The sequence below is a fragment of the Novosphingobium sp. B1 genome, from assembly GCF_900176395.1.
Lineage (GTDB): Bacteria > Pseudomonadota > Alphaproteobacteria > Sphingomonadales > Sphingomonadaceae > Novosphingobium.
In genome coordinates, this window is the sequence record NZ_FWXL01000001.1 from 281,552 (window position 1) to 337,486 (window position 55,935).

A 55,935-nucleotide genomic window follows, 5' to 3' on the forward strand; every position below is an offset into this window, starting at 1 on the left:
ATCGCCGCGACGAAGGCGGCGCGCAAGGCAACCTCGGTCTTGCCGAAGCCGACGTCGCCGCAGACAAGGCGATCCATCGGCTTGCCCTCGGCCATGTCGCCCAGCACGTCGCCGATCGCGCGTTCCTGATCCTCGGTCTCGTCCCAGGGGAAACGGTCGACGAAGGGACCGTAACTTGCAGGATCGACGGGCAGGACAGTCCCCTGGCGCAGCGCTCGCTGGGCGGCGGTAGCCATCAGGTGCCCAGCCATCTCGAGAATGCGCTCGCGCATGCGCGCCTTGCGCCGCTGCCAGGCCTCGCCGCCCAGCTTGTCGAGCGCAACGCCATCGGCGTCCGAGCCATAGCGCGAGAGGACATCGAGGTTCTCGACCGGGATGTAGAGCTTGTCGCCGCCCGAATATTCAAGCTGGACGCAGTCGTGCGGCGAATCGCCGACGCCGATGGCCTCGAGGCCGAGGTAACGCCCGATGCCGTGGTCCATGTGGACCACAAGATCGCCGGGGGTAAGCGCGGACAGCTCGGCAAGGAACGCGTCGGCGTCCTTGCGCTTCTTTTTGCGGCGGACAAGGCGGTCGCCAAGGATGTCCTGCTCGGTCAACAGTTCCAGATCGTCGTTGGCAAAGCCCTGTTCGAGCGGGAGAACGATCGCTGCAGGCTTGCCCGAAGCTGCAAGGCCCAGCGCTTCCTGCCAGGTCTCGGCCATCTGGGGCGTGAACTTGCCGGCTTCGGCCAGCAACGAGGCAAGGCGCGAGCGCGAACCGGTGGTATAGGCCGCGATGATCGGCTTCTTGCCACGCGTTCCCAACGCCGAAATGTACTTCGCTGCCGCTTCGTAGATGTTGGTACCGCCCGAAGTCGCAGCGGCGCGCTCCGGCGTGAAATCGTGACTTGAAGTGAATCCGAAATCGACGACCTGCTTCGATTCCGGTTCGGCAAAGATCGTGGTGCGATGCACCGGCCAGCCAGCCAGCGCCCGGTCAAGCTCGTCGCGCGAAAGATAAAGGGCGTTTTCCGCAAGCGGACGATAGCTGCCGGGAGCCTTGGAAGAGGAATCGAGGCGCGACTGATGGTAGTCGGCAATGTCGTCGATGCGCTGTTCGGCAGCCTTGATCGCGGTCGTGTCGATCAGGACCAGGTCGCCATCGCCCAGGTGATCGAACAGCGTTACCAAACGGTCCTCGAACAGCGGGAGCCAGTGCTCCATGCCGGCCAGGCGGCGGCCATCGGTGATCGCCTGATAAAGCGGATCGCCGGTGGCGTTGGCACCGAACATCTCACGGTAGCGGCTGCGGAAGCGCTTGATGCTGTCGTCGTCGAGCAGCGCTTCGCTGGCCGGCAGCAGCAAGTGGCTTTCGACCGCCTGCACCGATCGCTGCGTGTTCGGATCGAACAGGCGCAGGGTTTCAAGCTCGTCGCCGAAGAAATCCAGCCGCAGGCCGTGGTCTAGGCCCGACGGGTAGATGTCGAAGACAGATCCTCGCACTGCATATTCGCCTGCGTCGACGACGGTGTCGGTGCGCGAATAGCCCTGGCGCTGGAGCAGGGCGATCAGGCTTTCCCGGCCGATCTCGGTGCCCGGCGCCAGCAGGCGCGTGGATTCGCGGATACGGAACGGCGTCAGGACGCGTTGCAGCGCGGCATTGATCGTCGTGACCAGAAGTTGTGGGCCGCTGCGCTTGCGCTGGAGTCGCTGGAGCGCGGCAAGCCGTCGGGCGCTGACCGACAGTGCCGGCGATGCACGGTCGAACGGCAGGCAATCCCAAGCCGGAAAGTCGATGACCTCAAGGTCCGGCGCAAAGAACGCAGCACTCTCGACGATGGCGCGCATCGCCGCCTCGTCGGGCGCGATGAACACGGCACGGCCCTTGGCCGCACGGGCAAGGTCGGCCAGAACAAGCGGCTGCGCGCCACGCGCAACGGACGAGAGCGTAAGTGGCGTATTTGCCGAGAGGATGCGGGTCAGGTTGGACATGGCAGGCTTAACGCGCGACGAGCAAAATCAGCGCGGGATTTCGACGTAATCGAGCTTGCGCATGGCGTCCATCATCGCGCCAGCATACTTCTCTGGCACAGGCTGCGTGCCCAGTGCCCATGCCATGATCTCGACGTCATCTTCCTCGATCAGGTCTTCGAACCAGGCAACCTGCGCTGCGTCCCACGCGGCGTGGTAGCGATCGAAGTAGCAGCCAATCATGTAGTCCGCTTCGCGCGTGCCGCGATGCCAGGCACGGAAGTGGAGACGGCGAAGGCTTTCCGGGGCAATTGCGCCGGTTTGCGAAGACTGCTGGGTCATGCCTTGCCGTTAGGCCGATCGGCCTGGTGAAACAAGGGGAGAGCGCCCATGCAAAAGGGCACCCCGACGCTCGTCCTTCCCCTGCGCCGGAGTGCCCCATCGCTTGTCCGCGCGCGTTACTTGTCCCGCAGCGCGGCGACGATTTCTTTCGGTTGGCGGCCAACCATGTCCTTTGCCAGTTCCTTGATCAGGACCTGTTCGGTCGCTCTTGCAAACTGATGGCGCAATTCCCCAAGAGTTCGCGGTGGCGCAATCACGATCAACTGCGCGATCTTGTGGGCCTGTACTTGCCGGTTGATCCAGTCAGCGATTGCTGCGCAATGCGCGGTTTCGTCTTGCTGGTGGGGCGATGCGTGGCTGCCGCCGCTGGAGTGGTTGTGTTCGACCAGGGCGGGCAAGCTTACCGTGGCAAGCTCGGGCGCCGCTTCGGTGCCGGCGTTGCGGTACAGTTCCCAACCCTTGCCATCGACGATGGCAACGACGGTTCCATGGGGAATCAGCATCAATTGCGCTCCTGTTCCTATTGTCTGCCGACATGCTGAAGCACTGCGGATCCCGGGCAACCATGCGCTGGGTCAAAATTGGTCGTGAATTTCGCAGGCGACGGCATTGGCGAATGCGGGCGTTGCGCCCTATGTCCTGCGGACCATGCGTCCCGACCTTCTCAATCCGCTCTTTGCCGAAAGTTCGAGCCTCAAGGGCGTCGGCCCCGGTCTTGCGCGGCCCCTTGAGAAATTGGGTCTCACGCGCGTGAAGGACATAGCCTATCACCTGCCGGACCGCTGGGTCCTGCGGCGCGCGGTCGCAAACCTCGACGAGGCGGGGGTGGGCGAACAGATCGTACTGCCCCTTACGGTGCGCGACTACCGCCAGCCTGCGGGACGGGGGCCTTTTCGGGTCATGGCCGAGGATGCCGCCGGGAACTACGTCGCGCTGACCTATTTCGGCCGCGCGTCCTACACCGCCAAGAAGCAGTTGCCCTTGGGGGAAAGGAGATGGGTTGCGGGTCGTCTCGACCAGTTCGGGCAGAGCTGGCAGATCGTTCACCCGGATCACATCAGCGAAGACAGTGCCGGCATGCTCGGCCAGTTGAACGAGCCGGTCTATCCGTTGTCCGAAGGGCTGACTCAGGGCCGGGTGCAGGCGCTTGTCTCGCAGTCGCTTGCGCATCTGCCCCAGCTGCCTGAATGGATCGAACCTGGCCTCCTCGCGCAGATGGATTGGCCGGCATGGGACGCGGCCCTGCCTGCAGCGCACAAGGCGCAGGACAAGCTGGCAAAGGATCGGCTGGCCTATGACGAGCTGTTGGCCAACAGCCTCGCGCTGATGCTGGTGCGCGAGAGCAATCGCGCCAAGAAAGGCACGCCGCTTCATGGTGACGGGCGCTTGCGGGCAAAGCTCAAGCTGCCGTTCGAACTGACCGGCGCGCAGAAGCGCTCGATCAACGAAATCGAGAGCGATATGGCGCAGGGTGCGCCGATGCTGCGGCTGCTGCAGGGCGACGTCGGTTCAGGAAAGACTGCGGTCGCGCTCAACGCCATGCTGATCGCGGTCGAGGCGGGCGGTCAGGCCGCACTGCTCGCACCAACCGAGATTCTGGCGCGCCAGCACTTCGAAACGCTCACGCGGATGGCATCGGGCACCGGCGTGAACATCGCCCTCCTGACCGGACGGGACAAGGGCAAGGCCCGCGAGTCGATCCTGATGGGGCTCGTCGACGGTTCGATCGACATCTGCGTCGGTACCCATGCAATCTTCCAGGAGGCGGTCGCCTATCGCAATCTTGCGCTGGTGGTGATCGACGAGCAGCACCGCTTCGGCGTCGGCCAGCGCCTGATGCTCACACAGAAGGCGCGGCGCACGCCGCACTGCCTCGCCATGACGGCAACGCCGATTCCCCGCACGCTGACCCTCGCGCAGTATGGCGAAATGGACGTCTCGCGGCTGGATGAAATGCCGCCCGGCCGTCAGGCGATCGACACGCGGGTCATTTCGACCGAGCGTCTTGCCGACGTCGTGGAAGGTGTCGCGCGGCATATTGCCAAGGGGGCACAGGCCTATTGGGTCTGCCCGATGGTTCGCGAGCTCGAGACCGAGGACATTGCCGCCGCCGAAGCGCGCTATGCAGCCTTGAAGGAGCGGTTTGGCGACACCGTCGTCATGGTCCACGGGCAGTTGCGCCCGGAGGTGAAGGACGCCGGCATGGAACGCTTCGCTCGCGGCGAGGCGCAATTGCTGGTGGCAACGACCGTGATCGAGGTTGGCGTAGATGTGCCCAACGCGACGCTGATGGTCATCGAGCAGGCAGAGCGCTTTGGGCTTGCCCAGTTGCACCAGTTGCGTGGACGCGTGGGGCGGGGGAGCCAGCAATCGACATGCCTGTTGCTGCGCGGCGAGGCGCTGTCCGAAACCGGACGCGAGCGCATGGCGCTGATGCGTGAAACGCAGGACGGGTTCAGGCTGGCCGAGGAAGACTTGCGCCTGCGCGGTGGCGGCGAACTGCTCGGCACGAGGCAGTCAGGCGACACGCCGTTCAAGGTTGCCGACTTCGAACAGATCGCCCGGCTCTTGCCCCTGGCTTATGATGATGCGCGCCTGCTCATGGAGCGCGATGGCGGCTTGTCATCGCCAAGGGGGGAAGCCGCCCGCGTTCTGCTCTATCTGTTCGAACGCGATTGGGGCGTTCAACTGTTGCGCGGCGGATAGTCCACGCAAGGATGGGGCGGCGCGAAAAAGGGGGGGAAACGCGCCGCCCGCTCCCTGATAGCTTACTTGCCGGCGGGCTTTGCGGCCGCCGCGCTGGCGCTGCGATCAGCGCTCTTGGTCGCGTCGGCGAAAGCTTCCGCCGTCATGCCGATCATCAGGCCCGAAGCGCCCTTGGCCACCGAAGTCTTGGGCAGCTTGACGCGCACCGCGCCCGCATCCAGCACGAATTCGGTGTCGGTCACCTCGGCCACCTTGCCCAGCTGCGTGGTGCCGTCCGAAGCATAGACCGGCGCATCAGCAACGATTGCTGCTGCCGTGTCGGCCTTGGCCGCGGCACCGGCCTTTTCTGCAGCTGCGTCAAGCTCTGCCTTGGTCATGCCCAGGACTGGTCCCTTCGGACCGGTGCCCAGCGCCGTCAGCGCCAGGGTTGCCGTATTCTTGCCCGTGTCGATCACGAAGTTCGGCGCGGTGATGCTCTTGATGGTGCCGACCTCTGCGCCGGCCGTGTCGTAGACGGTTGCACCAACGGTTGGCGTAGCAGCAGTTGCCGATGCGGTGGCGGTGGTGTCCGCAGCCGCTTCTTGTGCGTTTGCTGCGATCGAGAACGGGGTAGTTGCGACGAGAAGGGCTGCGGTAAGATGACGCATTTTCACAAGCATGTTCCTGTGCTGTTTTCGGAATAACAGCAGCAAGGTCGCCATTCGCGTTCCATTGCGGAAGGCTTGTTGCGACCTTCGGAGCAGCTTTTTCTGATGAAATGAAGGACTTGTGCCTCACGGACGACGAGCCGAGCAAGGCCTGTAAACGAAAAGGGCGACCCGAAGGCCGCCCTTTCGATCATCTCGAAGGATGAAATGGTCGGGGAAAGAGGATTCGAACCTCCGGCCCCTGCCTCCCGAAGACAGTGCTCTACCAGGCTGAGCTATTCCCCGACCGATCCGCAAACCGGTAACCCGGCTGCGAGGCAGGGGCGCCCTATACGAGGCAGTTCCGAGGCTGGCAAGCGGGTTGGCTCAAGTTTTTTCTCGCAGGAAACTTCGCTGCATTTTTGATCCCGGCGATATGGCTCGCTAAGACCATGGTCATGTCAAAAAGCGCCGAGTCCGACCGTCATTACGAATGGCAATACCTCGATCTCATGCGGGAGATCTGGGAGCGCGGGGACGAGCGTGTGGACAGGACGGGCGTCGGCACCCGCTCGGTGTTCGGCGCGCAAATGCGCTTCGACCTTGCAGATGGGCGTATGCCGTTGCTCACCACCAAGCGAGTCTATTGGAAGACCGCGACGCGCGAGTTCCTCTGGTTTCTGACAGGCGATACCAACATCCGTTCCCTGTGCGAACAGGGTGTACAGATCTGGACTGATTGGCCGCTTGATCGTTATCGCCGCGAAACTGGCGACGACATTTCGCGCGAGGATTTCTCTGCGCGTATCGTTGAGGATGAAGAGTTCGCGGCGCAATGGGGCGATCTCGGGCCCGTCTACGGAAAGCAGTGGGTTGACTGGCCGGTTCATGAGCCTGCAGGGCAAGGCCTGTTCCGGCTGCGCCCCCACGGCATCAACCAGGTTGCCGATGTGGTCCACTCATTACGCACCAACCCCGGCAGCCGCCGCCACATTGTCGAAGGCTGGAACGTGGCCGAACTGGACCAGATGGCGTTGCCGCCTTGCCACAAGACCTATCAGTTCCATGTCAGCGGCAACAGACTGAACGGCTTGCTCTACCAGCGCAGTTGCGACGTGGCGCTCGGCTTGCCCTTCAACCTGTGGGGTGCAGCCCTGTTCATCCGCCTTCTGGCCCAGCAGTGCGATCTCCAGCCCGGCGAGCTGGTCTGGATGGGTGGCGATACACACCTCTATCTCAATCACGCTGATCTCGTCGAAGCGCAGCTTTCCCGGGAACCGCAAAGCGATCCGCGCCTTGCCATCCTGCGCCGACCGGATACGATCTTCGGATATCGGATCGAGGATTTCGAGGTGAGCGGATATGCACCGCAGGGCCATCTTTCCGCCCCCGTTGCCGTCTGACACCTGCGATTGACTCGAAAAGGCGTGTGAAATAAAATAACACATGTCTATAATTTTGCATTAGTCTCGCTTTTGCATCTGCAAAGCGTGATTCGATGCGGGAGAGTTAAAATGCAGGCGTTCGCAGGATGAGCGGCAGCAGCACGCGTGGCAACATGCCACCGCTTGCGCTCCATGTGCCGGAACCGAAGTTCCGACCCGGAGACCAGGTCGATTATTCCCACCTTTCCATCCCCGAGGCCGGTGCCCAGCCACGCCCCGACGAGCAGTGTGCAGCGGCTGAGACGCAAGCGCTTTGCTTCGACATGGTGCGCGTGCTCGGCGACGACCATCGCGCAGTCGGCCCTTGGGATCCCAAGCTCGATGCCGAGACGTTGCGGCGAATGCTGCGCTCGATGGCGCTTACCCGGGCGTTTGACGATCGCATGTATCGCGGCCAGCGCCAGGGCAAGACCAGCTTCTACATGAAGTGCACCGGAGAGGAGGCGACGTCAGTGGCCCCCGCAATGGCGCTTGCCAGCGATGACATGGTCTTCCCGAGCTATCGCCAGCAGGGCATCCTGATTTCGCGCGGCTACCCGATCGTCGAGATGATCAACCAGATCTACTCGAACCGGGCAGACAAGCTGAAGGGCCGGCAGTTGCCGATCATGTATTCGGCGCGAGAGGCTTCCTTCTTCACGATCAGCGGCAATCTTGCCACGCAGTATCCGCAGGCGGTGGGCTGGGCGATGGCCAGCGCGATCAAGGGCGACACGCGCATTGCCGCAACCTGGATCGGCGAAGGTTCGACCGCCGAGGGCGACTTCCACTCGGCGATGACCTTCGCAACCGTCTATAATGCCCCTGTCATCTTCAATGTCGTGAACAACCAGTGGGCGATTTCGAGCTTTTCGGGCTTTGCCGGGGCCGAGCGCACGACGTTTGCTGCCCGCGCCATCGGCTATGGCATGGCCGGCCTGCGGGTTGACGGGAACGATCCGCTGGCCGTCTATGCGGCGACCAAGTGGGCTGCCGACCGTGCGCGATCCAACGCCGGGCCTACGTTGATCGAGCATTTTACCTACCGCGCCGAAGGCCATTCGACATCCGACGATCCCGGCCAGTACCGCTCCGCGCACGAGCGTGAGGAATGGCCGCTGGGCGATCCGATCAATCGCCTCAAGCAGCACCTCATTGCACTTGGCGAGTGGTCCGAAGAGCAGCACGTAGCGATGGACCGCGAGCTGATGGACATGGTCAAGGCCGCGACCAAGGAGGCCGAAAAGAACGGCATCCTCGGGCACGGCTTGCACCACCCTTTCCACACCATGTTCGAGGACGTCTTCGAGGATCTGCCCTGGCATCTTCAGGAGCAGAGCGAGCAGGCGATCCATGAGCGCCGGGTGAAATGGCCAGAGTGGTCCGAGGAAGGGAAGCAGCCATGACCTACGAAGAATCGCCGGTCAGCCTGGCCGAGGCCCCGACCCGTCGCCTCAACATGATCGAGGCGATCAACGACGCGCTAGACATCATGATGGAGCGCGATCCCAGCGTCGTCGTGATGGGCGAGGACGTCGGTTACTTCGGCGGCGTGTTCCGCGCCACTGCCGGCCTGCAGAAAAAGCACGGCAAGACCCGCGTGTTTGACACGCCGATCAGCGAATGCGGGATCATCGGCGTTGCCGTCGGCATGGGTGCCTATGGCCTGCGCCCGGTGCCCGAAATCCAGTTTGCCGACTACATCTATCCGGGGCTGGACCAGCTCGTGTCCGAAGCGGCACGCCTGCGCTACCGCTCGGCCGGGGAATTCATCGCACCGATGACGGTTCGCTCGCCCTTTGGCGGCGGCATCTTCGGCGGCCAGACCCACAGCCAAAGCCCCGAGGCGATGTTCACCCACGTCGCTGGGCTGAAGACGGTCGTGCCGAGCAACCCGCATGACGCCAAGGGCCTGCTGATTGCGGCAATCGAAGACAACGATCCAGTGATCTTCTTCGAGCCCAAGCGCATCTATAATGGTCCGTTCAACGGCTACTACGACAAGCCGGTCGAGCCGTGGTCGAAGCACGCCGACAGCGCAGTGCCTGAAGGCTATTACTCGATTCCGCTGGGCAAGGCGCGCATAGTCCGTCCCGGCAATGCCTTCACCGTGCTGGCCTATGGCACGATGGTCCACGTGGCTGCTGCTGTCTGCGCCGAGAAGGGCGTCGACGCGGAGATCATCGACCTGCGCACGTTGGTTCCGCTCGACATCGAGACGGTGGAAAAGTCGGTGGAAAAGACCGGCAAATGCCTGATCGTCCATGAGGCCACGCGCACCTCCGGCTTCGGTGCCGAACTCTCGGCGCTGGTGCAGGAGCGTTGCTTCTACCACCTTGAAGCCCCGATCGAACGCGTGACCGGCTTTGACACCCCCTATCCCCACAGCCTCGAGTGGGCCTATTTCCCCGGCCCGGTCCGCATCGGCGAGGCCATCGACCGCCTGACGAAAGCCTGAGCACCATGGGAACCTACACATTCCGCCTGCCCGATATTGGTGAAGGCATCGCCGAGGCCGAGATCGTTGCCTGGCACGTCGCTGTGGGCGACATGGTCGAGGAAGACGGCCGCCTTGCCGACATGATGACCGACAAGGCCACGGTCGAGATGGAAAGCCCGGTTGCGGGCAAGGTCGTCTCGATTGCCGGCGAAGTCGGTGACGTCGTGGCGATCGGCTCGGCCCTGGTCGTGATCGAGACCGAAGGGGAAGGAGAGGCGCAAGCACCTGCTCCCGCGACAGCTTCGGCGCCTGCCCCGAAGGCAGAGGTTGTTGAAGAGCGCATCGAAGCCGAGACGCCCGACGCTGCGGACGTGGCGCGGGTCGAGGCTGCGGCACCGCCGCCGCCGCCGCCTCCACCACCGCCACCGGCAGCCTCCAAGGCTGCTCCGGCACAGGCGGCGGAGCCAGTCCGGCGTGGGTATGACGCCAAGGTCCTCGCCAGCCCCGCCGTGCGCCAGCGTGCGCGGGATCTCGGCATCGACCTGTCCGAAGTGCGCCCTTCCGAGGAAGGCCGCGTGCGTCATGCCGACCTTGACCAGTTCCTCGCCTACAACGCCACCGGCGGCTATCGCTCGGCTGGCGCGGAGCGCGGCGACGAGGTGATCAAGGTCATCGGCATGCGCCGGCGCATTGCCGAGAACATGGCAGCGTCCAAGCGCCACATCCCGCACTTCTCCTATGTCGAGGAATGCGATGTCACGGCGCTGGAAGTTATGCGCGAACAGCTCAACGCCAGCCGTGGCGACAAGCCAAAGCTGACGATGCTGCCGCTCCTCATCACCGCGATCTGCCGCACCTTGCCGCGATTCCCGATGATCAATGCCCGCTACGATGACGAAGCAGGCGTGGTCACGCGGTACGGCGCGGTCCATCTCGGCATGGCTGCGCAGACACCGGTCGGGCTCATGGTTCCGGTCATCCGCAATGCGCAGGGCCTCAACCTCTGGCAGTTGGCGCGCGAGATCGGCCGGCTTGCCGAGGCCGCCCGCAGCGGTAGCGCCAAGTCCGAGGAACTGTCGGGTTCGACGCTCACCGTTACCTCCCTCGGCCCCCTTGGCGGCGTCGCGACAACCCCGGTGATCAACCGCCCCGAAGTCGCCATCATCGGCCCCAACCGCATCATCGAGCGTCCCATGTTCGTGCAGGACGGGATGGGCGGCGAGCGGATCGAGAAGCGCAAGCTCATGAACATCTCGATCAGCTGCGACCACCGCGTGGTCGACGGCCACGACGCGGCCAGCTTCGTTCAGGCAATCAAGAAGCTGATCGAAACGCCGGTGCTGCTGCTGGCCGACTGATGTGATAGATGTGCGGATCGGAGGTGCCCATGCCGACAACCGATCCGCGCATCGATCAGCATATCGCGAACGCCCCGGCATTTGCGCGCCCGATCCTCGAGAGATTTCGCGCGCTTGTCCATCGCGAGGCGCCAGACTGCGTTGAGGCGATCAAGTGGGGCATGCCGCACTTCACGGTCGGCAAGAAGAACGTCGCCGGCATGGCCGCGTTCAAGGCGCATGTCTCGATATTCTTCCACAATGATGGGCGGGCGGGAGGGACCGGACCCTTCCGCAAGATTGCCTCGATCGATGAGTTTCCCGAAGAGGCCATCGTCATCGAAAGGGTGCGCTCGGCCATCGCACGGCTGAGCTCGCCAAGGTCGAAGGTGCCGCGAACCTCCCCCAAACCTGTGCCCGACCTACCGGAGACCTTGCGCAGCTCGCTCGAGGCCGCCGGCCACCTCGAACGCTTCTCCGCAATGCCTCCCGGGCAGCGCCGCGAGTACATCGAATGGATAGCCGAGGCAAAGACCGACCCCACGCGAGACAGGCGAGTTGCGCAGGCGGTCATATGGATTGGCGAGGGCAAGAGCCGCAACTGGAAGTACCAGAATTGCTGAGGCCCAAGAGATCGCGAAGAAAATGCCGGTCGGGCGCAAATGCACGTGGTTGAGCGTTGACAGCCTGCAAAAGCTGCCATAGAGGCGGCGCTCCCAACGGCGAGCGGGTGTAGCTCAGTTGGTTAGAGTGCCGGCCTGTCACGCCGGAGGTCGCGGGTTCGAGCCCCGTCACTCGCGCCATTGGGATGATGAAGAAGGCGCCTTCGGGCGCCTTTTTCTTTGCTCGCGATGCAGCGCTCTGTTGTGGAAAAATTCCCGCTTTCAAGCCCGTTGACAGCCCAGACCGCCTGCCATAGAGGCGCGGCTTCCAAGAGGTACGCGGGTGTAGCTCAGTTGGTTAGAGTGCCGGCCTGTCACGCCGGAGGTCGCGGGTTCGAGCCCCGTCACTCGCGCCACCACTTGGGGCGGTGCCTGATCGGCACCTTGCTGACGTTACGCGGGTGTAGCTCAGTTGGTTAGAGTGCCGGCCTGTCACGCCGGAGGTCGCGGGTTCGAGCCCCGTCACTCGCGCCACGTCAGACGCGATGCAAAGGGCGCCTCAGGGCGCCCTTTCGCGTTCAGGGCAACATCACCCCTTGAACGGTGCGGTGTCGAAGTAATCCCGCCACTTCGCGATCTTGCCATCCTTCAGTTCGAAGATGCCCATCAGCCGCAATGACACGAAAGTCTCGCCAGCGGCGTTGATCATGTGATCGACCCGCTCCGTCAGGACCGTGTCGCCATTGGCAGCAATGGCGAGCATGTCGACCTTGATGCGTGCAATCCCCATGTCGTTCTCAAAGCCCGCCACCAGTGCGAGGCCCTGCTCGATGCCCACGGTGCGGGTCATGCCCACGTTCTCGTAATCTGTCTGGTCTGTGAAGTATTCCCGCATCGAGGCGGCAAAGCCGCCGGGCTGCTCCCACATCGCGCAGAAGGCTTCGACGATTTCGACTGGACCACGCATGACATTCTCCCCTTTGCTTTGGGCAAAAGGGTAGGCGATCACATGGCACTGTCCAACACCGTTTGCGCTCAGCCCCAGTGGCCGGTTTCCATCCAGATCAGGAAACGTCGCAACGGCAGGAGCCAGATCGTTCCGAGCACGATGTAGGCAAGGGTCTGCAGCAGGACATGCCACTGCCCGATGACGCCGGACAACGCGGCGACGCCCAGCGCATAGATCATCAGGGCCAGAACCAGACCGAGTATGCCAATGGGCTTGCGCCAGGTCGGCTTGTAATCGTCCTTCACCCTCAGCGCTCCCTCGGACCGTAGATTCGCGTCGGCGTTACCACGGCATGCAGCGGGACGTCATGCGCCTCACGGGGCAGGTCCTCGACCTGCTGGCAGTCCCAGGCAAGTCCGATGGGAAGCGTGGCGGGGTGGGCTTCCAGCCAGCGGTCGTAATGCCCGCCTCCTTGTCCCAAACGACCGCCATCTGCGCTGAAGCCGACAAGCGGAACGAACAGCACGTCAGGCACGACTTCGCCGGCATCTGGCGCCGGCTGCACGATGCCCTTCCACGGGCCGGGTTCAAGCAGTTCGTCCACCCACGGCGAACTCCACTCGCGAAAGATCATTGGCGATGCGCGATCAGCGAACCAGGGCAGCGCGATCTTGTGACCGGCTTCGTGCAGGACTTGGGCATAAGCTGTGGCTGGTGCTTCTGCGGGCCCCGCGAGGTAGATGCCGATGGTCGCCGCTTCCGGAACCATCGCCATGACGGGCGAGGGCGGACGGCGGAACATCAGGGCTTTTACGCGCGGATCGAGCGACGCCACGTGGGCATTGCGCCGCGCTCTCAATTCGGTGCGCAGCGCATTCTTGGCTTCCACGAGGTGCTCCGAAATCAGGAAAGGGAAGGGGGTGACGGGCCCACCATGGGTCGGTTGCTCGGAAAATCCTCTGACGCCTCGACGTCAGGTGGGGACCGCTTACCCGGGACCAGGGTCCCAGGCAGGGGCAGCCCCCTTGGATTGCTTATAGCCTCAGGGATGTTCATGCGGCGCGTGCCGGGCAGATCCCGTCGCTGCCTAGTTAGGCGCTGACTGGCCCTTGCTCAAGGGCGGTCGCGAGTTTTTCGATACGTTCGGCCAAGGCGTTGACGCGTTGGGTGATCCGATGGTCAGCCTCGGCCGCCTGATCTCCAGCCGGTGCGGCGGTTTGCATTGGCGGCGGCGCGACATTGTGGGCGTCGTGCAATTCATCAGCCAGCATCAGGGCTGCGAACAGGAGCATGCGCGTTTCATTCTGTTGTCCGCCGATCTTGCGCGCGCGCTCATCGATCATGCGGCCGAGCATTTCGATGTGCGATTCTTCCCCGTCGGCGCAGGAAACGGCGAAGGGGCGGCCGCCGATCGGCAGGGTCACGTTGCTCATTTGGGTAGCCCGGCGAGAAGCAGGTCAAGCTGACGAAGCTCATTGGCGACAGTATCCTTCAGCCGCCGATGGCGCACCTTGAGAAGGGCCAGTTCCTCGCCCGAGCCGCTTTCATCCTGCTGTTTCGAAACCGCTTCCTCGACCCGCGCGAGCGCTTGCTCGAGCCTGTCCAGCGCTGAGTCCAGTGCTTCTGTCGCCATGGCCCGACAAGCTACCAGATTGGCGGGTCTTCGCAACTGCGCTCAAGGCGTTACCCCCAAGACAGCGTGAGACAGCGCGCGACCGTTGTGCAAATGCAGCAAGTTCCGTCCCCGTAACCTTGACCCTTCGGCCCATGGTGACCAAAGAGGCCCCGCTCCGAATCACCGGATTCATGCGGCCACAGCCGTTCGGCCGCTCGCAGGGAAGGGCTTACTCAGCATGACACGCGATTCCACCGCGCTGGCTCCCATGGCCAACGCGATCCGTGCGCTTGCCATGGACGCGGTTCAGGCAGCCAATTCCGGCCACCCCGGCATGCCGATGGGCATGGCCGACGTGGCGACGGTGCTGTGGACCCAGTTCCTGAAGCACGATCCCGCAGAGCCGAAGTGGTCCGACCGTGACCGTTTCATCCTTTCGGCCGGCCACGGTTCGATGCTGATCTATGCGCTGCTTCACCTGACGGGCTACGAAAGCCCGACGATGGAAGACATCCGCAAGTTCCGCCAGATCGACAGCGTCTGCGCCGGGCACCCCGAGAATTTCCTGATCCCCGGTGTCGAATGCACCACCGGTCCGCTCGGGCAGGGCCTTGCCATGGCTGTCGGCTTCGCGATGGCCGAGCGTCATCTCAACGCGCAGTTCGGCGATGATCTTGTCGATCACCACACCTGGGTCGTCGCGGGCGATGGATGCCTGATGGAAGGCATCAACCACGAAGCCGTGGGCCTTGCCGGAACACTTAAGCTCGGCCGTCTCAACGTGCTGTGGGACGATAACAAGATCACGATCGACGGCGATACCTCGCTTTCGACCACCGAGGACATTCTCGGGCGTTATACGGCTTCCGGCTGGCATGTGACGTCGTGCGACGGCCACGATTTTGCCGACATTGCCCGCGCGCTGGCCGAAGCCAAGGCCGATCCGCGCCCGTCGCTGGTCGCCTGCCGCACGGTGATCGGCAAGGGTGCGCCCAACAAGCAGGGCGGCCATAACGTTCACGGTTCGCCGCTGGGCGCTGACGAAATCACCGCTGCGCGCGAATTCCTTGGCTGGACTTCGGCGCCGTTCGAAGTGCCGTCGGACATTCTTGCCAACTGGCGTTCTTCGGCACAGGCAGGCAAGGACGCTCGTGCCGCATGGGAGCAGCGCGCTTCCGCAAACCCGCAGGCCGCCGAACTCGCTCGCCGCATGGCAGGCGATCTCCCGGCAGAAACCGGTCTCGATGCCTACGTCCAGTCGCTGATCGCGAACCCGCCCAAGGTCGCCACCCGCAAGTCTAGCGAAATGGCGCTCGAGGCGTTCACCGCCAAAGTGCCGGAGATGGTCGGCGGTTCGGCGGACCTTACCGGTTCGAACAACACCAAGACCAAGTCGACCGCACCGTTCACGCCGGAAAGCTACGACGGGCGCTACGTCTATTACGGCATCCGCGAGTTCGGCATGGCCGCAGCGATGAACGGCATGGCGCTGCACGGCGGGATCATCCCTTACGGCGGGACCTTCCTCGTGTTCTCCGACTATTGCCGCAATGCGGTGCGCATGTCGGCGCTTCAGCACGTTCGCGCAGTCTACGTGTTCACGCACGATTCGATCGGTCTTGGTGAAGACGGCCCGACCCATCAGCCGGTCGAGCATGTCATGAGCCTGCGCATGATCCCGAACCTGCTGGTGTTCCGTCCGGCCGACGCCATCGAGACGGCGGAAGCCTGGGCCTTGGCCTTGGCCAATAAGGATCGTCCCTCGGTCCTTGCGCTGACCCGCCAGAACCTGCCTCCGGTCCGCTTCGACGCCGAGATGAAGAGCGCCAGGGGCGCCTATCGTCTGGTCTCTGCCGCGGCAGCCCGGAAGGTCGTTCTTCTGGCAACCGGCTCCGAAGTTGAAGTCGCGATGAAGGTCGCTGCTGCACTCGAAGAAAAGGGCCTTGGTGCCGACGTCGTTTCGGTGCCGTGCTGGGAATTGTTCGACGAGCAGGACGCGGCCTACAAGGCAGACCTGCTACCCGCAGACGCGCTCAAGGTCTCGATCGAGGCTGGCGTCACGCTGGGTTGGCAGAAGTATGTCGGCGACGGCCTGTCGATCGGCATCGACACCTTCGGCGCATCGGCGCCGATCGACGTCCTTTATGATCACTTCGGCCTCACCGCCGACAAGATCGTCCCGCAGATCCTTTCGCGGGTTTCGTAATTCAAACAGGAGATACCTGACATGGCGATCAAGGTTGCAATCAACGGTTTCGGACGCATCGGGCGCAACGTCGCTCGCGCCATTCTCGAACGGCCCGATTGCGGCCTTGAGCTGGTTTCGATCAACGACCTGGCCGACGCCAAGGCCAATGCCCTGCTGTTCAAGCGCGACAGCGTCCATGGCGCGTTCGCGGGCGAAGTCTCGGTTGACGGCAATGATCTGATCGTTGACGGCAAGCGCATCCAGGTGACTGCCGAGAAGGACCCGGCCAACCTGCCGCACGCCGCCAACGGCATCGACATCGCGCTGGAATGCACCGGTTTCTTCACCGACCGCGCGGGTGGCCAGAAGCACCTCGATGCGGGCGCCAAGCGCGTGCTCATCTCGGCTCCGGCCAAGGGCGTCGACCTGACGGTCGTCTTCGGCGTCAACCACGACAAGCTTACCGGCGATCACCTGATCGTTTCGAACGCGTCGTGCACCACCAACTGCCTCGCCCCGATGGCCAAGGTGCTGCATGAATCGATCGGTATCGAGCGTGGCCTGATGACCACGATCCACTCGTACACCAATGACCAGAAGATCCTCGACCAGATCCACAAGGATCCGCGCCGCGCTCGCGCCGCTGCGATGAACATGATCCCGACCAGCACCGGCGCCGCCGTTGCCGTGGGTGAAGTCCTCCCCGACCTCAAGGGCAAGCTCGATGGTTCGTCGATCCGCGTGCCGACCCCCAACGTCTCGGTCGTCGACCTGACCTTCACGCCGAAGCGCGATACCTCGGTCGAGGAAGTCAACGGCCTGCTCAAGGCTGCTGCCGAAGGCGCGCTGAAGGGCGTTCTGGGCTATACCGAAGAGCCGCTGGTCTCGATCGACTTCAACCACGATCCGCACTCGTCGACGATCGACAGCCTCGAAACCGCCGTGCTCGAAGGCAAGCTGGTGCGCGTACTGTCGTGGTACGACAACGAGTGGGGCTTCTCCAACCGCATGCTCGACACTGCGGGCGCGATGGCGAAGTTCCTATAAGGACCTGAACTGGTGAACGGGCGTCTTGGAGGCATTGCACGGCATGACCGGCCGCGTGGGGCCATCGAGACGCTCGATCACGTTTCGGTCACACGCGAACTCGGCGTTCGCGGTGACCTGCGCGGGGCAATTCGCCCCGGCAAGTCCGGGCGCAGGCAGATTTCGCTGATCGAGGCGGAAAGCTGGGAAGCGGCGCTGGCGGATCTCAAGTTGCCTGCAGATCAACTGCTACCCTGGCATGTGCGCCGCGCGAACCTGCTGGTGCACGGCATCCGCTTGCCCCGCGAGGCAGGGAAAGTCATCGCCATCGGCAAGACACTGCGCATCGAAACCACCTGTGAATGCGATCCGTGCAGCCGAATGGACCAAATCCTGCCCGGCCTGAAACTTGCCCTGATGCCTGACTGGCGCGGCGGTGTGCTCGGGCGGGTAATCAGCGATGGCGAAATTGCCGTCGGCGACGAAGTGAGGATCGAGGAATGAGCTTCAAGACTCTGGACGATATCGGCGACCTGACCGGCAAGACCGTGCTGGTCCGCGAGGACCTCAACGTGCCGATGCAGGACGGGGCGGTAAGCGACGACACGCGCCTTCGCGCCACCGTTGCCACGCTCAATGAGCTTTCGGACAAGGGCGCCAAGGTGCTGGTGCTGGCGCATTTCGGCCGGCCCAAGGGCCAGCCTTCGGAAGAGTTTTCGCTGAACAAGCTAGCCGCACCGCTCTCGCACGTACTGGGCCGCCCGGTCAGCTACATCGACTGGGAAGGCGACAAGGCTGCTGTTGCGGCGATGGCGCCGGGTGACATCGCAGTGCTTGAGAACACGCGCTTTTTCGGTGGTGAGGAAAAGAACGATCCAGCCGTGATCGAACGCTTCGCCAGCCTTGGTGACATCTACGTCAACGACGCGTTCTCGGCTGCGCACCGCGCCCATGCCTCGACCGAGGGCTTGGCCCATGCCCTGCCTGCCTACGCCGGCCGCGCCATGGAGGCCGAACTCAAGGCACTGCAGAAGGCACTGGGCGAACCGGAACGGCCGGTCGCGGCTGTTGTTGGCGGAGCCAAGGTCTCGACCAAGCTTGACGTGCTCAAGCATCTTGTGACCAAGGTCGATCACCTGATCATTGGCGGCGGCATGGCCAACACTTTCCTTGCCGCGCGCGGCGTCAACGTCGGCAAGTCGCTTTGCGAGCATGACCTGACCGCGACAGCCGAGGAAATTCTCGACAACGCCGACAAGGCCGGGTGCACCGTCCACCTGCCGTATGATGTCGTCGTTTCCAAGGAATTCGCCGCAAACCCGGCCAGCCTGCGCACTTGCAACGTCCATGAGGTTGCCGCAGACGAGATGATCCTTGACGTCGGGCCTGCCGCTGTCGAGGCGCTGGGCGATGCGCTCAAGACCTGCCGCACCCTGGTCTGGAACGGGCCGATGGGCGCGTTCGAGACCGAGCCGTTCGATGCTGCCACCGTGGCGCTGGCAAAGACCGCCGCTGCGCTGACCAAGGAAGGATCACTGGTTTCGGTGGCGGGTGGTGGCGACACCGTTGCCGCGCTGAACCATGCGGGCGTCGCCGCCGACTTTACCTACATCTCGACAGCAGGTGGGGCCTTCCTTGAGTGGATGGAAGGCAAGGAACTGCCAGGCGTCGCAGCACTCGAGAGGTAAAAAAATAGGAAGCGCGTGTTGCACTGCGGCACGCGCTCCTTTATGGCGCATAGCCGCATAGGTATGCGCCGTTTTGGACGCTCCTCGATCTTCGGGAGCGTCTTTTAAAAGCGCTTTCACGCATAGGTATGCGGAGACGGAAATCTGCCGTTTTTCGCGAAGAACAGGACCCTCTGATGAACACCACCGACATGACCGCGAAGATGGCCTCCGGCAACGGCTTCATTGCCGCTCTCGACCAGTCGGGTGGTTCGACGCCGAAGGCGCTCAAGGGCTATGGCATCGAAGAAGGTGCTTGGAATTCCGAAGAGGAAATGTTCGGCCTGATCCATGACATGCGCGCACGCATCATCCGCTCGGACGCGTTCTCGGGCGAAAAGGTCATCGGCGCCATCCTGTTCGAGCGCACGATGGACGGCACGGTTGACGGCAAGCCCGTACCGCAGGCGCTTATCGAGAAGGGCGTGGTCCCCTTCATCAAGATCGACAAGGGACTCGAAGACGAAGCAAATGGCGTCCAGCTCATGAAGCCGATGCCGACGCTTGACGAGTTGCTGACTCGCTCCAAGGCCCTTGGGGTCTATGGCACCAAGGAACGCTCGGTCATCAACTCGGCCAATCGCGAAGGCATCGCTGCCGTGGTAGCGCAGCAGTTCGAGATCGGCCGCCAGGTCCTCAGCCACGGCATGATGCCGATCATCGAGCCCGAAGTGAACATCAAGAGCGAGACCCGTGCCGAGTGCGACGCGATCCTGCTCGATGAGATTCTCAAGAACCTCGATGCGCTGCCCGAGGGCACGCAAGTCATGCTGAAGCTCTCGCTGCCGATCGTGCCGTGCACGTTCGACCCGCTGATCTCGCACCCCAAGGTGCTGCGTGTCGTGGCACTGTCGGGTGGCTACAAGCGCCCCGAGGCCTGCGTGGAGCTTGCAAAGAATGCAGGCATTATCGCCAGCTTCAGCCGCGCACTGCTGGAAGACCTGCGCCATCAGATGACCGACGCGGAATTCGATGCTGCGCTGGCCGCGGCAATCGACGAAATCTACACCGGCTCGACGCAGAAGACGCTCGTCGCCGCCTGATCACCGTTTGAGAGGACGGAAAGGCCGCCCGCCACCGGCAAAGCCGGGGCGGGCGTTTTGTTTCATTGCGCACAGACCCACCTTGCCCGACCGGTCAGGCAATGCGGCTTCTCTTACTGCGCGATACTGAAGTGGAACTGGTAGTCGGCAGGCTTCATCTTCTTGCCGGCCATGCGACCGGGCTCCACCGTATCCAGAACGAGGCCATCGGACGGCTCGCCAAGCGTGAACCGCTTCGTGTCAAAAGCGCCGCCGCGTTCGACCGTGGCTTCGACGATCACGCGGCCGGCCCAGACGCAGCGAGCGTTCATCGGACAGCGGCTGTCCTCGATCAGGGAATCGACGCGAACCTTGTCGGCGCCGACGCGCGTCGTCTGCCCGATCATCGCAAAGCCGTCAGAGCGCTCGACCTTGGAAGGGGTGGCGCAGGCCGCAAGCGCGAGGGCTGGTGCCAGAGCAAGGAGGATGCCAGGGGCGGCAGGAAAGAGTGCACGTTTCATCCCGCCACAATGCCTTGCCCCGATGAACCGTTCCGGAACCGCCGTTGCAGCTTTGCTGCAGAGCCGGTAAGGCGCCCGCCATGGCCAAGCTTTCCTCAGAACTCTACCTTATCTCGCCGCTCGACGTGGCTGGCAATTTTTCTGACCGCCTTGCTCGCGCGCTTGACGCCGGACCGGTTGCCGCGTTCCAGTTCCGCGTGAAGGACATTGACGAGCACGAGGCTGCGCGCCTTGCCGAACCACTGCAGCGGATCTGTGCCGACCGGGAGGTGGCGTTCATCGTCAATGACTCGATCAGTCTGGCCAAGCGGCTTGGTGCCGATGGCGTGCATCTTGGGCAGGACGACGGCGACGTGAACGATGCCCGCGATCGGCTTGGTCGCAACGCGCAGATCGGTGTCACCTGCCATGACAGCCGCCACATGGCCATGGATGCAGGCGAAGAAGGGGCGGATTATGTCGCTTTTGGCGCATTCTACCCTTCGAGCACGAAGGAGACGAAGCACGTTGCCGGACTGGACCTGCTCGAGTGGTGGCAGGGGATTTTCGAACTGCCCTGCGTTGCCATTGGCGGGATCACGCCATCAAACTGCGCGCCCCTGATCCAGGCGGGGGCGGACTTCCTTGCGGTAAGCAGTGCGGTGTGGTCGGGCGATGAGTCCGCAAACGTTGCGGCGTTCTTCGAGGCAATCCGGGCAAATCCGCGGGTGGCCAAGGACGATTGATCCTCTTGCGCGGCGGAACCGCAAGCGCAGCCTGCGGGTTCTGGAGATGAAATCATCCCGGAGTTCCGATGCCTCGCCTTTCCGCTGCCGCACCTTCCACCCTGCTCCTAGCCGCCCTCGCGCTGAGTGCCTGTGATTCCAGCAAGCCTGATCCGGCGCCAAGCGAAGTCGTCCAGGCTGCTCCTGCCTTCTCCGTACCCATGGCCTCGAGCGACCCTGCACCGGGCCAGCCCGCGCCCCAGGAAGATGCCGCCCGCCCCGTGATGCAGGCGCAGGTGGTGCTCGATCGACTGGGCTTTTCGTCCGGAATCATTGATGGGAAGGCCGGCCTTTCGACAACAAATGCCGTAAGCGGGTTCCAGAAGGCGAATGATCTTCCCGTGACGGGCAAGTTCGACGATGCCACGATGAAGGCGTTGGCCCGCTGGTCCAATATCGCCGCGACCCGCGTGGTCACGATCCCTGAAGACTTCGCGCAAGGCAATTTCACTCCCCTTCCCAAGGACCCGGCGGAGCAGGCCAAGCTGCCGGAGATCGGTTATACCTCGCTTGAAGAGAAGCTGGCCGAGCGCTTCCACACGACGCCCGAAGTGCTTCGCGGGCTCAACCCGGCACTGGCAGAACAAGCGGCGGCAAGGGCCCAGGCCGAGCAGCAACGCAAGGCCGTGAACCCTCCGACTGCAAATCCGCTGCCGCCCGAACCTTATCGTGCCGGTCTGCAATTGCGCGTCCCGAACGTCGGCGCCGACAGGATTGATCCGGCAAAGGTCGACAACAAGGGCTGGCTTGCGACGCTCGCCACGGTTGGAGTCAGCGATGCGCAACCCGAAGCATCCCGGATTGTCGTCAGCAAGTCGAAGGGGACGCTGGAAGCCTACGACAAGGCGGACAAGCTTGTTGCGGTGTTCACCGTGACCACGGGCTCCAGACATGATCCGCTCCCACTTGGCGAATGGAAGATCAACGGCAAGTCCTACAACCCCGAGTTCTCGTATGACGCGAGCCTGTTCTGGGACGTGCCAGACAGCAAGGGCGAACACCTGCTGCCGCCAGGGCCGAATGGCCCGGTCGGCGTGGTCTGGATCGACCTGTCGAAGGAGCATTACGGCATCCACGGCACGCCCGAACCGCAGACCATCGGTCGCGCTGAAAGCCATGGCTGCGTGCGCCTGACCAACTGGGATGCGGCACGGCTTGCGCAGATGGTCACCGGTGCAACGAAGGTTTCGTTTGTAAAGTGATGCCACTTTCCATGTGCGCTCCGCCGTGCAAGACAAGATCCCTGCTTGTGGTGATGGAGCGCAGATGACCGGAACGGCCCCCAGGGAACTGACACTACGCGGCGTGATACTCGGCGCGATCCTCACGATCGTGTTTACTGCCGCCAACGTCTATCTTGGCCTGCGCATCGGCCTGACCTTCGCAACGTCGATCCCCGCAGCGGTCATTTCGATGGCCGTGCTGCGGGCCTTCTCGGGCACGACGATCCAGGAAAACAACATTGTCCAGACGATCGCCAGTTCGGCGGGCACTCTGTCGGCGATCGTGTTCGTGCTGCCGGGGCTTGTCATGGTGGGGTGGTGGGCCGATTTTCCCTATTGGGAATCGGTGGCGGTCATCGCGGTCGGCGGCATCCTTGGCGTGATGTATTCGGTGCCGCTGAGGCGCGCGCTCGTGACAGGTTCCGACTTGCCCTATCCAGAAGGGGTCGCTGCGGCCGAAGTGCTGAAGGTGGGCGCAGGCGTTGGCGGCGCGGAGGAAAATCGCAAGGGACTGGCTGCAGTCACCGCAGGTGGCCTGCTGGCTGCGCTCTATCCGCTGCTTGCCAAGATGAAGCTTGCGGTGGAGGAAGTGGGCGGCGCGTTCAAGGTAGGGGCGGGCGGATCGATGCTGACCGGGGGGCTATCACTGGCGCTGGTTGGCGTCGGCCATCTGGTCGGTCTTGCGGTGGGCATCGCCATGCTGATCGGCATCGTCATCAGCTTTGGCGTCCTGCTACCGCAGCTTACGGCGGGGGGGATTCCGGCAGGCGCGGATCTTGCCGAATTTGTCGGCACGGTTTTCCGCCAGAAGATCCGCTTCATAGGCGCAGGCACCATCGGCATTGCCGCGATCTGGACGCTGCTGCGGGTGATCGGCCCGATCATCAAGGGCGTGACCGCTGCAATTGCTGCCAATCGTGCTCGCGGAGGCGCAGGCATGGACAGCCTCGAGTTGACCGAGCGGGACATTCCGATCGGTATCGTCGGAGGCACCATCCTGCTGGCCATGGTCCCGATCGCGCTGCTGCTGGCCGATTTTGCCGCGGGCGGCCCTGTTGCCAATGCTCTCGGATTGTCGCTGATCGCTTCAGTGGTCTACGTGCTGGTTGCAGGTATCATCATTGCCTCGGTCTGCGGTTACATGGCGGGTCTGATCGGCGCATCGAACAGCCCCATTTCTGGCGTCGGCATTCTGGCCGCACTTGGCATCTCGTTGCTGCTGCTCGGGCTGTTCGGTCGCGGCCTTGGTGAAGACGATACAAAGGCGCTGGTCGCCTTTGCGCTTTTCGTCACCGCCATCGTCTTTGGCGTCGCTACCATCTCGAACGACAATTTGCAGGATCTCAAGACCGGCCAGCTTGTCGGCGCGACGCCGTGGCGCCAGCAGGTGGCGCTGGTGTTGGGCGTGCTGTTCGGCGCGCTGGTCATTCCGCCGATCCTTGACCTGCTCAACTCCACCTTCGGCTTCCAGGGTGCGCCTGGCGCAGGGGAAAACGCCCTGTCGGCTCCTCAGGCATCGCTCATATCGGCGATTGCGCAAGGCGTGCTTGGCGGAAACCTTGACTGGAACCTGGTGGGGCTGGGTGCTGCAATCGGGGCAGGGGTGATCGTCGCCGACGAATTGCTCAAGCGTTCGGGCAATCGCTCGTTGCCACCGCTGGCCGTGGGCATGGGCATGTACCTGCCGACCTCGGTCACCGCGATGGTCATCGTCGGGGCTGTGCTTGGCCACCTCTACAACGGATGGGCAGCGCGTCAGTCGGCACCCGAGTTTGCCGAGCGCATGGGCGTGCTGACCGCGACGGGCCTGATCGTCGGCGACAGTCTGTTCAACATCGCCTACGCCGCGATAGTCGCCGCCACGGACAATCCTGACGCTCTGGCCGTAGTCCAAGACTTCCCGGCGGCCCTGCCTTTGGGCGTCATCGCCTTTGGCGCGATCATCGCCTACGCCTATTGGCGCATGCGTCGCGACAGTTCGGTGGGATTAGCCTGACGTCGACAGATTTACCGGGCCGGCATGGACGCAGCGCAGGTTGAGCTGCGAGTCATCAGGCGCCAGTTCGCGCAGGATTTCCTCGCCATCCATCTGGAAGCGACGACCGGCGAACACGCCGCTGGTGATCGTGACCCGGTCAGCCAGGCGCAGATATGTGCCGGTGGAGCCATCGGGGGCGACATAGCTGGAGTCTGCGATTGTCTCGAACCCCAGTTCGGGCTTCTCGATAGGGAGAATGGCTGCATCACCTGGCACCTCGCAGGTCCACCCCCCCTTGGTGAGGACCATAAGCTGCCCACCCGGTACAGCCTGCGCCGCGCTGGCGAGGCCGGCGATTCCCACCACAAGTCCGATCATTTGCTTCATGGCACCGGCGCTAGCATGCTGGACCGGCGCAAGGCAATCGCGCTTGAAGGTTCGCGCCCGAACCGCTAAGGGCCGCGCTTCCCTACTCTCGGTAAGGCTCTTTCCATCATGAAGATCAGCGGCGTGGACATCCGTCCGGGCAATATCCTGGAATACGAAAAGGGCATCTGGAAGGTCGCCAAGACCCAGCATACCCAGCCCGGCAAGGGTGGCGCGTTCATGCAGGTCGAGATGAAGAACCTCATCGATGGCCGCAAGACCAACGTCCGTTTCCGCAGCGCCGACACTGTCGAGCGCGTTCGCCTCGACACCAAGGACTTCCAGTTCCTCTATGCCGAGGGTGAGGACCTGGTGTTCATGGACGTCGAAACCTACGACCAGATCAACCTCCCCAAGGACCTGCTCGGCGACGCCGCCGCGTTCCTGCAGGACGGCATGACGGTACTTCTCGAAATGTATGACGAGCGCCCGATCTCGGTGCAGCTGCCTGAACAGGTCGAAGCCACGATCGTCGAAGCCGACGCGGTGGTAAAGGGCCAGACTGCGTCTTCGTCGTACAAGCCTGCCATTCTCGACAATGGCGTGCGCGTGATGGTGCCTCCGCATATCGAAAGCGGCACCCGCATCGTCGTCGACGTGTACGAGCGCAGCTACGTCGGCAAGGCGAACTGATCGATGGCAGCGATTTCCGGCCTGATGCGCGTGATGGAGCGCGCGGCACGCAAGGCGGGTGGCCGCCTGCGCCGCGACTTCGGTGAGATCGAGCATCTGCAGGTCAGCAAGAAGGGCCCTGCGGACTTCGTTTCGAAGGCCGACCAGCACGCCGAGCGTACGCTTTGGGATGAGCTTCGCACCGCACGTCCGGGCTGGGGCTTCCTGATGGAAGAGGGCGGCGAGATCGCCGGTGAGCCGGGCAAGCCGCGCTTCATCATCGATCCGCTCGATGGCACAACCAACTTCCTCCACGGTATTCCGCACTTCGCGATCTCGATCGCGGTGCAGGAACCGACTCTGGATGGGAAGGGCTGGGGCGAAGTCACCGCTGCGCTGGTCTATCAGCCGATCACTGACGAGAGCTTCTGGGCCGAAAAGAGCCAGGGCGCTTGGCTGCAGGATCGCCGCTTGCGCGTTTCTGCGCGCCGTCATCTCGACGAAGCGCTGATCGCCACCGGCATTCCCTTTGCTGGCCGAGGCGACATGGGCGAATGGATTCGCATCTACAGCGAACTTGGTCCGCGCATCGCCGGGGTTCGCCGCAACGGTGCAGCCTCGCTCGATCTCGCGTGGGTGGCCGCAGGCCGCTACGATGGTTACTGGGAGAGCAGCCTTTCTCCGTGGGACAGCGCGGCGGGCTGCCTGCTGGTTCGTGAAGCTGGCGGTTTCGTGTCGGACTACAAGGGCCGCTCGCTGCCGATCTGCGACGAGACTATCCTTGCGGGCAACGACGCGCTGCACTCGAAGCTCCACAAGCTTCTTGTTGGCGCGATCAGGAACGCTTGACCTTTACACAGGGCGCTGGCTAAGGCCGCCCCTGTCGTGCCCCTGTGGCGGAATGGTAGACGCGAACGACTCAAAATCGTTTGTAGCAATACGTGCCCGTTCGAGTCGGGCCAGGGGCACCATTTCAAGCAAAAAGTGCTGAAAACGTGGAAAAGGGCAGAAATCCACGCCTTTCGGGCGCATCGGTAGTCCAACCGGTGGTCCAAAAGGAGCCCGAGATGAGGGTGAAGGTCCCCTATCTCCGACATGATCCGAAGACGGGCATGTTGCGATATCGGCGAGTGTTCCCTGCCGAGCTCCGACCGTTTCTTGTGGATAAGTATCGGGGGCTCACGGAGCTCAAGGTCACCCTCAAGGCTCGTAGCATCAACGAGCCTGGAGCCCTGGCTCTCTACCAAGACACCGCCGCACTCTACGATCGACTAATTGAACGAGCCCGCAAGGCGGCTGAGGGTCGCTTTGACGAGCTGACGGACGAGCGCATCAACTTCATCACCGAGGCCTACCGGGTTCTTGAGCTCGCTCAGGATGAGGTTGCCCGATTTGACCCAACGGTGAAGGCGAACGGCGAGATGCTAACCAGGATCATGGAGGAAGGGGGCATCGACATCCCGCCCCACCGCCCCACGGCACGCTGGTCGCAGAGCTTCCGTGTTGCTCACGGCTGGGCTCTGGAATGCTACAGGGCTCTGAGCGCCGATGGGGACCTCGACGGCATCTTGGACGCCTGGGGCGAGCAAGCGTCTGCACTGGCAACGCGCCTGGGCTTCAACCTGGACGATCGCACCGCAGCCTTCCGCACGCTCTGCATCCGTCTCAATGAGACCGCCATTGCCACGCATGAGGCCCAGCTACAGCGCGTGGATGGGCAGGTGGTCCCGACGCCACCCGTCCCCAAGAGACCAAAAGGTCCCGCAAGTCAGCCGACCGCGCCTCAGGCGGCCAAGGGGCAGACCTTCGACGCCATTGTCCGCGAACTGATCGAAAAGCCCAGGCACGGCTTCAAGGAGCCGACGAAGGAGCGCGTCCGTGGTGGCCTGCGTTTCCTCGTGGAGGCTCTGGGCGACTTACGCCCCCAGGAGCTCACCAGGGAGCGAGTGACGGTGTTCTTGGACCAGCTTGCCCTGCGCCCTGCGAAGCTGGCGAAAGGTGAGGGTGAGATGCCGCTCCCTGAGCTGGTCGGACGCTACGCCGATCGTCCCGAGGTGCCCAGGCTGACCCAAAAGACCCTTGAGGCCTACAACATGGCCTTGAGCGCCCGGTGGAAGGACGCTGTCCAGGACGGTGCTATCGCTGTGGACCTCCCCAACCCCTTCAGTGAGCGCAAGTTCGCCCGTGGGGCAGGACGCAAGAAGACCGCCACCGGCTTCAGTGCGGACGAGCTCCGTGCTTATTTCGCCATGCCCCCGTTTGCCTCAGGAGCCCGTCCAGTGCGAGGGAAAGGCGAGGCGGTCTACTGGATACCTTTGCTGCTCTTGTTCACTGGAGCGCGGCCTGAGGAGGTCGCACAGCTCCTGGTCGCGGACCTCTTCCAGCGAGAAGGCGATGGCCGGTGGATGATCCGGTTCACGAACGAGGGCGAACACCCCGTGAAGGGACGGCAGAGCCTCAAGACCGAGGGCCACGAAAGCGGCGTGCGGGCCTTCCCGATACCCCAGCCTCTCTTGGACCTTGGCCTCCTCCGCTACCGCCAGGCGCTGCAGGATGCTGGCGAGCTCGCTCTGTTTCCTCTCCTGCGCCGCAAGGGGAAGCGCTCGGGCATCTTTGCCAGCTTTGGCGAGTGGATGGGCCCCTACGTCTACGAGCAAGGCGTCCTGGAGCCAGGGACGGGCCGCCAGCCGGTGCGAGAGTTCCGCCATACCTGGAGCACCGCCGCACGCGCCTCACGCATCCCCAAGGAGGCCATGAAGTATATCCAGGGCCACAAGGACGAAGACGATCGCAGTGCCAGCGATGGCTACGGGGACCTGAAGGCGCTTGGGGACCGGATTGAGGACTTCAGGTTGCCGGTGGACATCCTGAAGCTCGTCAGGCCTTGGCATCCGATAGCGGTGGATTAGGTCTCTTGACCCCTTCCATAGCTTCGTGGCGCTGATAGGCTTGCGGCAACAAGGGAGCACGTATGGACATCATGGCAATGCTAAGCGGCACGTCCACCGCGATTACGCTCGCCAAGGCGGTAAAGGACGCTGAGGTGAGCCTGGACGTCGCTACGATCAAGGCGCAGATGGCTGAAATCCTCAGTGAACTATCGGACGCTAAGTTGGCGCAAGCGGCGCTCCTTGAGGAAAATGCGCAATTGAAGGCCGAGGTTGCAAGGTTGGCCGCCGCTGGGGATGAAATTGGCGCAATGGTAGACGTTGGCGGCTACAAATACGAGCCGAGGGACGGGACGGCTATTGGCTGGCCAGCTTGTCCTGCCTGCTTGGCAAACGAAAAGCGGGTGACCATTCTCGTCCAGAACGGCAAAGCCGAGGACGCGAAATGCCCGAGGTGCAAGTCGGAGTTCAGCCCGGTCGTGTCGTTCGTTGCAGCCGGAGTTACGCGCAAAGATGAGGAGCTTCGCCGTCGCGCGGAAGGCATGGAGCGCCTCAATCGACTGGCGGCACCTCGGGTTATCTGAGGTATTCTGGTGATTTGGCTTTCGGCTACTGCAACGAGGGCATTGCAGAAGCTGCGCTTTTAGTCCGTGTCGATCGCGCCAGAAAGCGGACAGCGTCCACAAGTGGCTGAGTGACGCCCGTGCGGGAGAACTGGACCAACTCGTTGAGCCCGTTCGAGCTCGTCAGGTGGGCGGTCTCGTAAAGGCAGATGGGGATGAGCCGATTGTCCTTGAACCGCCTGTCGGGCCCGCCGCTCTTGTTTGGGTGTTGCCAGGTCTGGGAGATGACTTCCGCGTCGGCGGGGACGGCCTCGCTCTCGATAAACTGGCTGTCCTGGTAGCGGATATTGAGCGCGTCGTATGAGACTGCCCCGACCTTCTCCTTTTCGACCACGAGCACGACGTCAGGGAGAAACATAAGGGTCTCTTTGCCCACCCTCAAAGCGGGTGGCGTGATGTTGCATTTCAGGAACGACGGGAGTGCGTAAGTCAGAGTGGTCGGCTGCCTCGCGACTATCCGCCCAGCGCCTGCATTCCGTTTCCAGGCAGCCAGCGTTTCGACATTGCCCCCAGCATCGATGTGCCACTTGCCGTTGCACGAGGCCGCCCGGTCGAACGCCTCCGTGAGGGCGACATAGGCTTGCTGAGCGTCGTCTTCGAGCTCGTAAAAGAGCACAGCAGACCGAGAATAGGTGTCTCGCCACAGGCCGATGGCTATGCCCACCAGCAGAAAACCCGCCGCCCACCAGAAGCCCCCGCCAGCAGCCCAAATCAATAGGCCAGCGCCTACTCCAAGCGATCCCAGAAGCCATGCGGAGGACGCTTCAGCCTGCTTACGGTTCAACTCGTCCAAAAGGTCACCGAAGCGTTCGTCCTGCAGGCCTCCAGTGCCGCCAGGAGCCGCTTCAGGTCGTCTGCTGTGACGACAGCGCTGTGAGCCCGCCCCCGCTCGTCCCGCTGCAGGAGGACCGCTACACCGTCACCCATGAGCTGGGCTTGGCCGTCCTGGAGGGCGATCGAAGGGTTGACAGTGGTAGTCATCTGGTAGGCTCCCGTCTGGAGGCGGCTTGCAGGTGGTCCAAAATGTGATACAAACCGCGCTCGAATGATGCGCCAGAAACCGCAGATTTTCGCCGTTTCCGGTGCTCCCGTCTCGTATCGGGCCAGGGGCACCATTTCCGGATGAAGCTGGCTGATCGTATCAGTCGATGCTGTCCGAGCCGGATCGTGCGGCAGATGCAGCCGCGAGCGCGCTGATCTGCGCCTGAGTGGGCATGACTGGGCCCTCTCTCTCCCGCTTCTGCCGCTCTTCCTCCAGTTTCTTGAGGTACGCCGCTCTTTGTGCGGGGCTCATTCGCGCGAGTTTGGCTTTGTCGATCTCCAGCCAGACCGGCATAGGTCCGGCAGTTAGGCTTGCATTTGCGGGAGTCAGGCCCGGATCGATCCCGCCGCCGCCGCTGCCGCCATCGGTCGCCTCGCCATAGCGCGACGTTTCGCTACCGAAACTTCCTTTTTGTTGCTTGCGATTGTCGCCGATCTTCGCCTGTCCGAATTTCTTCGTTTCGGCTGCCTTGAGCTTGGTCCGGGATTCGGTTTGCGCCATGGCTTCCTGGGTTTCGCCGTCGGCGAAAACCCCAACGACAACTGAAACGGCAAGTGTGATGCCCGCGAAGTGGCGGTACATCTTCAGGTCGATACCGAGAAAATTTTTGGTCGCAGCAGCCATACATCAGGGAAAATACCGATGCTCCCTTAAGAATCCCGGCATCGCAATGGTTAGCGGATTGCTACCACGCCGTTGCTGCATCGCTTGCGTTCCATGTATGTTCTGGTAGTTGAGGGGGATGGCAAAACCGAAGCGCCGATTTGTCTGCCAGGCCTGTGGCAGTGTCTCCAATCGCTGGCAGGGGCAATGCGCTGATTGCAGCGAATGGAACACGCTGGTCGAAGAGGCGCCTGAGACAATCTTTTCGGCCAAGCACGATCTTTCAAGCGGTGGGCGGCGAGTCAATTTCGTGTCGCTCGATGCGCCCGTCGCGCTGCCCCAGCGTCGCAAGACGGGTATCGCCGAATTCGACAGGGCCCTTGGTGGCGGGCTTGTGCCTGGATGTGCCATCCTGATGGGTGGTGATCCGGGGATCGGCAAGTCGACGCTGTTGCTGCAGGCTTCGGCAAAAGTCGCGATGAGCGGTGCTTCGGCAGTCTATATCAGCGGCGAGGAGGCGTCGGATCAGATTCGCCTGCGCGCAGATCGGCTCGGCTTGGGCAAAGCACCCATCCAGCTTGCTGCAACCACCTCGGTACGCGACATCCTGACGACCCTGGGCAGCATGGAGCCCCCCTCCCTGTTGATCATCGATTCGATCCAGACGATGCATTCCGACCAGATCGAAGGTGCGCCCGGGACAGTCAGCCAGGTCAGAGGCTGTGCCTTCGAACTGATCCGGTATGCCAAGGAAAACCAGGTTGCGCTGGTTCTTGTCGGCCACGTGACCAAGGATGGTTCAATTGCGGGCCCACGCGTGCTCGAGCACATGGTCGACGTGGTCATGAGCTTCGAGGGTGAACGCAGCCATCAGTATCGCATTCTGCGCGCAATCAAGAACCGCTTCGGCGCGGTTGACGAGATCGGTGTCTTCGCGATGGCCGGAGCCGGTCTCGAGGAGGTCGGCAACCCGTCGATGTTGTTCCTGTCTGGACGGGAAGACCAGGTAGCGGGCAGCGCCGTGTTCCCGGCGCTTGAAGGCACGCGACCGGTGCTTGTCGAAATTCAGGCGCTGACTGTTCGACTGGCCAGTGGCGCGACGCCGCGGCGGGCCGTGGTGGGCTGGGACAGCGGGCGCCTGGCCATGCTGCTTGCCGTGCTCGAAGCGCGGTGCGGCCTCAACTTCTCGACGGCTGAGGTCTATCTCAACGTTGCCGGCGGGTATCGGCTTACCGATCCGGCGGCCGATCTGGCCGTCGCCGCCGCGCTGGTATCAGCCCTGTCGGACCGGCCCTTGCCACAGGCTTCGATATGGTTCGGCGAAGTGTCGCTGGCTGGCGAGGTGCGACCGGTTGCCCACACACCGGTGCGCCTGCGCGAGGCGGCAAAGCTTGGCTTCCGGCAAGGTTGCGGACCTGAAGCAGGGGCGGAGAAGGTAGAAGGGCTGCGCTATTCTCCCCTGAAGCTTCTGCCAAATCTCATTGACCGCATCATGGGTGGCTCATAGGTTCCCGCGAGATGACCGGTCTGGACTACGTCGTACTCATTCTCGTCGGCATCGGTGCCGTCAGTGGTTTCATGCGCGGCTTCGTCGAAGAAGTCCTCTCGCTTGCTGCCTGGTGTCTTGCCTTGCTCGCCGTGCACTATTTTCATGTCCCGCTCACCGCGTGGCTCGCCGGTCATCTGCCGACAGAGACGGGAGCAGGAGTGCTGGCATTTTTCCTGCTGTTGCTTGGACCCTATCTGGCGACAAAGCTGATCGCGCGGCGTATCGGCAGTGCCAGCCGCGATTCTGCCATCGGTCCGATTGATCGCGTGCTGGGTTTTGGCTTCGGAGCCGTCAAGGGATTCGTGATCGTCGTTCTGGGCTATTCGCTGATCGTATTTGGCTATGATCTGGCGTGGGGAGAGAATGGCCGCCCTTCGTGGATTACCGAAGCACGTGCGTATCCGTTGCTAAATGCGGCGAGCGAGGAATTGCTCGTGATGATTTCCGAGCGACGCGAGGCAGCGGCTGATCAGGCGCGTGAGGTTGCCCGGCGCAAGGCTCGAAGCCAGCTTCTGGACACTGCTGAATGAGCAGTCGCGGGCTTTACACGCCGCAAATCCTTGCCAAAGCAATGGAACTGAGTGCCTTGCCGTTCGACGATGGTGCCCCTCTCAAGGGTTCGGCGCGGTCGCGCAGTTGCGGAAGCGTGATCGAGCTTTCGCTGGCAAGCGACGAGCATGGAGCGATCACTGCGATAGGCATAAGGCCTCATGCCTGTGCCATTGGACAGGCTGCCGCTGCCATCTTCGCCAATGCGGCTCCCGGGATGGGCGGTCAGGCAATCTCTCAAGCGCGCGTTGCCATCGCGGCATGGTTGTCTGGCGAAGGCGATATTCCGCAGTGGCCAGAAATGCAGCTGCTGGAGCAGGCAAGGTCTTATCCCGCCCGGCATGGAGCGATCCTGCTGGCATGGGACGCGGCCCTTGAGGCACTTGGATAACCAACGGCAGGCTTGCAGCGCGCGCCGGTACTTGGCTAGACGTCCAGCCTACAACGATACGGTGAGGGACGAGGGGTGTCAGCCACGGAGAGCAAAGAGTACAAGGTCGCGCCAAGCGCTTCCGACATCCGCCTGGTCATCGCCGCAAGTTCGGCCGGTACCGTTTTCGAATGGTATGACTTCTTCATCTACGGCACGCTTGCGGCCATAATCGGAAAGACGTTCTTTCCGTCCGACAACGCCACTCTGCAGCTTCTTCTGGTCTGGGCCGGATTTGCGGTCGGGTTCGGCTTTCGTCCGCTTGGCGCGGTGCTTTTCGGCTTTCTTGGTGACAGGCTCGGCCGCAAGTACACCTTTCTGGTGACCGTAACCTTGATGGGCATTGCCACGGCGGGCGTGGGGCTCATACCTTCTGCTGAAAGCATCGGCTTGCTCGCGCCGGCAATCGTGATCTTCCTGCGCGTTCTGCAAGGACTGGCGCTGGGCGGCGAATATGGCGGGGCAGCGGTTTATGTTGCCGAACACGCGCCCGACGGTCGCCGCGGCTATTATACCAGCTATATTCAAGCCAGCGTCGTCGGAGGTTTCGTGCTCAGCCTTGTCGTCGTGCTGACGAGCAAGAGCTTGATGAGCGAAGCGGTGTGGACCTCGTGGGGCTGGCGCGTGCCGTTCCTCGTCAGTCTCGCCCTGCTCGCGATTTCACTGTGGATGCGGCTCAAGCTTTCGGAAAGTCCCGTGTTCCAGGCTATGAAGGAGCAGGGCGAACTGGCTGGCAATCCGTTCGTCGAAAGCTTCACCTATCCTGGCAACAAGCGCCGCATCTTCGTCGCCCTGTTCGGCATTGCCGCCGGTCTTACGGTGATCTGGTACACGGCAATGTTCTCGAGCCTTGGCTTCCTCAAATCTGCCATGCGCCTCGATGATACCTGGGCGGAAGTGATCGTAGGCGTCGGCGGGGCGATCGGCATGATCTTCTATCTGCTGGCCGGTGCACTGTCCGACCGCATCGGTCGCAAGAAACCGATCGTGGTCGGCTATGCGCTGACATTGCTGCTCCTCTTTCCTACCTTCTGGCTCCTCGGCTCGGCTGCCAATCCTGAACTTGCCGAGGCGGCTGCGCGCAATCCGGTGGTCGTTGCCGGTGCAGAATGCGATTACAGCCCTTTCGCCGCCGAACAATCCAGCGACTGCGGCAAGCTGCTCGCCGATCTTTCCGCATCGGGCATTGCCTACCGCCTCGAACGCACGGGCACGTTCGCGGTCGGCGTTGGTGGACAGGCGCTGGATCTTGCAGATTACCCGTGGACCGAGAAGGCTGCGGTTCGGATCAAGGCGCTGCAGGCAAACCTTGCGTTTTACGGCTACGATTTTGCGAAGGTGAAGCCGTCCGCGGGAAGAATCATCCTCATCCTCGTTGGCCTCGCCATGCTCATGGCGATGTCGGGAGCCACTTATGGCCCCGTGGCAGCTCTCCTCTCCGAGATGTTCCCGCCGCGGATACGGTATAGCTCGATGTCGATACCCTATCACCTCGGGACGGGCTATTTCGGGGGTTTCCTGCCCCTGATTTCCAGCTACATCGTCGCCCGGACCGGTGATCCTTACGCCGGCTTGTGGTACACCTGGGTCATCGTCCTGATCGCATTCCTCGTTTCGGCGTGGGGCCTGAAGGGTGGCTTGCCCGCTGATTTCACGGACGACTGACATTTCTGTTCTTCCTCCTGCCTCATTGCGGCTGCAAATCGATTCTGACGCTCTGGCGGGGAACTGGCGCGCGCTGGACAAGCTTTCGGGACAGGCGGTTGCCGGTGCTGCCGTCAAGGCCGATGCCTATGGGCTGGGATCGGAGCGGGTTTCAGCCACGTTGCTGGCCGCAGGCTGCAGGGACTTCTTCGTTGCACACTGGTCCGAAGTGCCGGCACTCCTGCGGCACGTGCCTGCCGAAGCCATCGCGGTGCTGCACGGCCCCAACAACGCGCAGGAAGTGCGTTTCGCACGGGAAACAGGCGTCCGCCCCGTCCTGAACAGCCTGCACCAGATTGGTCTGTGGCGGAATGGCGGCGGGGGGCCATGCCATGTCATGGTCGACACCGGCATGAACCGGCTCGGGCTGGAAAAGGCTGACCTCTCGTCCGAACTGCTCTCAGGCTTGCAGATAGACATCTGCATGAGCCATCTGGCCAGCGCGGATGAAGATACCAGCCAGAATGACGAGCAGCTCGCTGCCTTTGCGCAATTGCGAAGCGTCATTGCAGCACGACGCTACAGTTTGGCAAACAGCGCAGGGATAGCATTGGGGGGTGCGTTTCACGCAGATGTGACGCGTCCGGGTATCGCACTTTACGGCGGGATTGCGCGGGCCGAACTGGCCGGACACATCAGGCAGGTCGCACGGCCTGAAGCTGCGGTTCTTCAGATCCGAACGCTGCAGGCGGGGGACAAGGTTGGCTACAACGCGCTTTTCCAGGCAGACCGGGAGATGCGCGTAGGCACTCTTGCCATCGGTTATGCCGATGGTTTCCTGCGCTGCTGGACCGGTCGAGGTTGCTTTCACTGGAACGGCCGCCGTGCGCCGACTTTGGGCAGGATCTCCATGGACCTCACCATAGTCGACTTGTCGGATCTGCCCGATTGCCGTGAGGGCGACTGGCTGAGCGCCGCGTACGACCTGCCTTCGTCCGCTCGGTCGACCGGACTGTCCCAATATGAGCTGCTGACCTTGCTTGGACGTCGATTTTCGCGCGGGGGTGCGTGATAACGATATCTGTCATGTCTTGTTGCGCCGCACATGCTGCACGTGCTAATAAATCGAAATCGTCGCTATGGGGGCCCATATCATGGCCAATGATTCCAAGTCGAGCGGCACGGTAATAATCAAGAAGTATGCAAACCGTCGCCTCTACAACACCAGCACTTCCAGCTACATAACGCTCGATCATCTCGCGCAGATGGTTAAGGACAATGTCGAATTTCAGGTCATCGATGCCAAGACTGGCGCGGATCTGACCCATGCGATTCTGACTCAGATCATCATGGAAGAAGAGTCGGCGGGCGAGCAGATGCTGCCGACCAACTTCCTTCGCCAGTTGATCTCGATGTATGGCAATTCCATGCAGGCGTTTCTCCCGGGGTATCTTGAAGCCTCGATGGAACACTTCCGCGAGAATCAGGCGAAGATGCGCAAGGCGATCGAGGAGAGCATTGGTTCGAACCCGATTGCCCAGATTGCTCAGCGCAACATGGAAATGTTCAAGGCCGCAGCGGCGGCATTCGTGCCCGGAGCGGTCGCCAGTGCGGAAGCAAAGCCAGCCGGTGAGAGCGACGATCTCGATGCGCTGCGCAAGCAGATGGCGGAAATGCAGCAGAAGCTGGAACAGCTCTCCAAATAGGCTTTTCCTTCCCGCGATGCCGCCCATGGCATTGCGGGAAGCGATTTTGCGCATTAACGCGCGACCCCATGAACAAGCCCGCAATCAAGCACGCGCTCAACGTCAAGCGCGCTGACGACTTCGCCCAGTGGTACCAGGCCGTGATTTCCGAGGCCGAGCTTGCCGAGGAATCCGGCGTGCGCGGTTGCATGGTGATCAAGCCGTGGGGCTACGGCATCTGGGAACGCATCCAGAAGCTGATGGATGCCGAGATCAAGGAAGCGGGCGTCGAGAACTGCTATTTCCCGTTGTTCATCCCGCTGTCCTATTTTGCCAAGGAAGCCGAGCACGTCGAAGGCTTTGCCAAGGAAATGGCGGTTGTCACGCACCACCGTCTGATCTCTGATGGCAAGGGGGGGCTGACGCCCGATCCCGAAGCGAAGCTCGAAGAGCCGCTTGTTGTTCGCCCTACGTCCGAAACGGTGATTGGTGCGGCGATGGCGCGCTGGGTCCAGTCGTGGCGCGACCTCCCGTTGATGGTCAACCAGTGGGCCAACGTCGTGCGCTGGGAGATGCGCACACGCATGTTCCTGCGCACCAGCGAATTCCTCTGGCAGGAAGGCCACACTGCCCACGCTGACGAGGCTGACGCGATGAGCGAGACGCTGCGCGCGCTCGAGATGTATCGCGCCTTTGCCGAAGGTCCGTTGGCTATGCCGGTGATCGCAGGGCCCAAGCCGGAGAACGAACGCTTTCCCGGCGCGGTTGAGACGTTCTCGATCGAGGCGATGATGCAGGACGGCAAGGCGCTGCAGGCCGGCACTTCGCATTACCTTGGCACCACTTTCGCGCAGGCAGCCGGTATCCGCTATCAGGACAAGGAAGGCCAGCAGGCACTGGCGCATACCACCTCCTGGGGCGTATCGACGCGGCTGATCGGTGGCGTGATCATGACCCATGGCGATGACGATGGCCTGCGTGTTCCGCCGCAAGTGGCGCCGCAGCAGATCGTGATCCTGCCGATGTTGCGCGATAACGACGGCGATGAGGCGCTGCTTGCCTATTGCGAGGACATCCGAAAGGCGCTTGCCAAGCAATCGGCATTCGGAGAGCGCGTGCGCGTTCTGCTCGACAAGCGGCCCGGCAAGGCCACGCAAAAGCGCTGGGCCTGGGTCAAGCGCGGCGTGCCGCTGATCCTCGAAATCGGCGGCCGAGACGCCGAAGGTGGCATGGTTTCAGCGCTGCGCCGCGACAAGCTTTGGCGAGAAGACGCAAAGCCCAACTTCATCGGCCAGGCCAAGGACGATTTCATCGCCTCGGCTGCGGCGGAACTCGAGGCGATTCAGCAGTCGCTTTACGAGGAAGCGCGCGAGCGGCGCGATGCGCAGATCGTGCGCGATGTGTTCGATCTCGAGGGATTGAAAGCCTACTTCGCCGAGGGCAACAAGTATCCGGGCTGGGTCGAGATGGGCTGGAGCAAGCCAACAGGCGAAGCGCTCGACAAGGTGGTCGAGCAACTCAAGGCACTCAAGCTCACGATTCGCAACACGCCGCTGGACGCGCAAAAGCCTGACGGAACTTGCCCCTTCACCGGAAACCCGGCAGTCGAGAAGATCCTGATTGCACGAGCTTATTGATCGAAAGGGGTGGCAGGAAACTGTCACCCTTTTTGACAGGGGCTCTTGGCCTTGCCAGCCGCGGCGTTAGAGTTGCGGTCATGAGACCCGTGCTGATCCTGCTCCCGCTGCTTGGTTCGACCGCAGCCCTCGCTGCGCCAGAAGACGCCATTTCCGAAGCCCGCCTGCGCGCCGACGTCGAGAAACTCGTCAGCTTTGGCACGCGGCACACCTTTTCTTCGCAGAGTGATCCCAAGCGCGGCATCGGTGCGGCGCGGAAATGGGCCGAAGCAGAATTCCGAAAGACTTCGGCCGCTTGCGGCGGCTGCCTGGAAATCGTCCTGCCGGAAACGGTGGTAAACGGCGACCGGGTCCCGGTGCCGACCCGTCTTGTCGACGTTGTGGCGATCCAGCGCGGCACGGAACGTCCCAACGAGGTGGTCATCGTGCAGGGCCATATCGATAGTCGGGTGTCGGACGTCCTAGATGCGACGAAGGATGCGCCGGGAGCGAATGACGACGGTTCAGGCACTGCATTGGTGATCGAGGCGGCGCGGGTGCTTTCCAGGGAGAAATTCCCCACCACGATCGTCTATGCCGCGCTTTCTGGCGAGGAGCAGGGGCTGCTTGGCGGCAAGCTGCTGGCCGACTATGCGGCCCAGCAGGGCTGGACCGTAAAGGCGGTGCTCAACAATGATATCGTCGGTGGGTCCACCGGCTCGGACGGCTACAAGGATGATGCGCATGTTCGCGTGCTGTCCGAAGGGCCCCGCGCCGATGCGACCGATGCCCTGCGCGCGCAGATGCGCCGCTATGGCGGGGAGAACGACAGTCCATCGCGCAACATTTCGCGCTGGGTCGCCAAGCTGGCGGACAAGGATGGCGCAGGGCTGGCTGTGCGGCAGATCTGGCGGGCGGACCGGCTTGGCCGAGGCGGGGACCAGTTGCCGTTTTCGGACAAGGGCTACCCGGCGATCCGCTTCACCGTGGCGGTCGAGGATTACGAACACCAGCATCAGGATCTGCGTACCGAAGCAGGCGTGAAGTTTGGCGACACTGTCGATGAAATGGACTTCCCCTACCTCGCCAAGGTAACGCGGCTGAACGTGCGCGCCTTGGCAAGCCTTGCACGGACCCCGTTGCCGCCCGCGCCCGTGGTCAAGGGCGCAGTTCAGCCAAGCACGGATATCGAGTGGCAGCCGGTTCCGGGGGCGGCCCGTTATGCCCTTTGGCAGCGCCGGACCGATGCGGCGATGTGGGAGACGCGTTTGCTCGAGACAAACGAGACCAAGGCCAACCTCCCGGGCGTGCGTGCCGATGACTGGTTGTTCGGCGTCAGTGCAGTTGCCGCAGACGGAAGTGAAAGTCCGATCGCATCAGCTGTCCCGGGCGGTCAGTTCAGTCCGCTGCCAAAGCCGTAAGAACTTGCCTTCCGGTCCCTTAGGGACCACATGCCCGGCATGGCAAAATTCAAGTTTCCGCAAGGGTTCCCGACGCGCCAGCAGGTGCTGGACTTCATCGCACAATCGGACGAGCCTGCGGGCAAGCGCGAGATCGCCAAGGCTTTCGGCCTTAAGGGCACCGAGAAGATCGCGCTCAAGGCGTTGCTGAAGGACATGGCCGAGGAAGGCCTGATTGACGGCAACCGCAGCGCCTTCCATGCGATGGGCGGCGTACCTCGCGTGACGGTCTTGCGCATTGTCGAGATCGACGAGGGCGAGCCGGTAGCCATTCCGGACAGTTGGAACCCGGAGGACGCGAGCTCGCCACCACGCCTGCGCGTGGTTGAAGCGCGTGGCAAGGCGAAGGAGCGCGGGCCGGCGCTGCGCGTCGGCGATCGCATTCTCGCCCGGACCGAAGAAGCGGGGAAGGGCTGGCTCGCCCACCCGATGAAGAAGATCCAGGGCGGCGAAGAGCAGCTGATGGGCGTCGTCGAACTCGATGGCACCGGCAAGGGCTGGCTTGCCCCGGTCGACAAGCGTGTTCGCAATGCCGTCCCGATCTCGGACCTTGGTGGTGCCGGGGCTGGACAACTCGTGCTGGCTGAACCGGCCGGCCGCTCGCCGCGCTCCGGCATGAAGGTCGTCGCAGTACTGGGCGATCCGCTGGCGCCCCGTGCGTTCAGCCTGATCGCGATTCACAAGCATGGCATTCCATTCGTGTTCCCCGAAGCGGCGATCCGCGAGGCTGAGGATGCAGCGAAGCTCCCGCTCAGCGAGGAAAAGCGGGAAGACCTGCGGCACCTGCCAATCGTGGCTATCGACCCGGCCGATGCGCGCGACCATGACGACGCCATCTGGGCCGAGCCTGACGGGCAGGGCGGTTTCAAGGCGCTCGTCGCTATCGCCGACGTCAGCTTTTATGTGCGTCCCGGCGGGCAGACCGACCGCGAGGCTCGCAAGCGCGGCAACTCCGTCTATTTCCCCGACCGCGTAGTGCCGATGCTGCCCGAAGTGCTTTCGGCCGATGTCTGTTCCTTGAAGTCGGGCGCAGACCGCGCCGCAATGGCCTGCCATCTCTCGATCGATAGCGAGGGGCGGATCAAGGATTGGCGCTTTACCCGCGCGATCGTGCGGATTGCCGAAGTGATCGCCTATGAAGAAGCGCAGCGGCGCATCGATGCGGGTGAAGCCGAGGCGCATCTTGCGAACTTGTGGGACGCGTGGCGGCTGCTGGAGAAGGCTCGAAATGCGCGCGATCCTCTAAACCTGGAACTGCCCGAGCGGCGCGTGGTGCTCGACGAGAAGGGCAAGATCGCCGAGATCGCGATTCGCGAGCGGCTCGATGCGCACCGCGTCGTCGAGGATTTCATGATTGCGGCCAATGTCGCTGCGGCCAAGGCGCTGGAGGCAAAGGTCGCACCGGTTGTCTATCGCATACATGAAGCGCCGAGCCGCGAGAAGCTGGTAGCGCTCAAGGACTATCTTGCGACCTTTGATCGCAAACTGTCCTTGGGGCAGGTCATCACTCCTTCGCTGTTCAACCGCATGCTCAAGGACATCTCTGACGAGGCGGAGAAGGCATTGATCATGGAAGCAGTCCTGCGCAGCCAGACGCAGGCCTATTATGGTCCCCGCAACGCAGGGCACTTCGGTCTGTCATTGGGGTCCTACGCCCACTTTACCTCGCCGATCCGCCGCTATTCGGACCTTCTGGTGCATCGTGCGCTGGTCGATGCCTATGGCCTGGAGCAGCCTCGACCGAAGTCGGACCTCCCGCCTACTTCGGGCTTGTCGGATCGTGACCGCGGCGACCTCGCGAGGGTGTCCGAAGCCATCAGCAATGCTGAACGCCGCGCCATGGAAGCCGAGCGCGACACCATCGACCGCTATGTCGCGGCGTGGCTCTCGGCCAAGGTGGGCGAGGTGTTCGACACGCGCATAACCGGCGTGCAGAAGTTCGGCCTGTTCGCCACAATCATCGGGCTTGGTGGCGATGGACTGGTGCCGGTCTCCACGCTTGGTGCGGAACGTTTCAACTACGACGAGAAGTCCCAACGCCTGATTGGCGAGCTGAGCGGCGAGGAATTTGCGATGGGGCAGATTCTCAAGCTGCGCCTTGCCGAGGCCAATCCGCTCACCGGGGCGCTGAAGTTCGAGCCGGTGGACGTTGCCGAGGGCGTGCAGCGGATCGAACGGCGCGGTGGCAAGCTGGACCACAAGCCCAAACGGCAGGGCAACTACATCGCCGGCAAGCGCGGTCGCCCGTCAAACATCAGGCACCAGGGGAAGCGCAAGTGATCAGCTGAAGCGGTCGATTTCCTCGTCGGAGATCGCGCCGGGCACGATCATCAGCGGGCAGGGGAGCTGCCCCGCGATCCCCGCAAAGTGCGTGACCAGCGGGCCGGGATTGTTTCCGCCCGCCGCGCCAAGAACCAGTGCCGACACTTCAGGGTGTTCGCCAAGATATTCGCGCACCACCTTCGGCCCATCGCCCATGCGCACCGAGATCTGCGGTGCAAGCCCGGATTCGCTGGCAAGGCTTCCGGCTGCGGTCATGGCCAGTACTTCGGCGCGATCGCGCGCCTCTTCCTCGATCGTGGCTTGTACGCCTCCGAACGCGACGAATTCCTGCTGCGGCACCAGCGCCAGGATATGAACTGCGCCAGCGGTGCGCACTGCGCGCCTTGCCGCGAAGCGCAGCGCGCCCTTGGCCTCGTCGGTCTCGTCCATGATGACCAGATAGATACGCTGCGACATGGCGGTTCGTCCTCTCGACCAACACGTATCGGCAAATTCGTATGCGGCGCAAGCGCCAAGCCACTTGACCCGACACGCCATGCTGGTGAAATGGGCCTGACAAAAGATACAGGGGTGGTTTCCGCTACGGCACCTCTGCTTCTTTCCATAAGGACACGGAAAAAACGCCCATGCCCATCGCCATCAAGATGCCCGCCCTCTCGCCCACCATGGAAGAGGGGACGCTTTCAAAGTGGCTGGTGAAGGTGGGTGACAAGGTTTCCTCGGGCGATATCATGGCCGAGATCGAGACCGACAAGGCCACGATGGAGTTCGAAGCCGTCGACGAAGGCACGATAGTATCGATCGACGTTGCCGAAGGGTCGGAAGGCGTCAAGGTTGGCACCGTGATCGCTATGGTCGCCGGCGAGGACGAAGACGCCAGCGCGCCCGCGCCCGTCGCGAAGTCTGCTGAAGCTGCGCCCGCGCCGAAGGCAGAAACCGCTCCGGCTCCCGCCGCTCCCGCAGTTGCAGCTCCGGCCCCGGCAGGCGCCGCAGCACCCGCGCCCAAGGGCGATCGCGTCATCGCCAGCCCGCTGGCCAAGCGCATTGCTGCCGACAAGGGGATCGATCTTGCCGGTGTGGCCGGTTCGGGCCCGAATGGCCGCATTGTCCGCGCCGACGTTGAAGGCGCCAAGCCGACTGCGGCCGCGCCTGCTACTGCTGCACCCGCCGCTGCCACACCAGCAGCAGCACCGGTCCCGCCCCCTGCACCGGCAGCGATCCCGGACTTCGGAATCCCTTACGAAGCGACCAAGCTTAACAACGTGCGCAAGACGATCGCGCGCCGCCTGACCGAGGCGAAGCAGACGATCCCGCACATCTACCTCACCGTCGATATCCAGCTCGATGCGTTGCTCAAGCTGCGCGGACAGCTCAACAAGGCTCTCGAAGCTCAGGGCGTGAAGCTCTCGGTGAATGACCTGATTATCAAGGCGCTGGCCAAGGCGCTGGTGCGGGTGCCGAAGTGCAACGTCAGCTTCGCAGGTGACGAACTGCGGACCTACAGCCGCGCCGATATCTCGGTCGCCGTCGCCGCCCCTTCGGGCCTGATCACCCCGATCATCGTCGATGCGGGCAACAAGTCTATCTCGGCCATCGCCACGGAAATGAAGACGCTGGCCGGCAAGGCGCGCGAGGGCAAACTGCAGCCCCATGAATATCAGGGCGGCACGGCCTCGCTTTCCAACCTCGGCATGTTCGGCATCAAGAGCTTCGATGCCGTGATCAACCCGCCGCAGGCGATGATCATGGCAGTGGGAGCGGGCGAGCAGCGCCCCTATGTCATCGATGGTGCGCTTGGCATCGCAACGGTCATGTCGGCCACCGGCAGCTTCGACCACCGCGCTATCGATGGCGCCGATGGCGCAGAGCTGATGCAGGCGTTCAAGAATCTCATCGAGAATCCGCTGGGTCTGGTGGCCTGAGCCTGATCGCCTGAAACACGTCGCAGGGGTGCAATGATGGCCGATCCGCTACCACAAGGCGAACCGGCCATCCGCATCACGGCGATGCCTGCTGATGCGAACCCCGCCGGCGATATCTTTGGCGGGTGGCTGATGGCGCAAATGGACATGGCGGCAGGTATCGTCGCGGCAAGGAGGGCCAAGGGCCGCGCCGCAACAATCGCCGTTGAAGGCATGACCTTCCATCATCCGGTCCATGTGGGCGACGAGGTTTCGGTCTATGCCACGCTTGCCAAGGCCGGGCGGACCTCGATGACCATCGATGTCGAGACATGGCGCCGCGCCCGCACAGGCGAGGACCGCCAGAAGGTAACGCAAGCACGATTCTTTTTCGTCGCCATCGACGACGAACGCAAACCGCGGCCATTGCCGCAGACAGACTGACAGGAGCATTTGCGTGGCTGACCAATACGACGTCATCGTCCTCGGATCGGGCCCCGGCGGATATGTCGCGGCGATCCGCTGCGCGCAGCTTGGCCTGAAGACCGCCATTGTTGAGCGCGAGAACCTGGGCGGCATCTGCCTCAACTGGGGCTGCATCCCGACCAAGGCACTGCTTCGCTCGGCCGAAGTGCTCAATCACATGAAGCACGCCGCAGCCTACGGCCTTGCTGCCGACAATATCCGCGCCGATCTCGATGCTGTGGTCAAGCGTTCGCGTGGGGTGGCCAAGCAGCTCAATCAGGGCGTCACGCACCTGATGAAGAAGAACAAGATCACGGTGCACATGGGTAACGGCGTGCTCAAGACGGCAACTTCGGTTGAAGTGACCGGCGACAAGGGAACCGAGACGATCTCGGCCAAGCACGTCATCGTCGCCACCGGCGCGCGGGCGCGCGACCTGCCGTTCGCCAAGGCCGATGGCGAGCGCGTTTGGACCTATCGCCACGCGATGACGCCGAAGCAGATGCCGACGAAGCTACTGGTCATAGGCTCGGGCGCGATCGGCATCGAATTCGCCAGCTTCTACAACGACATGGGCGCCGAAGTTACCGTTGTCGAGATGATGGACCGCGTCGTCCCGGTGGAAGACGCCGACGTTTCCGCATTCCTCGAAAAGGCGCTGACCAAGCAGGGCATGAAGATCATGACTGGCGCAGGCGTCGAAAGCCTTGCGGTTTCGGCTTCGGGCGTGAAGGCGAAGATCAAGGGCAAGGATGGCAAGGTTGCCGAGGCTGACTACAGCCATGTCATCGTCGCCGTTGGCATCGTGCCGAACACCGAGAACATCGGACTTGAAACTGCCGGCGTGAAGGCTGAACGCGGCATTATCGCGATCGACGGCTATGGCCGCACCAACGTGAAGGGACTCTGGGCGATCGGCGACGTGACGCCAGGACCTTGGCTGGCGCATAAGGCGAGCCATGAAGGTGTTATCGCTGCCGAGGCCATCGCGGCCGAACTCGGCAACAAGGACGTCCACCCGCACCCGATGGATCGCGCGAATATTCCGGGTTGCACCTACTGCCACCCGCAGATCGCCAGCGTCGGACTGACCGAGGCTAAGGCCAAGGAAGCTGGCTACACGCTCAAGGTCGGGACCTTCCCGTTCATCGGCAACGGCAAGGCCATCGCGCTGGGTGAGCCCGAAGGTTTCGTGAAGACCGTGTTCGATGCCAAGACCGGCGAACTGCTGGGCGCCCACATGATCGGTGCGGAAGTGACCGAGATGATTCAGGGCTACGTGGTCGGCAAGACGCTTGAGACGACCGAGGCTGAACTGATGCACACGATCTTCCCGCACCCAACGATCAGCGAATCGATGCATGAGAGCGTGCTCGCTGCATACGGGCGGGCGATCCACATCTGATTTCGAAGCGTTGAACCGCAAATCATCAGGTGCGGGCAGCGATGCCCGCACTTTTTGTTTGTGGCCAATGCGATAGCGGAATGTTTCGACAGGAACTGGCAGCCATCCGGCGGGTTGACCGCGCAGGAGAGACGCCATGGAATACGAAATCGAAGAGCCGCTCGATAGGGGCTTCTGGGAGTGGGATCGTCGCGAAAAGGAACGCTCGCGCCAGATTGATCACCAGGACATGACGAGAAGGGCACTCGAAATTCCGGAGTCGGAAGAATTCTGAAATCGAAAGCTGGCGGACAGGGTGGGATTCGAACCCACGGTGAGCTTCCACCCACGGCGGTTTTCAAGACCGCTGCCTTAAACCACTCGGCCACCTGTCCGCGCGGCGGGACGTGCCATCCCGCTCGGGTCGCCGTTAGCGGGTTTGTCGTCGGTCGCAAAGGGGATTCCCATGGCAATCTATCCGTGCGACATCCCGCCCATGAAATTTAGTCAAAGTGCGAAGGTCGTTCGAACTGCAGCAGTGGGTCTGCTGGCTCTGGTTATGGCGGGGCCGGCTGCAGGCCAGGTTGATTCTGAAGAAGCCGGGTTTCAGGGCTATCTGCAGTTGCTTGCGGCGCGTGGGCGGGCGGAAGGCGTGCGTGAAACCACCATTGCGGCGATGACGCAGGGGCTAACGCTCAACCGCCGTGTCATTGAACTGGATCGGGCACAGCCGGGTTCGTCATCAGGCGCAATTCCGGCGTTCGAGCCCTATCGCCGTTCGCACGTCGATGCCGCCCGGATTGCCCGGGGCCGCCGCCAGTATGAAGCGGTGGCCGGACAGGTCAGTGCGATCGAGCGGCGCTATGGCGTACCCGCGCCGATCATGCTCGCGATCTGGGGTCATGAAACCGACTACGGCGGATATACCGGCAACTTCGATCTGCCACGCGCGTTGGCAACGCTGGCCTTCGAAGGACGGCGGCGCGAGCTTTTTGCGGACGAGTTCGTGGCGGCGATGAAGATGGTGGACCGTGGTGTCCCACGCTCGAAGCTCGTCGGCAGTTGGGCTGGTGCCTTTGGCAACCCCCAGTTCCTGCCGTCGGTTTATCTCCGGGTAGCGCAGGATGGCGACGGCGATGGTCTGGCCGATATCTGGAGCAACCGTACGGACACCTTGGCCTCCATTGCCAACTACTTTCGCGATGCTGGCTGGCGGACCGGACAGCCTTGGGGGGTTGCGGTAAGCGTCCCCGATGAGCTGGATCGCGCTAGCCTGGGCACTACACTCAAGAGTCCGCGCTGCCCGCGCGTGTTCGATCGGCATACGGGCTGGAAGACGATGGCGGAGTGGCGTGCGCTCGGCATTGTTCCGCGTTCCGGTTCCTGGCCGGCCGACAACGTCATGGCCAGCCTGCTCGAACCGGATGGGCGCGGCCGGACTGCCTATCTGCTAACCGGAAATTATAGGGTTATCCTCGATTACAACTGCTCGAACTTTTACGCTTTGTCCGTGGGGCTTCTTGCAGATGAGATCAGTCGTTAATCGCTCGGGCAGTCTCCTCGCCCTTGCTGCCGCGTTGGTGCTTTCGGCATGTGGCGGCGCAAGTGCCCGCGTGGCCGCCCCGTCATCCGATCCCGCCAAAGGGCCGGCAGGCGATTACCCGATGGTGCTGGGCGCCCCCTTCCTTGTCGACGGCGTGACTTACACCCCCGCCGATACGCTCAATTACGATTCGGTCGGTTATGCTCAGTCCGCAGCGGGGCAGGGCGTGTCGGGTGCACACCGTACGCTTCCGTTGCCAAGCTATGTCGAAGTGACATCGCTTGAAACGGGGCGCACCATCCTTGTCCGGCTGACGCAGCGCGGACCAATGACCGGTGCTGACCTGCTGTCGCTATCACCGGCGGCCTGGTCGCAGCTTGGCGCCACGCCAGGCGGTCGACTGCCAGTGCGCGTGCGCCGGGTAAATCCACCGGAAGCCGAGCGCGCATTGCTTCGGGAAGGCGGACAGGCTCCTGCACGCATGGATACGCCGCCGGGACTGCTTGCTGCGCTCAAGCGCAAGCTGGGCCTTCCCGCGGTTGCGGCTCCCGTCCCGGATCCGGCACCGGTCCCTGTTGCCAGGCCGTTGCCGGCTAAGCCTCTTCCGGTCGAGGCCAAGGCGAAAGAGCCGGCGACGCCGGAGCAAAAGATGGCTCCGGCCAAGCCAAGCCCGGCCCCTGCCAAGGCCGCGCCGCCCGCGTCTGCCGCGACGCCGCCTGCTGCTTCGGCATCTGTCGGCAAAGCGCTTTACGTGCAGGTCGGAGCGTATTCCACCCGCGAAAGGGCCGAGGCCGTGGCCAAGCGTATTGGCGGGGCGGTCTCTGCTGCAGGAAAATACTGGCGTGTTCGCACTGGCCCTCACAAGGATCGTGGACAAGCCGACGCAGCGCTGGCGAAGGCGCGCGCAGGCGGCTATGCCGATGCGAAGGTTGTGCCAGCTCCCTGATCTCCCGGGCGGCGCAGGCACGCATTTGGGTTTCGGGAACTGCGCTTGCATTTGAAGATCATGACCATCGCAGCAGCGTGTTCGCTGGCAGCCTTGCCGGTCGAAGCTGCCGCGCCCGAGACGTCGACTGATCCGCTCATGACGATGCCGCGGATTGACGCACCGATTGCGCTGATGGTCGATGTGGGATCCGGCCGGGTGCTCTATGCCCGAGATCCGCACCGCCGCTTCGTTCCCGCCTCGATCACGAAGATCATGACGAGCTATGTCGCGTTCGACCTGGTCAGCAAGGGCAAGCTCCGCCTCGACCAGAAGATCCCCATTCGCAAAGAGACGTTCCGCAAGTGGCGCAATGTCGGTAGCACCATGTTCCTGCCGGCTGAAGCGCAGCCGACCGTTGCAGAACTGATAGAGGGCATCGTTACGGTCTCAGCCAACGATGCCTGCGTGGTCCTTGCCGAAGGCGCCACAGGCTCGGTCGAGGGCTTTACCACTCTCATGAACGAGGCCGCTGCCAAGCTTGGCATGCTCGATAGTCACTTCAACACGCCCAACGGATGGATGGACGAGGGCCAGACATATGTATCTGCGGCCGATCTCGCCACGCTGAGCAGCGCGCTGATGACCCGGTTTCCCGAGCTTTATCGCCGCTTCTATGGGCATGCCGAAATGACTTGGGGCGGCATAACCCAGCCCAACCATAACCCGCTCTATGGCTTTGTGGCCGGGGCAGACGGCGTGAAGACCGGGTTCACCAACGAGGCGGGCTACGGGTTCGTCGGCTCAGCCCAGCGCAATGGCCGGCGTCTTGTAATGGTATTGGGGGGTTATGATCGCCCGATCGATCGCACCAACCAGTCACGCGCCTTCATCGAATGGGGCTTTGCTGCCTGGGACTCCAGCCGAATCTTTGCAAAAGGCACTCAGGTCGGCACAGCAATTGTGCAGGGCGGCGAGGCGAGGGAAGTGCCGCTCGTCGCGCCGCATGACCTTGGCGTGACGGTGCCACGCGGCGCCAGGCCGAACTACACTGTCTCGATCCGCTACAAGGGTCCGCTCAAGGCGCCGATCCGCAAAGGGGAAACCGTGGCGAGCCTGCTCGTGCGGGTTCCAGGCGAACCGGTGCATGTTCTCCCGTTGGCGGCAGGCGTCGAGGTGGCCAGAGGTGGCGTGATGGCGCGTCTGCGAGACGGCACCATGGGACTGGTAGGCCTGTGAGAGCCAAGGGCAGGTTCATCGCGCTCGAAGGCGGCGAAGGGGTCGGCAAGTCGACGCAAGGACGCCTGCTGGCCGAAGCACTGCACCGGCAGGGCCACGAAGTCGTTACCACGCGTGAACCCGGTGGGACGGCAGGAGCCGAGGCAATCCGCGCCATGGTGCTGGGCACCGAGGGCGATGGCTGGGGCGCTCGCGCCGAGGCGTTGCTTTTTGCGGCCGCGCGGGCCGATCATGTCGAAAGGCTGATCCTGCCCGCCATCGCCCGTGGTGCCTGGGTGGTATGTGATCGCTTCGTCGATAGCAGCCGCGCCTATCAGGGTGGGGGCGGTGGACTGTCCGACGCCGATGTTCTCGACCTGCACCGGATTGGCAGCGGCGCTCTGATGCCAGATGTGACCTTGCTGCTCACCGTGCCGCCCGAGGTCGCCGCAGAACGGCTCGCCCGTCGTGATGGCGGCTTGGCAGACAGGATCGGCGGGCGCGATGCAGACTATCACGCCCGCGTAGCCGCAGCCTTCGTTGCCTTTGCCAGGTCGTCTCCCGAACGCTTTGCCATCATTGATGCGCAAGGGACGCCTGACGAGGTTCACGAACGTGTCATGGCCGCAGTCGGCGGACTTGCCTGATGAACGGGCCGAAGCTTGCCGGTCATGATGAGGCTTGGCGCATATGGGATGCGGCATTGGCCGGGGACCGCATGCACCATGGCTGGATCCTTGCCGGGCGTGAAGGGTTGGGCAAGGCAACTTTTGCGCGTCAAGCCGCAGCTGCTCTGGTGGCAGAGCCGGGCGTCCTGCAACCTGCGATAGAATCACACCCCGACATCCTTACGCTTTCTCCTCTTCCCGCCAACGACGATGAGGCAAGGAAGCGCGACGACGGGAAGCCCTACCAGCTCAAGCGGAACATCACGGTCGACCAGATCCGCGAGATTCAGCGTCGCCTGACGACGCGTCCAACTCTCGGTTCTCGCCGCGCGGTCATCATCGACTCTGCCGACCAGCTTGAGAAGAGCGCTGTCAACGCCCTGCTCAAAAGCCTTGAAGAACCGCCGATCGGAACGTTCTTCCTGCTCGTTGTCCATGCGCTGGGCCGGCTGCTCCCGACGGTCCGTTCGCGGTGCACCGTGGTCCGCTTTCATCCTCTGTCCGAAGGTGATGTCGCGCGGGTAGTCGATACGCTCGCACCGGAGCTCGACGCCACCGCGCGAAGTGCTGCCCTTACGGTGGCAGGTGGTTCTCCCGGCGCGGCACTCGCTTTCGCGCAGCACGACCTGGGTAAGGCTCAGACGATCTTTGCCCGCATACTCGAACAGGGTGACGGCGATTTCGCATTGCGCGGTGCGCTTGCAGGCGCGCTCGGTACGAGGCCCGATCGCGATCGCGTGGCGGCGGCGATCGAGGCAGCGCGGATGACCGTCATTGGCGCGGTGCCCCACGCAACCGACGTCGCGCGCCAGAGGCTGGTCGATGTACACGCCCGTCTCGTCAAGCTTGCCGGCGAAGCTCCGATCTACAACTTCGATCCCGGCATCCTGACTTTGGAAATCGGCTCCTTGCTGGCATCGGCTGCGCCGACTAGGGAAGGGCCGCGATAAGCCACGAGATTCCCTTTCAGAAAGCGACCGGCCCGATGGGCGAACCCTTTTACATCACCACCGCCATCTCCTATCCAAACGGCAAGCCGCACATCGGCCACGCCTATGAAGCGATTGCTGCCGACGTCATTGCGCGGTTTCAGCGAGCCATGGGCCGGGATGTACGTTTTCAGACCGGGACCGACGAACACGGCTTGAAGATGGCGCAGAAGGCACGCGAGCTGGGCATTACCCCTCGTGAGCTTTCAGACGAAATGTCGTCGCATTTCATCAAGATGTGCGACGAACTCAACGTGTCCTACGATGTGTTCATTCGTACCACCGAGGAGCGGCATCACGCAGCGACGCAGGAATTGTGGCAGCGCATGGAAGCCAGTGGGGATCTCTATCTGGATCGCTACGAGGGCTGGTATTCGGTGCGCGACGAAGCGTTCTACGATGAAAGCGAACTGGTGGCGGGGGAAGGGGGCGAGAAGCTCTCGCCGCAAGGCACGCCGGTCGAATGGACGGTCGAAGAAAGCTGGTTCTTCCGCCTGTCGAAGTACGCTGAACCGCTTTTGAAGCTCTACAATGAGCAACCGGAGTTCATCCAGCCCGACAGCCGCCGCAACGAAGTCATTCGCTTCGTGGAGGGTGGTCTGCGCGACCTGTCCGTTTCGCGTACCAGTTTTGACTGGGGCGTGAAGGTGCCGGGCAGCGACGGGCACGTCATGTACGTGTGGGTCGACGCGCTGACCAACTACCTCACCGGATTGGGATTTCCGCAAGAGTCCGGCGATTTCTCAAGGTATTGGCCGGCGAACCTCCACCTCATCGGCAAGGACATCGTCCGTTTTCACACGGTCTATTGGCCTGCCTTCCTGATGAGCGCGAATATCGCCTTGCCCAAGCAGGTTTTTGGCCACGGATTCCTGCTTAATCGCGGGCAAAAGGAGTCAAAGTCGCTCGGCAACGTGACCGATCCGCTCGATCTGGCAGAACGGTTTGGCGTCGATCCCTTGCGCTATTTCCTGATGCGCGAAGTCGCTTTCGGGCAGGACGGTTCCTATTCACAGGAAGCCATCGTGACCCGTTGCAACGCCGAACTTGCCAACAGCTACGGCAATCTTGTTCAGCGTACATTGTCCATGATTTTCAAGAACATGGGTGGCTCGCTGGAAAAGTTTTCAAGCACCGAGGCGGACGATGCCCTTCTGGCCGCGGTTTTTGGCGCGTGCCGAGACGAGCTGCCTCGTGAGTTCGCTGCGCTGAATTTCTCCGGCGGGATCGATGCATGGATGCGCGCCGTCTTCGCCTGCAATGCATATGTGGATGAACAGGCGCCCTGGGCTCTGCGCAAGACCGATCCGGAACGAATGAAGGCCGTGCTGCTTACCCTGTTCATGGCGATCAGGGATCTGACAATCGCGATTGCACCCGTGGTTCCCGCTGCGGCATCCAGGGTTCTGGACCAGCTCGGCATACCCGACGACGCGCGCGGGTTCGCGGCGCTGTCGGATGCAGACTGGTATCTGGCGCGCGTTGAAACCGGCGAACCCCTTGGCCAGCCTGTGCCTGCATTCCCGCGCCTGGAATTGCCCGAGGAGCCTGCCTCGGCATGATGCTGATCGATTCACATTGCCATCTGAATTACAAAGGCCTGGTCGAAGATCAGGCTGAAATCCTGGCGCGCGCCCGCAAAACGGGAGTGAAAGGCTTCCTCAACATCTCCACGCGTCAATGCGAATGGAACGAGATCGTCGCCACGGCAGAGCGTGAAAGCGATGTGTGGGCAAGCATCGGAATTCACCCGCACGAAGCCGATCAGCATTCTGATCTCGGCGAGGCTGCCCTGCTTGAAGCGGCCGCCAACCCCCGCGTGATTGGCATCGGCGAAACCGGGCTCGATTACTACTACGACCATTCCGACCGGCAGGTGCAGCAGGATCTGTTCCGCGTACATATCGGCGTGGCGCGCGAAACCGGCCTGCCGCTGATCGTCCATACCCGCGACGCCGAAGACGACACCATCCGGATCATCGAGGAAGAGATGGGGAAGGGGGCGTTTCCAGCGCTCATTCACTGCTTTACTGCGTCGGCACCGTTTGCTGCAAGAATGCTGGAGCTGGGCCTCACCATCTCGATCTCGGGAATCGTTACGTTCAAGAATGCCAAGGACTTGCAGGCGATTGTGGCGAATCTGCCTGAGGATCGGCTGCTTGTTGAAACTGACGCGCCGTTCCTCGCGCCAGTTCCGCATCGCGGAAAGACCTGCGAGCCGGCCTTCGTGGCCGATACTTGCGCATTCGTCGCAGACTTGCGCGGGACGTCGAAGGAAGCCTTGGCGGATCGTACCGGCACCAATTTCTTCAAGCTTTTCAGCAAGGCCAGCCTGTGAAGTTGACGATCCTGGGGTCGGGCACTTCCACAGGCGTGCCTCGTATCGGGAACGATTGGGGCGAGTGCGACCCTGTTGAGCCAAGAAACCGGCGTACTCGTGTCGCCATCATGGTCGAAGGCGATGATGGCAGCAGGCTTCTGGTCGATACGCCGACCGACCTTCGCCAGCAATTTCTGAGCTGCGGCATTGATCGCGTGGACGGTGTGCTCTGGACGCACGATCACGCCGATCACTGCCATGGCATCGATGATCTGAGGCCGCTTCGCTACGGCCGCGCGGGGCCGATCCCAGGTTTTGCTGCCAGCGAAACCGTGCGCCGTCTGCGACAGCGTTTCGGTTACGTCTTTGCCGGGCAGCATGGTTACCACACGATCGTGGAACTGGATAACCTCGACCGTGTACGGATGCTGAGCGGTATCGGTATCGGCCACTGCCAGATGCCGCACGGTCCGGCGCAATCCACCGCCTATCGTTTCGATCAGGCTGGAAAAACAATTGGTTACGCGACAGACTTCAGCGAAGTAACAGACGAGATGATCGATCTGTTCTACAAGGTCGATGTTCTGGTTGTCGATTGCCTGCGCCGGCAACCCCATCCGACACATTGTCATCTTGCCATGGCGCTTGAACTGATCGAGGCAACACGCTCAGGACGTGGCGTGCTGACGCACCTCGACAAATCCATGGATTACCAAACGCTATGCGACGAGACTCCAGCAAACGTCGAACCGGCCTTTGACGGTCTTGAAATCGTGATTTGACGGAGAAAGGCTTTGATCAGTTCGGACTTCGCTCGGATCATTGGCATCGGGCTTGCGCTCGTCCTGGTCGTCGCCAATCTCAAGGGACGTCAGATCGGACTGTCAGACGGCCTGCGTATGGCGGCATTATGGGGTTTCCTTATCATAGTCGCGACGCTCGTTTTTATCACGCTGGGATGGTGACCCGCTCCTCCAGACCGATACTCAATTTACATAATACATATTATCAACATTGCTTGATGTAAGCGCAAAGTAGAGATGTCCCATCCCGCAAATTAGAGATGTCCCATTGTGATGGGTGCTCGCGGGCAGCGGTGGCATAGTCATCCTCTGCACTGGAGGACGGCGCTTATGACGGTGGTGGCGATGAGCCATGGCGAGCTTTCGCGGTACGATACGCTGCTTCGGGTGATGCGTCGGGAGCTGCGGGTTCAGGATGCGGCAAACCTGTTGGGCTTGACGCGTTGCCAGGTTGGCCGGCTGTTGATCCGTGTGCGAACTGACGGCGCTGAAGGCGTTGTTTCACGAAAGCGTGGTCGCCCGAGCAACCGCAGGCACAGCGATGCCTTTCGGGAACAGGTCCTGTCACTGGTGCGCGAGCATTACGCGGATTTTGGTCCAACTCTGGCGGCCGAGTATCTGGCGGAGCGGCACGGCATTGTCATTTCGCACGAGACGCTGCGCAAGTTGATGATCATGGCCGGGCTCTGGAAGGATCGCGACGCGCGGCGTCCTCGGCCTTACCAGCCTCGCTACCGCCGGGATTGTCGCGGCGAGTTGATCCAGGTCGATGGTTCGAAGCATTGGTGGATGGAAGACCGCGGGCCGCAACGCACCTTGCTGGTCTACATCGACGACGCGACTAGCGAGCTGATGCAGCTGAAGATGGTCGAGAGCGAGAGCACGTTCGCCTACATGGACGCGACCCGCGAGTACATCGAAAAGCATGGCAAGCCCGTAGCGTTCTACTCCGACAAGCACGGCGTCTTCCGGAACAACACCGCAAGTGCGAACGGCGATGGCATGACCCACTACGGGCGGGCGATGGAATCGCTGAACATCGAGATCATCTGCGCCAACTCGCCGCAGGCCAAAGGCCGGGTCGAGCGTGCCAACGCGACGCTTCAGGACCGGTTGGTCAAGGCGATGCGGTTGGAAGGGATATCGACGATCGCCGAGGCGAACGCGTTCCTGCCGGACTACATGGAGCGGCACAACGAGCGGTTCGCGAAGCCGGCGTTCGATCCGCGCGATCTGCACCGGCCGTTGGCACCGCATGACGATCTGCGCACGCAGCTGGTCTGGCGCGAGTGGCGCACGGTGACGCAAGCGCTGGCGCTGCACTACAACAAGGCGCTGTTCATCCTGGATCCGAACGAGATCAGCCGGGCACTGGCTGGCAAACGCGTGGAGGTCTGCGAGTACCCCGATGGTGGCCTCGAGATCCGCCATGGCGAGCATGCCCTCCCCTACCGGATGCACGACAAGATCCGGCAGGTGAACCAGGCTGCCATCGTCGACAACAAGCATCTCGACGCAGCGCTGGCCATGGCGAAGCTGATGCAGGAGCAGTTGCCTCCCAGGAAGCGGAACGACAACGAGCCGAAGCGTCGCTCGCAACCGACGCACCTCTTCCCTCCCCCGCTCGGCCCCGACGGCCTGCCAATCAAGCCCAAGCGCGGACGCCCTCCCCTTCGGCGGATCAAGCCTACTGATGCAGCTCTGCGCGTACTGGAGAACTGTTGAGGGAGCCCACTGCTATCGCAGCGGGTCCAAGGCGCATCCCAGCAACCGCAGCGCACCAGCAGGGCCTATGCTGCGCAAGGTTGAAACGCTACGCATAGCCCCTGCTGAACGCGAGCGGGACATCTCTACTTTGAAGAAAATA

Annotated in this window: 55 protein-coding genes and 6 tRNA genes (1 of these 61 running past the window's edge); 45 read left to right on the forward strand and 16 right to left on the reverse strand. The window is 62.7% G+C overall.

Features of this window, described 5'->3' with window-relative positions; all coding sequences use genetic code 11:
- From mfd to B9A23_RS01345, 3 genes are all read right to left on the reverse strand, one after another.
- Nucleotides 1-1,973 carry the 5' portion of a transcription-repair coupling factor gene (mfd, locus tag B9A23_RS01335; protein ID WP_084276962.1) on the reverse strand. Its footprint begins 1,522 nt before the window's first position, so 1,973 of the gene's 3,495 nt are visible here — the first part of the coding sequence; it begins with the start codon at nt 1,971-1,973; the stop codon falls past the left edge of the window.
- A 27-nt stretch (nt 1,974-2,000) separates the two neighbouring features.
- On the reverse strand, nt 2,001-2,294 hold the full coding sequence (locus B9A23_RS01340; protein WP_084276964.1) for an FAD assembly factor SdhE: 294 nt from the start codon (nt 2,292-2,294) through the stop codon (nt 2,001-2,003).
- A 116-nt stretch (nt 2,295-2,410) separates the two neighbouring features.
- A complete protein-coding gene (locus B9A23_RS01345) occupies nt 2,411-2,797 on the reverse strand; it encodes a host attachment protein (protein WP_084276966.1) in 387 nt (128 codons plus the stop codon).
- A gap of 145 nt (nt 2,798-2,942) precedes the next feature.
- Between B9A23_RS01345 and recG the strand changes: the two genes are divergently transcribed.
- Complete coding sequence (recG, locus tag B9A23_RS01350) at nt 2,943-5,000, forward strand: ATP-dependent DNA helicase RecG (protein WP_084277468.1); 2,058 nt, start codon at nt 2,943-2,945, stop codon at nt 4,998-5,000.
- 62 nt (nt 5,001-5,062) lie between these two features.
- Here the strand turns inward: recG and B9A23_RS01355 are convergent, their stop codons facing one another.
- Together B9A23_RS01355 and B9A23_RS01360 are read right to left on the reverse strand one after the other, a co-directional pair.
- Nucleotides 5,063-5,653 carry a hypothetical protein gene (locus B9A23_RS01355; RefSeq protein ID WP_139797278.1) on the reverse strand — a complete coding sequence of 197 codons (591 nt, stop codon included), beginning with the start codon at nt 5,651-5,653 and terminating at the stop codon, nt 5,063-5,065.
- Nucleotides 5,654-5,855: 202 nt separating this feature from the next.
- Nucleotides 5,856-5,932, reverse strand: a tRNA-Pro gene (locus B9A23_RS01360).
- Nucleotides 5,933-6,084: 152 nt separating this feature from the next.
- Here B9A23_RS01360 and thyA point away from each other — a divergent pair.
- From thyA to B9A23_RS01400, 8 genes are all read left to right on the forward strand, one after another.
- Nucleotides 6,085-7,029, forward strand: a complete 945-nt coding sequence (thyA, locus tag B9A23_RS01365; protein WP_084277469.1) for a thymidylate synthase — start codon at nt 6,085-6,087, stop codon at nt 7,027-7,029.
- Nucleotides 7,030-7,157: 128 nt separating this feature from the next.
- The gene (locus tag B9A23_RS01370; protein ID WP_084276970.1) at nt 7,158-8,456 is read left to right on the forward strand and encodes a 3-methyl-2-oxobutanoate dehydrogenase (2-methylpropanoyl-transferring) subunit alpha; all 1,299 of its coding nucleotides are present in this window, start codon (nt 7,158-7,160) and stop codon (nt 8,454-8,456) included.
- On the forward strand, nt 8,453-9,508 hold the full coding sequence (locus B9A23_RS01375) for an alpha-ketoacid dehydrogenase subunit beta (RefSeq protein ID WP_084276972.1): 1,056 nt from the start codon (nt 8,453-8,455) through the stop codon (nt 9,506-9,508). The genes B9A23_RS01370 and B9A23_RS01375 overlap by 4 nt, the downstream gene beginning before the upstream one ends.
- A gap of 5 nt (nt 9,509-9,513) precedes the next feature.
- Entirely contained in the window at nt 9,514-10,848 is a 1,335-nt protein-coding gene (locus B9A23_RS01380) for a dihydrolipoamide acetyltransferase family protein (RefSeq protein WP_084276974.1), read from the forward strand.
- Between the two features lie 29 nt (nt 10,849-10,877).
- Nucleotides 10,878-11,450: a YdeI/OmpD-associated family protein gene (locus B9A23_RS01385; protein WP_084277470.1), complete on the forward strand. Its 573-nt coding sequence runs from the start codon at nt 10,878-10,880 to the stop codon at nt 11,448-11,450.
- A 103-nt stretch (nt 11,451-11,553) separates the two neighbouring features.
- Nucleotides 11,554-11,630, forward strand: a tRNA-Asp gene (locus tag B9A23_RS01390).
- Nucleotides 11,631-11,768: 138 nt separating this feature from the next.
- A tRNA-Asp gene (locus B9A23_RS01395) sits at nt 11,769-11,845 on the forward strand.
- Between the two features lie 41 nt (nt 11,846-11,886).
- Nucleotides 11,887-11,963: transfer RNA gene (locus B9A23_RS01400), tRNA-Asp, on the forward strand.
- 55 nt (nt 11,964-12,018) lie between these two features.
- On the opposite strand, the gene B9A23_RS01405 is transcribed toward B9A23_RS01400, so the two are convergent.
- From B9A23_RS01405 to B9A23_RS01425, 5 genes are all read right to left on the reverse strand, one after another.
- The gene (locus B9A23_RS01405) at nt 12,019-12,396 is read right to left on the reverse strand and encodes a limonene-1,2-epoxide hydrolase family protein (RefSeq protein WP_084276976.1); all 378 of its coding nucleotides are present in this window, start codon (nt 12,394-12,396) and stop codon (nt 12,019-12,021) included.
- A 68-nt stretch (nt 12,397-12,464) separates the two neighbouring features.
- Nucleotides 12,465-12,683, reverse strand: a complete 219-nt coding sequence (locus B9A23_RS01410; protein ID WP_084276978.1) for a DUF2842 domain-containing protein — start codon at nt 12,681-12,683, stop codon at nt 12,465-12,467.
- 2 nt (nt 12,684-12,685) lie between these two features.
- Nucleotides 12,686-13,267, reverse strand: coding sequence for a 5-formyltetrahydrofolate cyclo-ligase (locus tag B9A23_RS01415; protein WP_139797279.1), 582 nt, complete (start codon nt 13,265-13,267; stop codon nt 12,686-12,688).
- Nucleotides 13,268-13,469: 202 nt separating this feature from the next.
- Nucleotides 13,470-13,811 (reverse strand): cell division protein ZapA, encoded by a 342-nt coding sequence (locus B9A23_RS01420; protein ID WP_084276982.1) that lies wholly within the window; start codon nt 13,809-13,811, stop codon nt 13,470-13,472.
- A complete protein-coding gene (locus tag B9A23_RS01425; protein WP_084276984.1) occupies nt 13,808-14,011 on the reverse strand; it encodes a hypothetical protein in 204 nt (67 codons plus the stop codon). The genes B9A23_RS01420 and B9A23_RS01425 overlap by 4 nt, the downstream gene beginning before the upstream one ends.
- Nucleotides 14,012-14,231: 220 nt before the next feature.
- Between B9A23_RS01425 and tkt the strand changes: the two genes are divergently transcribed.
- The 5 genes from tkt (at nt 14,232) to B9A23_RS01450 (ending at nt 19,977) form a co-directional block, all read left to right on the forward strand.
- Nucleotides 14,232-16,199 carry a transketolase gene (tkt, locus tag B9A23_RS01430; RefSeq protein ID WP_084276986.1) on the forward strand — a complete coding sequence of 656 codons (1,968 nt, stop codon included), beginning with the start codon at nt 14,232-14,234 and terminating at the stop codon, nt 16,197-16,199.
- Nucleotides 16,200-16,220: 21 nt separating this feature from the next.
- Entirely contained in the window at nt 16,221-17,228 is a 1,008-nt protein-coding gene (gene gap, locus B9A23_RS01435; RefSeq protein WP_084276988.1) for a type I glyceraldehyde-3-phosphate dehydrogenase, read from the forward strand.
- A 12-nt stretch (nt 17,229-17,240) separates the two neighbouring features.
- Nucleotides 17,241-17,711 carry an MOSC domain-containing protein gene (locus tag B9A23_RS01440; RefSeq protein WP_084276989.1) on the forward strand — a complete coding sequence of 157 codons (471 nt, stop codon included), beginning with the start codon at nt 17,241-17,243 and terminating at the stop codon, nt 17,709-17,711.
- Nucleotides 17,708-18,895: a phosphoglycerate kinase gene (pgk, locus tag B9A23_RS01445; protein WP_084276991.1), complete on the forward strand. Its 1,188-nt coding sequence runs from the start codon at nt 17,708-17,710 to the stop codon at nt 18,893-18,895. The genes B9A23_RS01440 and pgk overlap by 4 nt, the downstream gene beginning before the upstream one ends.
- Nucleotides 18,896-19,071: 176 nt before the next feature.
- Entirely contained in the window at nt 19,072-19,977 is a 906-nt protein-coding gene (locus tag B9A23_RS01450; RefSeq protein WP_084276993.1) for a fructose bisphosphate aldolase, read from the forward strand.
- A gap of 113 nt (nt 19,978-20,090) precedes the next feature.
- On the opposite strand, the gene B9A23_RS01455 is transcribed toward B9A23_RS01450, so the two are convergent.
- The gene (locus B9A23_RS01455) at nt 20,091-20,477 is read right to left on the reverse strand and encodes a hypothetical protein (protein ID WP_084276995.1); all 387 of its coding nucleotides are present in this window, start codon (nt 20,475-20,477) and stop codon (nt 20,091-20,093) included.
- A gap of 80 nt (nt 20,478-20,557) precedes the next feature.
- On the opposite strand from B9A23_RS01455, the gene thiE reads away from it, so the two are divergent.
- The 3 genes from thiE to B9A23_RS01470 all read left to right on the forward strand — a co-directional run bounded on the left by thiE (nt 20,558) and on the right by B9A23_RS01470 (nt 24,460).
- Entirely contained in the window at nt 20,558-21,202 is a 645-nt protein-coding gene (gene thiE, locus B9A23_RS01460) for a thiamine phosphate synthase (RefSeq protein WP_084276997.1), read from the forward strand.
- Between the two features lie 68 nt (nt 21,203-21,270).
- Nucleotides 21,271-22,443 (forward strand): L,D-transpeptidase family protein, encoded by a 1,173-nt coding sequence (locus tag B9A23_RS01465; protein WP_084276999.1) that lies wholly within the window; start codon nt 21,271-21,273, stop codon nt 22,441-22,443.
- Between the two features lie 64 nt (nt 22,444-22,507).
- Complete coding sequence (locus B9A23_RS01470) at nt 22,508-24,460, forward strand: OPT family oligopeptide transporter (protein WP_084277471.1); 1,953 nt, start codon at nt 22,508-22,510, stop codon at nt 24,458-24,460.
- Here B9A23_RS01470 and B9A23_RS01475 read toward each other — a convergent pair.
- Nucleotides 24,452-24,829, reverse strand: a complete 378-nt coding sequence (locus tag B9A23_RS01475) for a hypothetical protein (RefSeq protein ID WP_084277001.1) — start codon at nt 24,827-24,829, stop codon at nt 24,452-24,454. The genes B9A23_RS01470 and B9A23_RS01475 overlap by 9 nt on opposite strands.
- Before the next feature lie 108 nt (nt 24,830-24,937).
- On the opposite strand from B9A23_RS01475, the gene efp reads away from it, so the two are divergent.
- The 5 genes from efp (at nt 24,938) to B9A23_RS01500 (ending at nt 28,952) form a co-directional block, all read left to right on the forward strand.
- Complete coding sequence (gene efp, locus B9A23_RS01480; RefSeq protein ID WP_039332301.1) at nt 24,938-25,501, forward strand: elongation factor P; 564 nt, start codon at nt 24,938-24,940, stop codon at nt 25,499-25,501.
- Nucleotides 25,502-25,504: 3 nt separating this feature from the next.
- Nucleotides 25,505-26,329, forward strand: a complete 825-nt coding sequence (locus B9A23_RS01485; protein ID WP_084277003.1) for an inositol monophosphatase family protein — start codon at nt 25,505-25,507, stop codon at nt 26,327-26,329.
- A 38-nt stretch (nt 26,330-26,367) separates the two neighbouring features.
- Nucleotides 26,368-26,451 (forward strand) — tRNA-Leu (locus B9A23_RS01490).
- A gap of 96 nt (nt 26,452-26,547) precedes the next feature.
- Nucleotides 26,548-28,389 (forward strand): site-specific integrase, encoded by a 1,842-nt coding sequence (locus tag B9A23_RS01495; protein WP_139797280.1) that lies wholly within the window; start codon nt 26,548-26,550, stop codon nt 28,387-28,389.
- A 62-nt stretch (nt 28,390-28,451) separates the two neighbouring features.
- On the forward strand, nt 28,452-28,952 hold the full coding sequence (locus B9A23_RS01500) for a hypothetical protein (RefSeq protein WP_084277007.1): 501 nt from the start codon (nt 28,452-28,454) through the stop codon (nt 28,950-28,952).
- Between the two features lie 25 nt (nt 28,953-28,977).
- Here B9A23_RS01500 and B9A23_RS01505 read toward each other — a convergent pair whose 3' ends face one another.
- Nucleotides 28,978-29,775, reverse strand: a complete 798-nt coding sequence (locus B9A23_RS01505; protein WP_139797281.1) for a hypothetical protein — start codon at nt 29,773-29,775, stop codon at nt 28,978-28,980.
- A gap of 357 nt (nt 29,776-30,132) precedes the next feature.
- On the reverse strand, nt 30,133-30,657 hold the full coding sequence (locus B9A23_RS01515; RefSeq protein WP_084277013.1) for a hypothetical protein: 525 nt from the start codon (nt 30,655-30,657) through the stop codon (nt 30,133-30,135).
- Between the two features lie 118 nt (nt 30,658-30,775).
- Here B9A23_RS01515 and radA point away from each other — a divergent pair, with 118 nt between their 5' ends.
- From radA to B9A23_RS01560, 9 genes are all read left to right on the forward strand, one after another.
- A complete protein-coding gene (gene radA, locus B9A23_RS01520) occupies nt 30,776-32,143 on the forward strand; it encodes a DNA repair protein RadA (RefSeq protein ID WP_084277015.1) in 1,368 nt (455 codons plus the stop codon).
- An 11-nt stretch (nt 32,144-32,154) separates the two neighbouring features.
- Nucleotides 32,155-32,715 (forward strand): CvpA family protein, encoded by a 561-nt coding sequence (locus B9A23_RS01525; RefSeq protein ID WP_084277016.1) that lies wholly within the window; start codon nt 32,155-32,157, stop codon nt 32,713-32,715.
- 41 nt (nt 32,716-32,756) lie between these two features.
- Entirely contained in the window at nt 32,757-33,125 is a 369-nt protein-coding gene (locus tag B9A23_RS01530; protein WP_254894914.1) for an iron-sulfur cluster assembly scaffold protein, read from the forward strand.
- 75 nt (nt 33,126-33,200) lie between these two features.
- Nucleotides 33,201-34,829: an MFS transporter gene (locus B9A23_RS01535; protein ID WP_084277018.1), complete on the forward strand. Its 1,629-nt coding sequence runs from the start codon at nt 33,201-33,203 to the stop codon at nt 34,827-34,829.
- A gap of 25 nt (nt 34,830-34,854) precedes the next feature.
- The gene (gene alr / locus B9A23_RS01540) at nt 34,855-35,880 is read left to right on the forward strand and encodes an alanine racemase (protein ID WP_254894915.1); all 1,026 of its coding nucleotides are present in this window, start codon (nt 34,855-34,857) and stop codon (nt 35,878-35,880) included.
- Nucleotides 35,881-35,962: 82 nt separating this feature from the next.
- Nucleotides 35,963-36,514, forward strand: coding sequence for a polyhydroxyalkanoate synthesis repressor PhaR (gene phaR / locus B9A23_RS01545; protein WP_084277474.1), 552 nt, complete (start codon nt 35,963-35,965; stop codon nt 36,512-36,514).
- Between the two features lie 68 nt (nt 36,515-36,582).
- A complete protein-coding gene (gene proS, locus B9A23_RS01550) occupies nt 36,583-38,130 on the forward strand; it encodes a proline--tRNA ligase (protein WP_084277020.1) in 1,548 nt (515 codons plus the stop codon).
- Between the two features lie 80 nt (nt 38,131-38,210).
- Nucleotides 38,211-39,530 carry a M28 family peptidase gene (locus B9A23_RS01555; RefSeq protein ID WP_084277022.1) on the forward strand — a complete coding sequence of 440 codons (1,320 nt, stop codon included), beginning with the start codon at nt 38,211-38,213 and terminating at the stop codon, nt 39,528-39,530.
- Nucleotides 39,531-39,569: 39 nt separating this feature from the next.
- The gene (locus B9A23_RS01560; protein ID WP_084277475.1) at nt 39,570-41,849 is read left to right on the forward strand and encodes a ribonuclease R family protein; all 2,280 of its coding nucleotides are present in this window, start codon (nt 39,570-39,572) and stop codon (nt 41,847-41,849) included.
- Here the strand turns inward: B9A23_RS01560 and B9A23_RS01565 are convergent, their stop codons facing one another.
- Entirely contained in the window at nt 41,850-42,308 is a 459-nt protein-coding gene (locus B9A23_RS01565) for a universal stress protein (RefSeq protein ID WP_084277024.1), read from the reverse strand. It abuts the gene before it with no gap.
- 170 nt (nt 42,309-42,478) lie between these two features.
- On the opposite strand from B9A23_RS01565, the gene B9A23_RS01570 reads away from it, so the two are divergent.
- The 4 genes from B9A23_RS01570 to B9A23_RS22640 all read left to right on the forward strand — a co-directional run bounded on the left by B9A23_RS01570 (nt 42,479) and on the right by B9A23_RS22640 (nt 45,897).
- Complete coding sequence (locus B9A23_RS01570) at nt 42,479-43,774, forward strand: pyruvate dehydrogenase complex dihydrolipoamide acetyltransferase (RefSeq protein WP_084277026.1); 1,296 nt, start codon at nt 42,479-42,481, stop codon at nt 43,772-43,774.
- A gap of 36 nt (nt 43,775-43,810) precedes the next feature.
- Nucleotides 43,811-44,197: an acyl-CoA thioesterase gene (locus B9A23_RS01575; RefSeq protein ID WP_084277476.1), complete on the forward strand. Its 387-nt coding sequence runs from the start codon at nt 43,811-43,813 to the stop codon at nt 44,195-44,197.
- A 13-nt stretch (nt 44,198-44,210) separates the two neighbouring features.
- Nucleotides 44,211-45,623, forward strand: a complete 1,413-nt coding sequence (gene lpdA / locus B9A23_RS01580; protein WP_084277027.1) for a dihydrolipoyl dehydrogenase — start codon at nt 44,211-44,213, stop codon at nt 45,621-45,623.
- Nucleotides 45,624-45,759: 136 nt separating this feature from the next.
- Nucleotides 45,760-45,897: a hypothetical protein gene (locus B9A23_RS22640; protein WP_176217834.1), complete on the forward strand. Its 138-nt coding sequence runs from the start codon at nt 45,760-45,762 to the stop codon at nt 45,895-45,897.
- A gap of 10 nt (nt 45,898-45,907) precedes the next feature.
- Here the strand turns inward: B9A23_RS22640 and B9A23_RS01585 are convergent.
- Nucleotides 45,908-45,997, reverse strand: a tRNA-Ser gene (locus B9A23_RS01585).
- A 101-nt stretch (nt 45,998-46,098) separates the two neighbouring features.
- On the opposite strand from B9A23_RS01585, the gene B9A23_RS01590 reads away from it, so the two are divergent.
- The 10 genes from B9A23_RS01590 to B9A23_RS01630 all read left to right on the forward strand — a co-directional run bounded on the left by B9A23_RS01590 (nt 46,099) and on the right by B9A23_RS01630 (nt 55,793).
- The gene (locus tag B9A23_RS01590; RefSeq protein ID WP_084277477.1) at nt 46,099-47,145 is read left to right on the forward strand and encodes a lytic murein transglycosylase; all 1,047 of its coding nucleotides are present in this window, start codon (nt 46,099-46,101) and stop codon (nt 47,143-47,145) included.
- Nucleotides 47,129-48,091 (forward strand): SPOR domain-containing protein, encoded by a 963-nt coding sequence (locus tag B9A23_RS01595; RefSeq protein ID WP_084277029.1) that lies wholly within the window; start codon nt 47,129-47,131, stop codon nt 48,089-48,091. Before B9A23_RS01590 ends, B9A23_RS01595 begins: the two co-directional genes overlap by 17 nt.
- 60 nt (nt 48,092-48,151) lie before the next feature.
- The gene (locus B9A23_RS01600) at nt 48,152-49,309 is read left to right on the forward strand and encodes a D-alanyl-D-alanine carboxypeptidase family protein (RefSeq protein ID WP_084277478.1); all 1,158 of its coding nucleotides are present in this window, start codon (nt 48,152-48,154) and stop codon (nt 49,307-49,309) included.
- Nucleotides 49,306-49,935, forward strand: coding sequence for a dTMP kinase (gene tmk / locus B9A23_RS01605; protein ID WP_084277030.1), 630 nt, complete (start codon nt 49,306-49,308; stop codon nt 49,933-49,935). Before B9A23_RS01600 ends, tmk begins: the two co-directional genes overlap by 4 nt.
- A complete protein-coding gene (locus B9A23_RS01610; RefSeq protein WP_084277032.1) occupies nt 49,935-50,906 on the forward strand; it encodes a DNA polymerase III subunit delta' in 972 nt (323 codons plus the stop codon). The genes tmk and B9A23_RS01610 overlap by 1 nt, the downstream gene beginning before the upstream one ends.
- A gap of 35 nt (nt 50,907-50,941) precedes the next feature.
- Nucleotides 50,942-52,507, forward strand: a complete 1,566-nt coding sequence (metG, locus tag B9A23_RS01615; RefSeq protein WP_084277034.1) for a methionine--tRNA ligase — start codon at nt 50,942-50,944, stop codon at nt 52,505-52,507.
- A complete protein-coding gene (locus tag B9A23_RS01620) occupies nt 52,507-53,283 on the forward strand; it encodes a TatD family hydrolase (protein WP_084277479.1) in 777 nt (258 codons plus the stop codon). The genes metG and B9A23_RS01620 overlap by 1 nt, the downstream gene beginning before the upstream one ends.
- On the forward strand, nt 53,280-54,047 hold the full coding sequence (locus tag B9A23_RS01625) for an MBL fold metallo-hydrolase (protein WP_084277036.1): 768 nt from the start codon (nt 53,280-53,282) through the stop codon (nt 54,045-54,047). Before B9A23_RS01620 ends, B9A23_RS01625 begins: the two co-directional genes overlap by 4 nt.
- A 12-nt stretch (nt 54,048-54,059) precedes the next feature.
- On the forward strand, nt 54,060-54,230 hold the full coding sequence (locus B9A23_RS22645; RefSeq protein WP_176217835.1) for a hypothetical protein: 171 nt from the start codon (nt 54,060-54,062) through the stop codon (nt 54,228-54,230).
- Between the two features lie 168 nt (nt 54,231-54,398).
- The gene (locus B9A23_RS01630; protein WP_084277038.1) at nt 54,399-55,793 is read left to right on the forward strand and encodes an ISNCY family transposase; all 1,395 of its coding nucleotides are present in this window, start codon (nt 54,399-54,401) and stop codon (nt 55,791-55,793) included.
- The last annotated feature ends 142 nt before the right edge of the window (nt 55,794-55,935 follow it).

Coding starts and splice junctions, on each gene's coding strand:
- B9A23_RS01465 (WP_084276999.1), top strand. CDS start 21,271: ATGCCTCGCCTTTCCGCTGCCGCACCTTCCACCCTGCTCCTAGCCGCC.
- B9A23_RS01345 (WP_084276966.1), bottom strand. CDS start 2,797: ATGCTGATTCCCCATGGAACCGTCGTTGCCATCGTCGATGGCAAGGGT.
- proS (WP_084277020.1), top strand. CDS start 36,583: ATGAACAAGCCCGCAATCAAGCACGCGCTCAACGTCAAGCGCGCTGAC.
- B9A23_RS01590 (WP_084277477.1), top strand. CDS start 46,099: ATGAAATTTAGTCAAAGTGCGAAGGTCGTTCGAACTGCAGCAGTGGGT.
- B9A23_RS01495 (WP_139797280.1), top strand. CDS start 26,548: ATGAGGGTGAAGGTCCCCTATCTCCGACATGATCCGAAGACGGGCATG.
- tkt (WP_084276986.1), top strand. CDS start 14,232: ATGACACGCGATTCCACCGCGCTGGCTCCCATGGCCAACGCGATCCGT.
- B9A23_RS01455 (WP_084276995.1), bottom strand. CDS start 20,477: ATGAAACGTGCACTCTTTCCTGCCGCCCCTGGCATCCTCCTTGCTCTG.
- B9A23_RS01525 (WP_084277016.1), top strand. CDS start 32,155: ATGACCGGTCTGGACTACGTCGTACTCATTCTCGTCGGCATCGGTGCC.
- B9A23_RS01425 (WP_084276984.1), bottom strand. CDS start 14,011: ATGGCGACAGAAGCACTGGACTCAGCGCTGGACAGGCTCGAGCAAGCG.
- B9A23_RS01485 (WP_084277003.1), top strand. CDS start 25,505: ATGGCAGCGATTTCCGGCCTGATGCGCGTGATGGAGCGCGCGGCACGC.
- B9A23_RS01475 (WP_084277001.1), bottom strand. CDS start 24,829: ATGAAGCAAATGATCGGACTTGTGGTGGGAATCGCCGGCCTCGCCAGC.
- B9A23_RS01375 (WP_084276972.1), top strand. CDS start 8,453: ATGACCTACGAAGAATCGCCGGTCAGCCTGGCCGAGGCCCCGACCCGT.
- B9A23_RS01565 (WP_084277024.1), bottom strand. CDS start 42,308: ATGTCGCAGCGTATCTATCTGGTCATCATGGACGAGACCGACGAGGCC.
- B9A23_RS01530 (WP_254894914.1), top strand. CDS start 32,757: ATGGAACTGAGTGCCTTGCCGTTCGACGATGGTGCCCCTCTCAAGGGT.
- B9A23_RS01420 (WP_084276982.1), bottom strand. CDS start 13,811: ATGAGCAACGTGACCCTGCCGATCGGCGGCCGCCCCTTCGCCGTTTCC.
- thiE (WP_084276997.1), top strand. CDS start 20,558: ATGGCCAAGCTTTCCTCAGAACTCTACCTTATCTCGCCGCTCGACGTG.
- B9A23_RS01630 (WP_084277038.1), top strand. CDS start 54,399: ATGACGGTGGTGGCGATGAGCCATGGCGAGCTTTCGCGGTACGATACG.
- B9A23_RS01555 (WP_084277022.1), top strand. CDS start 38,211: ATGAGACCCGTGCTGATCCTGCTCCCGCTGCTTGGTTCGACCGCAGCC.
- B9A23_RS01380 (WP_084276974.1), top strand. CDS start 9,514: ATGGGAACCTACACATTCCGCCTGCCCGATATTGGTGAAGGCATCGCC.
- B9A23_RS22640 (WP_176217834.1), top strand. CDS start 45,760: ATGGAATACGAAATCGAAGAGCCGCTCGATAGGGGCTTCTGGGAGTGG.
- B9A23_RS01450 (WP_084276993.1), top strand. CDS start 19,072: ATGAACACCACCGACATGACCGCGAAGATGGCCTCCGGCAACGGCTTC.
- pgk (WP_084276991.1), top strand. CDS start 17,708: ATGAGCTTCAAGACTCTGGACGATATCGGCGACCTGACCGGCAAGACC.
- B9A23_RS01600 (WP_084277478.1), top strand. CDS start 48,152: ATGACCATCGCAGCAGCGTGTTCGCTGGCAGCCTTGCCGGTCGAAGCT.
- B9A23_RS01595 (WP_084277029.1), top strand. CDS start 47,129: ATGAGATCAGTCGTTAATCGCTCGGGCAGTCTCCTCGCCCTTGCTGCC.
- B9A23_RS01340 (WP_084276964.1), bottom strand. CDS start 2,294: ATGACCCAGCAGTCTTCGCAAACCGGCGCAATTGCCCCGGAAAGCCTT.
- recG (WP_084277468.1), top strand. CDS start 2,943: ATGCGTCCCGACCTTCTCAATCCGCTCTTTGCCGAAAGTTCGAGCCTC.
- B9A23_RS01370 (WP_084276970.1), top strand. CDS start 7,158: ATGAGCGGCAGCAGCACGCGTGGCAACATGCCACCGCTTGCGCTCCAT.
- phaR (WP_084277474.1), top strand. CDS start 35,963: ATGGCCAATGATTCCAAGTCGAGCGGCACGGTAATAATCAAGAAGTAT.
- B9A23_RS01570 (WP_084277026.1), top strand. CDS start 42,479: ATGCCCATCGCCATCAAGATGCCCGCCCTCTCGCCCACCATGGAAGAG.
- B9A23_RS01575 (WP_084277476.1), top strand. CDS start 43,811: ATGGCCGATCCGCTACCACAAGGCGAACCGGCCATCCGCATCACGGCG.
- B9A23_RS01610 (WP_084277032.1), top strand. CDS start 49,935: ATGAACGGGCCGAAGCTTGCCGGTCATGATGAGGCTTGGCGCATATGG.
- B9A23_RS01500 (WP_084277007.1), top strand. CDS start 28,452: ATGGACATCATGGCAATGCTAAGCGGCACGTCCACCGCGATTACGCTC.
- B9A23_RS01385 (WP_084277470.1), top strand. CDS start 10,878: ATGCCGACAACCGATCCGCGCATCGATCAGCATATCGCGAACGCCCCG.
- efp (WP_039332301.1), top strand. CDS start 24,938: ATGAAGATCAGCGGCGTGGACATCCGTCCGGGCAATATCCTGGAATAC.
- radA (WP_084277015.1), top strand. CDS start 30,776: ATGGCAAAACCGAAGCGCCGATTTGTCTGCCAGGCCTGTGGCAGTGTC.
- thyA (WP_084277469.1), top strand. CDS start 6,085: ATGTCAAAAAGCGCCGAGTCCGACCGTCATTACGAATGGCAATACCTC.
- B9A23_RS01515 (WP_084277013.1), bottom strand. CDS start 30,657: ATGGCTGCTGCGACCAAAAATTTTCTCGGTATCGACCTGAAGATGTAC.
- metG (WP_084277034.1), top strand. CDS start 50,942: ATGGGCGAACCCTTTTACATCACCACCGCCATCTCCTATCCAAACGGC.
- gap (WP_084276988.1), top strand. CDS start 16,221: ATGGCGATCAAGGTTGCAATCAACGGTTTCGGACGCATCGGGCGCAAC.
- B9A23_RS01560 (WP_084277475.1), top strand. CDS start 39,570: ATGGCAAAATTCAAGTTTCCGCAAGGGTTCCCGACGCGCCAGCAGGTG.
- B9A23_RS01470 (WP_084277471.1), top strand. CDS start 22,508: ATGACCGGAACGGCCCCCAGGGAACTGACACTACGCGGCGTGATACTC.
- B9A23_RS01405 (WP_084276976.1), bottom strand. CDS start 12,396: ATGCGTGGTCCAGTCGAAATCGTCGAAGCCTTCTGCGCGATGTGGGAG.
- B9A23_RS01620 (WP_084277479.1), top strand. CDS start 52,507: ATGCTGATCGATTCACATTGCCATCTGAATTACAAAGGCCTGGTCGAA.